Origin of the sequence: Mycetocola sp. BIGb0189 (assembly GCF_024810155.1) — a bacterium.
Lineage (GTDB): Bacteria > Actinomycetota > Actinomycetes > Actinomycetales > Microbacteriaceae > Mycetocola > Mycetocola lacteus.
Map to the genome: position 1 here is coordinate 115,343 of NZ_JANUED010000001.1, position 56,069 is coordinate 171,411.

Annotated in this window: 54 protein-coding genes (2 of these 54 running past the window's edge); 29 read left to right on the forward strand and 25 right to left on the reverse strand. The window is 67.0% G+C overall.

Going from position 1 to position 56,069, the window contains the following annotated elements:
- Nucleotides 1-1,707, forward strand: partial view of an alpha-galactosidase gene (locus M2390_RS00490; protein WP_259176261.1) — the 3' portion only. The gene continues 474 nt to the left of window position 1, outside the view; 1,707 of the gene's 2,181 nt are visible here — the last part of the coding sequence; the start codon falls outside the window, past its left edge; it ends in the stop codon at nt 1,705-1,707.
- Nucleotides 1,691-2,617, forward strand: coding sequence for a hypothetical protein (locus tag M2390_RS00495; protein ID WP_259176262.1), 927 nt, complete (start codon nt 1,691-1,693; stop codon nt 2,615-2,617). Before M2390_RS00490 ends, M2390_RS00495 begins: the two co-directional genes overlap by 17 nt.
- Nucleotides 2,618-2,712: 95 nt before the next feature.
- Here M2390_RS00495 and M2390_RS00500 read toward each other — a convergent pair whose 3' ends face one another.
- Complete coding sequence (locus tag M2390_RS00500) at nt 2,713-4,821, reverse strand: NPCBM/NEW2 domain-containing protein (protein ID WP_259176263.1); 2,109 nt, start codon at nt 4,819-4,821, stop codon at nt 2,713-2,715.
- Between the two features lie 203 nt (nt 4,822-5,024).
- On the opposite strand from M2390_RS00500, the gene M2390_RS00505 reads away from it, so the two are divergent.
- From M2390_RS00505 to infB, 4 genes are all read left to right on the forward strand, one after another.
- Nucleotides 5,025-6,587, forward strand: coding sequence for an FAD-binding oxidoreductase (locus M2390_RS00505; protein ID WP_259176264.1), 1,563 nt, complete (start codon nt 5,025-5,027; stop codon nt 6,585-6,587).
- Nucleotides 6,588-6,732: 145 nt separating this feature from the next.
- The gene (nusA, locus tag M2390_RS00510) at nt 6,733-7,722 is read left to right on the forward strand and encodes a transcription termination factor NusA (protein ID WP_121688368.1); all 990 of its coding nucleotides are present in this window, start codon (nt 6,733-6,735) and stop codon (nt 7,720-7,722) included.
- Between the two features lie 94 nt (nt 7,723-7,816).
- Nucleotides 7,817-8,062, forward strand: a complete 246-nt coding sequence (locus tag M2390_RS00515) for a YlxR family protein (protein WP_081863830.1) — start codon at nt 7,817-7,819, stop codon at nt 8,060-8,062.
- A gap of 85 nt (nt 8,063-8,147) precedes the next feature.
- Nucleotides 8,148-11,018 carry a translation initiation factor IF-2 gene (infB, locus tag M2390_RS00520; RefSeq protein WP_259176266.1) on the forward strand — a complete coding sequence of 957 codons (2,871 nt, stop codon included), beginning with the start codon at nt 8,148-8,150 and terminating at the stop codon, nt 11,016-11,018.
- A gap of 107 nt (nt 11,019-11,125) precedes the next feature.
- On the opposite strand, the gene M2390_RS00525 is transcribed toward infB, so the two are convergent.
- The 4 genes from M2390_RS00525 to M2390_RS00540 all read right to left on the reverse strand — a co-directional run bounded on the left by M2390_RS00525 (nt 11,126) and on the right by M2390_RS00540 (nt 14,502).
- The gene (locus M2390_RS00525; protein WP_259176268.1) at nt 11,126-11,734 is read right to left on the reverse strand and encodes a Fic family protein; all 609 of its coding nucleotides are present in this window, start codon (nt 11,732-11,734) and stop codon (nt 11,126-11,128) included.
- Entirely contained in the window at nt 11,703-11,885 is a 183-nt protein-coding gene (locus M2390_RS00530) for a hypothetical protein (protein ID WP_259176269.1), read from the reverse strand. The genes M2390_RS00525 and M2390_RS00530 overlap by 32 nt, the downstream gene beginning before the upstream one ends.
- A gap of 146 nt (nt 11,886-12,031) precedes the next feature.
- Entirely contained in the window at nt 12,032-12,655 is a 624-nt protein-coding gene (locus M2390_RS00535) for a TetR/AcrR family transcriptional regulator (RefSeq protein ID WP_259176270.1), read from the reverse strand.
- 8 nt (nt 12,656-12,663) lie between these two features.
- Nucleotides 12,664-14,502, reverse strand: coding sequence for a glycoside hydrolase family 3 protein (locus M2390_RS00540; protein ID WP_259176271.1), 1,839 nt, complete (start codon nt 14,500-14,502; stop codon nt 12,664-12,666).
- Between the two features lie 163 nt (nt 14,503-14,665).
- Here M2390_RS00540 and M2390_RS00545 point away from each other — a divergent pair, with 163 nt between their 5' ends.
- The 3 genes from M2390_RS00545 to rbfA are packed head-to-tail and all read left to right on the forward strand — an operon-like array spanning nt 14,666 to nt 17,306.
- Nucleotides 14,666-15,994 (forward strand): MFS transporter, encoded by a 1,329-nt coding sequence (locus M2390_RS00545; protein ID WP_259176272.1) that lies wholly within the window; start codon nt 14,666-14,668, stop codon nt 15,992-15,994.
- The gene (locus tag M2390_RS00550) at nt 15,991-16,824 is read left to right on the forward strand and encodes a tyrosine-protein phosphatase (RefSeq protein WP_259176273.1); all 834 of its coding nucleotides are present in this window, start codon (nt 15,991-15,993) and stop codon (nt 16,822-16,824) included. Before M2390_RS00545 ends, M2390_RS00550 begins: the two co-directional genes overlap by 4 nt.
- 50 nt (nt 16,825-16,874) lie before the next feature.
- The gene (gene rbfA / locus M2390_RS00555) at nt 16,875-17,306 is read left to right on the forward strand and encodes a 30S ribosome-binding factor RbfA (protein WP_030142927.1); all 432 of its coding nucleotides are present in this window, start codon (nt 16,875-16,877) and stop codon (nt 17,304-17,306) included.
- 60 nt (nt 17,307-17,366) lie between these two features.
- Here the strand turns inward: rbfA and M2390_RS00560 are convergent, their stop codons facing one another.
- The gene (locus tag M2390_RS00560; protein WP_259176277.1) at nt 17,367-18,401 is read right to left on the reverse strand and encodes a zinc-binding dehydrogenase; all 1,035 of its coding nucleotides are present in this window, start codon (nt 18,399-18,401) and stop codon (nt 17,367-17,369) included.
- Between the two features lie 378 nt (nt 18,402-18,779).
- Here M2390_RS00560 and M2390_RS00565 point away from each other — a divergent pair, with 378 nt between their 5' ends.
- From M2390_RS00565 to M2390_RS00585, 5 genes are read left to right on the forward strand one after another with little or no spacing between them, the layout of a single operon-like run.
- Nucleotides 18,780-19,883: a sugar ABC transporter substrate-binding protein gene (locus M2390_RS00565; RefSeq protein ID WP_259176280.1), complete on the forward strand. Its 1,104-nt coding sequence runs from the start codon at nt 18,780-18,782 to the stop codon at nt 19,881-19,883.
- Nucleotides 19,884-19,905: 22 nt separating this feature from the next.
- Nucleotides 19,906-20,967 (forward strand): ABC transporter permease, encoded by a 1,062-nt coding sequence (locus tag M2390_RS00570; RefSeq protein ID WP_259176282.1) that lies wholly within the window; start codon nt 19,906-19,908, stop codon nt 20,965-20,967.
- Complete coding sequence (locus tag M2390_RS00575) at nt 20,967-22,487, forward strand: sugar ABC transporter ATP-binding protein (RefSeq protein WP_259176284.1); 1,521 nt, start codon at nt 20,967-20,969, stop codon at nt 22,485-22,487. Before M2390_RS00570 ends, M2390_RS00575 begins: the two co-directional genes overlap by 1 nt.
- A gap of 3 nt (nt 22,488-22,490) precedes the next feature.
- The gene (locus M2390_RS00580; protein ID WP_259176286.1) at nt 22,491-23,480 is read left to right on the forward strand and encodes an ABC transporter permease; all 990 of its coding nucleotides are present in this window, start codon (nt 22,491-22,493) and stop codon (nt 23,478-23,480) included.
- Between the two features lie 23 nt (nt 23,481-23,503).
- On the forward strand, nt 23,504-24,022 hold the full coding sequence (locus M2390_RS00585) for a VOC family protein (RefSeq protein WP_259176288.1): 519 nt from the start codon (nt 23,504-23,506) through the stop codon (nt 24,020-24,022).
- A 61-nt stretch (nt 24,023-24,083) separates the two neighbouring features.
- Here M2390_RS00585 and M2390_RS00590 read toward each other — a convergent pair whose 3' ends face one another.
- Nucleotides 24,084-24,422 carry a DUF1048 domain-containing protein gene (locus tag M2390_RS00590; protein WP_259176289.1) on the reverse strand — a complete coding sequence of 113 codons (339 nt, stop codon included), beginning with the start codon at nt 24,420-24,422 and terminating at the stop codon, nt 24,084-24,086.
- A gap of 11 nt (nt 24,423-24,433) precedes the next feature.
- Complete coding sequence (locus M2390_RS00595) at nt 24,434-24,757, reverse strand: PadR family transcriptional regulator (RefSeq protein ID WP_121688353.1); 324 nt, start codon at nt 24,755-24,757, stop codon at nt 24,434-24,436.
- A gap of 154 nt (nt 24,758-24,911) precedes the next feature.
- Here M2390_RS00595 and M2390_RS00600 point away from each other — a divergent pair, with 154 nt between their 5' ends.
- Nucleotides 24,912-25,904 carry an NAD(P)H-quinone oxidoreductase gene (locus M2390_RS00600; RefSeq protein WP_259176293.1) on the forward strand — a complete coding sequence of 331 codons (993 nt, stop codon included), beginning with the start codon at nt 24,912-24,914 and terminating at the stop codon, nt 25,902-25,904.
- Nucleotides 25,905-25,974: 70 nt separating this feature from the next.
- Here M2390_RS00600 and M2390_RS00605 read toward each other — a convergent pair whose 3' ends face one another.
- On the reverse strand, nt 25,975-27,201 hold the full coding sequence (locus M2390_RS00605) for an MFS transporter (RefSeq protein WP_259176294.1): 1,227 nt from the start codon (nt 27,199-27,201) through the stop codon (nt 25,975-25,977).
- A 91-nt stretch (nt 27,202-27,292) separates the two neighbouring features.
- Nucleotides 27,293-27,952 (reverse strand): HAD family phosphatase, encoded by a 660-nt coding sequence (locus M2390_RS00610; RefSeq protein WP_259176295.1) that lies wholly within the window; start codon nt 27,950-27,952, stop codon nt 27,293-27,295.
- 185 nt (nt 27,953-28,137) lie between these two features.
- Here M2390_RS00610 and M2390_RS00615 point away from each other — a divergent pair, with 185 nt between their 5' ends.
- On the forward strand, nt 28,138-28,896 hold the full coding sequence (locus M2390_RS00615) for a DeoR/GlpR family DNA-binding transcription regulator (protein WP_259176297.1): 759 nt from the start codon (nt 28,138-28,140) through the stop codon (nt 28,894-28,896).
- Nucleotides 28,897-28,962: 66 nt separating this feature from the next.
- Here the strand turns inward: M2390_RS00615 and M2390_RS00620 are convergent, their stop codons facing one another.
- Genes M2390_RS00620 through M2390_RS00640 form a run of 5 tightly spaced genes read right to left on the reverse strand, consistent with a single transcriptional unit; the run spans nt 28,963 to nt 33,078 of the window.
- On the reverse strand, nt 28,963-29,862 hold the full coding sequence (locus M2390_RS00620; RefSeq protein ID WP_259176298.1) for a MurR/RpiR family transcriptional regulator: 900 nt from the start codon (nt 29,860-29,862) through the stop codon (nt 28,963-28,965).
- A 16-nt stretch (nt 29,863-29,878) separates the two neighbouring features.
- The gene (locus M2390_RS00625; protein ID WP_259176299.1) at nt 29,879-30,811 is read right to left on the reverse strand and encodes an NAD(P)-dependent oxidoreductase; all 933 of its coding nucleotides are present in this window, start codon (nt 30,809-30,811) and stop codon (nt 29,879-29,881) included.
- Between the two features lie 4 nt (nt 30,812-30,815).
- On the reverse strand, nt 30,816-31,787 hold the full coding sequence (locus M2390_RS00630) for a shikimate dehydrogenase (RefSeq protein ID WP_259176300.1): 972 nt from the start codon (nt 31,785-31,787) through the stop codon (nt 30,816-30,818).
- Nucleotides 31,784-32,470, reverse strand: coding sequence for a bifunctional 4-hydroxy-2-oxoglutarate aldolase/2-dehydro-3-deoxy-phosphogluconate aldolase (locus M2390_RS00635; RefSeq protein WP_259176301.1), 687 nt, complete (start codon nt 32,468-32,470; stop codon nt 31,784-31,786). The genes M2390_RS00630 and M2390_RS00635 overlap by 4 nt, the downstream gene beginning before the upstream one ends.
- Nucleotides 32,467-33,078, reverse strand: coding sequence for a glucose-6-phosphate isomerase family protein (locus M2390_RS00640; protein ID WP_259176302.1), 612 nt, complete (start codon nt 33,076-33,078; stop codon nt 32,467-32,469). The genes M2390_RS00635 and M2390_RS00640 overlap by 4 nt, the downstream gene beginning before the upstream one ends.
- A gap of 213 nt (nt 33,079-33,291) precedes the next feature.
- Here M2390_RS00640 and M2390_RS00645 point away from each other — a divergent pair, with 213 nt between their 5' ends.
- The 3 genes from M2390_RS00645 to M2390_RS00655 are packed head-to-tail and all read left to right on the forward strand — an operon-like array spanning nt 33,292 to nt 36,901.
- Nucleotides 33,292-34,311, forward strand: coding sequence for a zinc-dependent alcohol dehydrogenase family protein (locus M2390_RS00645; RefSeq protein WP_187976499.1), 1,020 nt, complete (start codon nt 33,292-33,294; stop codon nt 34,309-34,311).
- A 6-nt stretch (nt 34,312-34,317) separates the two neighbouring features.
- Nucleotides 34,318-35,826: a xylulokinase gene (xylB, locus tag M2390_RS00650; protein WP_259176304.1), complete on the forward strand. Its 1,509-nt coding sequence runs from the start codon at nt 34,318-34,320 to the stop codon at nt 35,824-35,826.
- Complete coding sequence (locus tag M2390_RS00655; RefSeq protein ID WP_259176305.1) at nt 35,819-36,901, forward strand: phosphotriesterase; 1,083 nt, start codon at nt 35,819-35,821, stop codon at nt 36,899-36,901. Before xylB ends, M2390_RS00655 begins: the two co-directional genes overlap by 8 nt.
- 59 nt (nt 36,902-36,960) lie before the next feature.
- On the opposite strand, the gene M2390_RS00660 is transcribed toward M2390_RS00655, so the two are convergent.
- The 5 genes from M2390_RS00660 to M2390_RS00680 form a co-directional block, all read right to left on the reverse strand.
- The gene (locus M2390_RS00660) at nt 36,961-38,589 is read right to left on the reverse strand and encodes a transporter (RefSeq protein WP_259176306.1); all 1,629 of its coding nucleotides are present in this window, start codon (nt 38,587-38,589) and stop codon (nt 36,961-36,963) included.
- Nucleotides 38,571-39,497, reverse strand: coding sequence for an ABC transporter ATP-binding protein (locus tag M2390_RS00665; RefSeq protein ID WP_396822299.1), 927 nt, complete (start codon nt 39,495-39,497; stop codon nt 38,571-38,573). Before M2390_RS00665 ends, M2390_RS00660 begins: the two co-directional genes overlap by 19 nt.
- Before the next feature lie 131 nt (nt 39,498-39,628).
- Complete coding sequence (locus M2390_RS00670) at nt 39,629-39,880, reverse strand: PspC domain-containing protein (protein WP_187976492.1); 252 nt, start codon at nt 39,878-39,880, stop codon at nt 39,629-39,631.
- On the reverse strand, nt 39,880-40,467 hold the full coding sequence (locus tag M2390_RS00675) for a hypothetical protein (protein WP_259176307.1): 588 nt from the start codon (nt 40,465-40,467) through the stop codon (nt 39,880-39,882). Before M2390_RS00675 ends, M2390_RS00670 begins: the two co-directional genes overlap by 1 nt.
- Nucleotides 40,467-42,029, reverse strand: coding sequence for a PspC domain-containing protein (locus tag M2390_RS00680; RefSeq protein ID WP_259176309.1), 1,563 nt, complete (start codon nt 42,027-42,029; stop codon nt 40,467-40,469). Before M2390_RS00680 ends, M2390_RS00675 begins: the two co-directional genes overlap by 1 nt.
- A 146-nt stretch (nt 42,030-42,175) precedes the next feature.
- Between M2390_RS00680 and M2390_RS00685 the strand changes: the two genes are divergently transcribed.
- The 3 genes from M2390_RS00685 (at nt 42,176) to M2390_RS00695 (ending at nt 45,238) form a co-directional block, all read left to right on the forward strand.
- The gene (locus tag M2390_RS00685) at nt 42,176-43,564 is read left to right on the forward strand and encodes an ATP-binding protein (RefSeq protein ID WP_259176311.1); all 1,389 of its coding nucleotides are present in this window, start codon (nt 42,176-42,178) and stop codon (nt 43,562-43,564) included.
- A complete protein-coding gene (locus M2390_RS00690; RefSeq protein WP_259176313.1) occupies nt 43,561-44,223 on the forward strand; it encodes a response regulator transcription factor in 663 nt (220 codons plus the stop codon). Before M2390_RS00685 ends, M2390_RS00690 begins: the two co-directional genes overlap by 4 nt.
- A gap of 100 nt (nt 44,224-44,323) precedes the next feature.
- A complete protein-coding gene (locus M2390_RS00695; RefSeq protein ID WP_259176314.1) occupies nt 44,324-45,238 on the forward strand; it encodes a trypsin-like serine protease in 915 nt (304 codons plus the stop codon).
- Nucleotides 45,239-45,311: 73 nt separating this feature from the next.
- On the opposite strand, the gene M2390_RS00700 is transcribed toward M2390_RS00695, so the two are convergent.
- Nucleotides 45,312-45,830: a hypothetical protein gene (locus M2390_RS00700; protein WP_030142958.1), complete on the reverse strand. Its 519-nt coding sequence runs from the start codon at nt 45,828-45,830 to the stop codon at nt 45,312-45,314.
- Nucleotides 45,831-45,847: 17 nt separating this feature from the next.
- A complete protein-coding gene (locus M2390_RS00705; RefSeq protein ID WP_187976488.1) occupies nt 45,848-46,720 on the reverse strand; it encodes an A/G-specific adenine glycosylase in 873 nt (290 codons plus the stop codon).
- 108 nt (nt 46,721-46,828) lie between these two features.
- Between M2390_RS00705 and truB the strand changes: the two genes are divergently transcribed.
- From truB to M2390_RS00730, 5 genes are all read left to right on the forward strand, one after another.
- Nucleotides 46,829-47,791, forward strand: a complete 963-nt coding sequence (gene truB / locus M2390_RS00710) for a tRNA pseudouridine(55) synthase TruB (protein WP_259176316.1) — start codon at nt 46,829-46,831, stop codon at nt 47,789-47,791.
- Nucleotides 47,788-48,156 carry a hypothetical protein gene (locus M2390_RS00715; protein ID WP_030142961.1) on the forward strand — a complete coding sequence of 123 codons (369 nt, stop codon included), beginning with the start codon at nt 47,788-47,790 and terminating at the stop codon, nt 48,154-48,156. The genes truB and M2390_RS00715 overlap by 4 nt, the downstream gene beginning before the upstream one ends.
- A 106-nt stretch (nt 48,157-48,262) precedes the next feature.
- The gene (locus M2390_RS00720) at nt 48,263-48,718 is read left to right on the forward strand and encodes a hypothetical protein (RefSeq protein ID WP_259176318.1); all 456 of its coding nucleotides are present in this window, start codon (nt 48,263-48,265) and stop codon (nt 48,716-48,718) included.
- Nucleotides 48,715-49,656, forward strand: a complete 942-nt coding sequence (locus M2390_RS00725; RefSeq protein WP_121688330.1) for a bifunctional riboflavin kinase/FAD synthetase — start codon at nt 48,715-48,717, stop codon at nt 49,654-49,656. Before M2390_RS00720 ends, M2390_RS00725 begins: the two co-directional genes overlap by 4 nt.
- A gap of 72 nt (nt 49,657-49,728) precedes the next feature.
- On the forward strand, nt 49,729-49,947 hold the full coding sequence (locus tag M2390_RS00730) for a heavy-metal-associated domain-containing protein (RefSeq protein WP_259176323.1): 219 nt from the start codon (nt 49,729-49,731) through the stop codon (nt 49,945-49,947).
- A gap of 76 nt (nt 49,948-50,023) precedes the next feature.
- Here the strand turns inward: M2390_RS00730 and M2390_RS00735 are convergent, their stop codons facing one another.
- Nucleotides 50,024-50,878 carry an alpha/beta fold hydrolase gene (locus M2390_RS00735; protein WP_259176324.1) on the reverse strand — a complete coding sequence of 285 codons (855 nt, stop codon included), beginning with the start codon at nt 50,876-50,878 and terminating at the stop codon, nt 50,024-50,026.
- 69 nt (nt 50,879-50,947) lie between these two features.
- On the reverse strand, nt 50,948-52,300 hold the full coding sequence (locus M2390_RS00740; RefSeq protein ID WP_259176327.1) for a M20/M25/M40 family metallo-hydrolase: 1,353 nt from the start codon (nt 52,298-52,300) through the stop codon (nt 50,948-50,950).
- Between the two features lie 245 nt (nt 52,301-52,545).
- Here M2390_RS00740 and M2390_RS00745 point away from each other — a divergent pair, with 245 nt between their 5' ends.
- Both M2390_RS00745 and M2390_RS00750 read left to right on the forward strand, forming a co-directional pair.
- On the forward strand, nt 52,546-54,753 hold the full coding sequence (locus M2390_RS00745; protein WP_259176329.1) for a DEAD/DEAH box helicase: 2,208 nt from the start codon (nt 52,546-52,548) through the stop codon (nt 54,751-54,753).
- Nucleotides 54,750-55,139 carry a DUF6804 family protein gene (locus tag M2390_RS00750; protein ID WP_030142968.1) on the forward strand — a complete coding sequence of 130 codons (390 nt, stop codon included), beginning with the start codon at nt 54,750-54,752 and terminating at the stop codon, nt 55,137-55,139. The genes M2390_RS00745 and M2390_RS00750 overlap by 4 nt, the downstream gene beginning before the upstream one ends.
- Before the next feature lie 45 nt (nt 55,140-55,184).
- On the opposite strand, the gene M2390_RS00755 is transcribed toward M2390_RS00750, so the two are convergent.
- Nucleotides 55,185-56,069, reverse strand: partial view of a reverse transcriptase family protein gene (locus tag M2390_RS00755; protein ID WP_259176331.1) — the 3' portion only. Its footprint extends 645 nt past the window's final position; only the last 885 of its 1,530 coding nucleotides appear in the window; the start codon falls outside the window, past its right edge — the gene reads right to left on this strand; the stop codon is at nt 55,185-55,187.

Sequence of the window (56,069 nt, forward strand, 5' to 3'; positions counted from 1 at the left end):
CCCGTGCCGCAGGCGGCGACCGAGATCCTGGACCTGACCGGACGCTGGTCGCTGGAGCGTGTGCCGCAGCGCCGCGAATTCCACGTGGGTGAGTGGGCGCGCACCTCGCGCGGCGGCAAGCCGGGGCTCGAACACACGCTGTTGATCGCCGCCGGCGAGGCCGGATTCGGGTTCCGTTCGGGCCGGGTGTGGGCCACCCACCTGGGCTGGTCGGGCAACCAGACCCTGGTGGCCGAACGCACCCCGGCGGACGTGCGGCGCCTGGCCGCGAGCGAGGTGCTGGCCTCGGGGGAGGTCGAGCTGGCCCGGGACGCGAGCTACACCACCCCGTGGCAGTACGGGTCCTGGGGTGAGGGGCTGGACGAACTGTCGGCCCGCTTCCACCGCCACCTGCGTGCGCTGCCGGCCTATCCGCGCTCGCCGCGTCCGGTGATCGTCAATACCTGGGAGGCCGTCTACTTCGAGCAGGATCTCGATACCCTGATCGCCTTCGCCGAGGAGTCGGCGAAGATCGGGGCTGAGCGCTTTGTGGTGGACGACGGCTGGTTCCTCGGTCGACGCGACGACACCACCTCCCTCGGCGACTGGATCGTGGACCCCGCGGTGTGGCCCACCGGGATCGAACCGCTGGTGGATCGGGTCGAGGAGCTGGGGATGGACTTCGGGCTGTGGTTTGAGCCCGAGATGATCAACCTGGACTCCGAGCTGGCCCGCGAACACCCCGAGTGGATCTTCGATGCCGGCCACGGCGTGGGCCTGCCCTCGCGGCACCAGCACGTGCTGGACCTCGGCAATCCCGAGGCGTATGCGCTGGTACTGGAGCGGATCTCGGCGCTGATTACCGCGCTGCGGATCGCCTACGTCAAGTGGGATCACAACCGTTACCTGCTCGATGCCGGTCACGCGGAGGACGGCCGTGCCGGCCTGCGCGCCCAGACCCTCGCCGCCTACGCGCTGATGGATGAGCTGGCGGCGCGACACCCGGGCTTGGAAATCGAGTCCTGCGCGAGCGGCGGCGGTCGGATCGACCTCGGCGTGCTGGAGCGCACCCAGCGGGTATGGCCGAGTGACTGCAACGACCCGCACGAGCGCCTGGAGATCCAGCGCTGGACCTCGCTGGTGGTGCCGCCCGAGCTGCAGGGTACCCACATCGGCGCCGAGGAATCGCACACCACCCACCGCTCGCACCCGCTGAGCTACCGCGGTGAGAAGGCCCTGTGGGGGCACCTCGGTGTGGAGACCAACCTGCTGACCGCCGATGCCGAGACCAAGCGCGGCGTGGCCGCCTGGATCGACTTCCACAAGGCACACCGGGCGCTCCTGCACGGCGGCACCGTGGTGCACGCCGACCTCTCCGAACCCGCGGCCCGGTTTGAGGGGGTGGTGTCGCCCGCGCGGGATGAGGCGCTGTATGCGTTCTCGATCACCGAGCGTCCGCGCACCTGGCCGGTCGGCCGGATCGGATTCCCGGGGCTGGATGATGCAGTTCGCTACACCGTGAGCGCCGTCTATCCCGATGGTGCCCGTCCCTCGGGGGTCCAGCCGCCGTGGATGGTGGACGGGGTCACGATGAGCGGCAAGAGCCTGCGTCTGGTGGGATTGGAATCGCCCTCGCTGGATCCCGACCGTTCGGTGCTGTTCCACGTGGTGGCGGTTTCCGATAGTGCGGCGTCCGGTGCTGCGGTTTCCGATGGTGCGCGCAACTAGTCCGATCATCCTCACGCTGAACGATGGCGGCGCGCGTGTGCGCGCCGCCATCTCGTGCGTGGGGGCGAGCCTGCAGGGGCTCTGGGTCAACGACACCGCGCTGGTCTGGGGGAGCGTGGACGCCACGCGGCCGGTTTCGGCGTCGGGCGTCACCCTGGTGCCTTGGCCCAATCGCGTGCGTGGTGCCCGCTGGGAGTGGGAGGGCCGGGTCTTGGACCTGGAGCCCACCGAGCCCGTCCGCGGCAACGCGCTGCACGGGCTGCTGGCCGACACCGCGTTCGAGGTGCGCGAGCTGCGCGCCTCCGCGGTGCTCCTGGGAGCGCGGATCCGCGAGGCCCCCGGTTACCCATTTGCCCTGGATGTCCTGGTGGAATACTCGCTTGAGACCGCGGGAATCCTGGTGCGCACAACGGTGACCAACGCGGGGGAGACTGCGGCCCCGGTCGCCCTGGGAGCACATCCGTACCTGCGCCTGGGTGACATCCCCGCGGCCGAGCTCACGCTGGACATCCCGGCGGACGCGGCGCTGCTACTCGACGCCGACGATCTACCCGACCTGGTGGTGCCGGTCGCGGGCACCGAGTGGGACCTGCGCGCGGGAGTCCCGGTCCTCGACGGTCCGCAGCACCTGGGCTTCACCGCGCTGAGCGCCCGCGACGGGGTGGTAACCAGCGTGCTGCGGGGGCGAGACGCCGCGGTCGCACTCTGGATGGAACCGCGTTTCCGCTGGCTGCAGATCTATCTGACCCACGATTTCCCCGGCGTGGGTCCCGACCACCTGGCCATCGCGGTCGAACCGATGACCGCACCCCCGGACGCCCTGAACTCGGGCATCGACCTGCACCGCCTGGAACCCGGCGAGACCTGGGCCCTGGACTGGGGCATCCGCGCCACCGGGCTGACGCCCTAACTCCGAGGCGGAGTCCGCTCCCCACACACACAGCCGGGCCGCGACGCGCAGAGAATGTGCGCCGCGGCCCGGCCGTGTGGGTGTTCGGATCGAGGTTAGTGGGCGCTGATCTTCAGGTTGGCCCAGTCGGCGCGGTCGTTATAGCCGCCGTCACCGGCGTCGCCCACGTGCAGGGTCAGGTCGCGCACCCCGGTCAGCGAGACGTCAAACGGGATCGCGTGGCCGCGGGTCACGGTGCCGCTGTCCCAGATGGTCTGGCCATCGGCGATCAGCGAGAAGGTCACCGTGCCGCCGTCGGGTCCGACGTTGTTGACCACATCATCCACGCCCACCACTCCGGTCAGCCGGGTGGCGGTGCCGCCGAGGTAGTAGCGGATGTCCGAGGGGCTGGCCACACCGAGGCCGGTCGGGTAGGTGGTCCCGGCGATCTTCAGCGGGCTGCCACCGCCCACGCTGGCATCGACGCTCGGCGTGAGCCATCCGCTGGTGGCCGAGATCCACGGGTGAGCCGAGAGAGGCTGATCGGTGCCGGTCGGCGGTGCCGGAGCCACGGTCACACCGAGGGCCGGGGCGTTGGCGGTGGTCTTGCCTCGCACGCCGATGTAGCGCACCGAGGTGCCCAGCGAGACGCCGCCGTTGCTGGCACCGGCGGGCACCACAAACTTGACCTTCACATCCACGCTCTTTCCGGCCTTGATCAGCGCCGGCTGCGATCCGACCACGCTTGCGCTCCAGCCGTTGGGTGCCGTGAACGAGACCTGGGGAGAGACCACGGGGATCGTGCCGTCGTTGTGCAGGGTCACGGTGCCGGTGAGGGTTGCACCGGCCGAGGTCAGCACGTCTCCGCTGGCGGGAACCGGCTGACCGTTGATCGCGGTGATTTTCGGTGCATCGGCGACCACGCGGGCGCTCTGCGGCACACCGGTGGCCTTCTTGACCACCAGGACCGCGACGCCGCGGGCGGGCACCGAGGCACGCAGGGTTCCGTTTGCTTCGGTGGTGGTGTGGGTCCAGGCGTCCTTGACGGTGACCCGCTTAGACGAGAGGCCCACGGCCGAGGTGGTGGTCGAGATGCTCACCGGGGCGTCGGTGCGGTTGACCAGGCCCACGGCCACCGAACCATCAGCCAGCGGCTTCACCCAGGTCTCGGTGTTACCGGCCGCACCCACGCGGGTGGCCTGCTTGCCGAGACGGTCCTGGTTGATGGCCAGCAGATCCTTATTGGTCAGCGTCGCCAGGGTCTCCGGGGTGAAGGTGCGCGGGTCGCTGCCGATCACCAGCGGGGCGGCGGCCAGGGACCACAGCGCCATCTGCGAACGGAACTCCTCATCGGAGAGGCCCAGCTGGGGTCCCAGATAGTCGGGGTCGTTGAAGTGACCGGGACCGGCAACCTCGGGATGCGCGGCGTTGGCGTCGAAGTTACGCAGCACGTCGCGGTAGGTGATCTTGCCCACAAAGCCCACGTCGGTGTAGGTGCGCCAGGACTGGGCAATCGCCGGGGCGTAGCTCCAGGTGTGGGTGGACTGCTGTGACTCGGGGTAGTTGCCCCAGTCGGGGGAGGTCACCGGGTTGCAGATGTTCAGGATGATGTCGCGTCCGCTGGCGTTGTTGCGCAGCGCGGTCGCGAATTCGGTGTACACGGTCTGCGGATCCAGGTCCGCGGCGATGCCACACAGGAAGTCGACCTTGACCGCGTCATACCCCCAGGCGGCGATGGTGTCGGCATCGGTCTGATAGTGACCGTAGCTCCCCAGGCCGCAGTGCTCGGGCATGAACGGGCCGGCGTCGGTATAGATACCGGCCTTGAGTCCGCGGGCGTGGATCGCATCGGCCACGGCCTTCATGCCGCCGGGGAAGCGGGCGGCATCCCCCTGCAACTGGCCGTCGGCACCGCGCGGGGTGTCGGCCTGCCAGCCGCCATCCAGCCACACGATGTTGTAGCCGGCCTTGGCGAGCCCGCTGGAGTTCAGAAAATCGGCCACCTCGATGACCTTATCGGTGGTGAAATCCCCACCCAGACCGAAGTAGGTGTTCCAACCCTGGTAGGGGGTGGCGCCCAAGACGGGTGGGGTGCTCGGCTGATGATACGAGCTGGAGGTCGCGGGTTCGGCCGGGGCCGCCTGCGCGGGAAGGGCCGCGGAGGTGGCGGCGGCGATACCCAGTATCGCTGCGGCGCCAATCCCCAATAAGCGCTGTAAGGACATGCATTCTCCTGACGTCGTTGTCGCCCCGAACACTTCGGGGGTGGGGCCATAAAACCGCATTGCACCGGCCGGGCAATATGCATCGCTCGACTGAATACCTGGAGAAGTTGATGATTGGACCTCCCGAAATTCCCGCGCGGCGGCCCGGTTGGGGATAGCCTGACCACAGCGATCAACCGAGGGCTAGCGAAGGGGAGCACCGGATGGAACTGGAGCGTCGTCACTTTCTGATTCTGGGTGCGCTGGCGCTCGCCGGATGTGCGCCGGTGACTAATCCCGGCCCGAGTGGATCGCCAAGCATTCTCCCGAGCTCGTCACCCTCACCCTCGGTCTCGGCCGGACCTCCGGACTGGGACGCGCTGGCTCAGAGCCTCGGCGACCGGCTGCTGCGCCCCGGCACCGACGCCTACCGCGCCGCCGTGCCCACCGAGATTCCCGTATACGACGGGGCCGCGCCGCCGGCGATTGTGCGCGCCCGGGACGCCGCCGACGTGGCCACCGCGGTGAGCTTTGCCGCCGCCTCGGGTCTGCACATCGCGACCCGCTCCGGCGGCCACAACTACGCGGGGTGGTCCAGCGGGGGCGGCGGAAACACCGGTCTGCCCGAGGAACTGGTGATCAACGTCCACGGTCTGAACTCGGTCGAGGTGGATCCGGGCACCGGTGTCGCCCGCATCGGTGCCGGCGCGCCCCTCGCGCTGGTCTACGAGAAGCTCGCGGCGGCGGGCCGGGCCATCGGCGGCGGCAGCTGCGGCTCGGTGGGCATCGGCGGCCTCGCGCTGGGCGGGGGAGTGGGTGTGCTTGCCCGCGCGTTTGGACTCACCAGCGATCAGGTGGCGGCGATCGAGATCGTGACCCCGGACGGAAAGACCCGCACCGTGGACGCCAACACCGATCCCGATATCTTCTGGGCCTGCCGCGGCGGGGGTGGTGGCTTGCTCGGCGTGGTTACCGCGTTCCACCTGAACACCAAGCCCGCGCCCGAGGTCACCATGTACTTCCTCTCCTGGGATGCCCGCAACGCCCCGGCGGTCATCGCCGCCTGGCAGGAGTGGGCCCCGCAGGCGGATCCGCAGCTGTGGTCCACGCTCAAGCTGCTGACCGGATCCACGCATCCGGGCGGGGCTTCGCTGAGTGTTTCGGGCACCTGGATCGGGCCGAATGGTGGACACGCCGCGGCCCTCGCCGGCCTGCTGGGTCGGGTTCCCGCGCCCACCCGTAACCAGGCAACCCGGCACGGCTATCTGGACGCGATGATGCGCTATGCGGGCTGCGCCGGATCCACCGCCGCCCAGTGCGTCTCGGGCCCGGGTGGCAAGCTCACCCGCACCTCGTTTGCCGCAACCTCGGGGATCGCAACCCGGGCGCTCACCGCCGCGGAGATCACCGCGCTGATCCAGGCCACCGAGGCCGTGGGAAAGGTGGCGGGGGTGACCGAGGGCGGGTTCTCCTTCGACGCGCTCGGCGGCCAGGCCAACGCTCTCGGTGCGGACGCCACCGCGTTTGGACACCGCGGCGCGCTGTTCAGCGCCCAGTACACGGCAAACTTTGCCGACGGAGCGAACCCCGATCCCTACCGCCAGGCCGTCCGCTCGCTGCGGGCGGTCACAACCCCGGCCTGGGGGCCCGGAGCCTACGTCAACTACCCCGACGCGAGCATCGAAAACCCGGCCACCGCCTACTTTGGCGACAACGCGGCCCGGCTGAAGAAGATCCGCGCGAGCGTCGACCCGCGCGGGGTTTTTCCCGCCTGGCAGCTGGGTTAGCCATCCTCATCGCCTAGAGTTCGCCCAGACTTGGGGAATTCGCGGCGTTCGAGGTGACGAAGCGCTCAAAAATCCGGTACGGTTATAGATCGACCCCGCGCCAGAGCGCAGGGTTTTGTGTAGCTGAATATAGAGGAGGCCTCCGATGGATATCGACCTCAGTGTGTTGAAACTGACCGAGCGGGAAACCGAAATCCCGTTTGATGAACTGGCGGGGATTATTGAGCAGGCCATCCTCACGGCCTACCTGAAGCACGTCACCCAGGAGGGCCAGGCCGAACCCTCGGCGCGCGTCCACCTGGACCGCAAGACCGGCCACGTCGCCGTGCTGCTGCACGAGCTGGACGAAGAGGGCGAGATCATCGGCGAGTCCGAGGCCGACCTCGACGACTTCGGCCGTATCGCCGCCTATGCGGCCAAGCAGGTGATTACCCAGCGTCTGCGCGACATCGCCGATGACGGCGTGCTGGGCGAGTTCAAGGACCGCGAGGGAGACATCGTTGCCGGTGTCATCCAGCAGGGCCCGAACCCCAAGATGATCCACATCGACCTCGGCACCGTCGAGGCGATCCTGCCCCCCGAGGAGCAGGTTCCGGGCGAGGACTACTCGCACGGTCGCCGCATCCGCGTCTACGTGACCGCGGTAGCCAAGGGCACCAAGGGCCCGCAGATCACCGTGTCGCGGACCCACCCGGGCCTCGTGCGCAAGCTGTTTGCACTCGAGGTTCCCGAGATCGCCAACGGCCTGGTCGAGATCGTCTCGCTGGCCCGCGAGGCCGGTCACCGCACCAAGATTGCCGTGCGCGCCACCGACTCCTCGATCAACGCCAAGGGTGCCTGCATCGGTGAGATGGGTCGCCGTGTGCGCGCCGTCAACGAGGAGCTGGGGAACGAGAAGATCGACATCGTCGACTACTCGCCGAACCTGCCGACCTTCGTGTCGAACGCACTGTCCCCGGCGAAGGTGTCCAGCGCCTTCATCCTGGATGAGTCGATCAAGGCCGTTCGCGCCCTGGTTCCCGACTTCCAGCTGTCGCTGGCCATCGGCAAGGAGGGTCAGAACGCACGACTCGCCGCCAAGCTGACCGGTGCCAAGATCGATATTCAGCCCGACAGCATTCTCGAAGGCGAATAACCACGGCTAAATCGCGGCGCTCGAACATCGGGCGCCGCGATCTTCGCCGAGCGCGAATCGCCGAGGAATGGCGAGAACCCACAAAGGGGGTAAGATGGAAGCCGTTAGAACGTGCGTTGGATGCCGTACTCGCGCCGCGCGATCCTCCCTGTTGAGGGTTGTGCTGCGGGGAAATGCGGTGGTTGTCGACGAGACTGCATCGCTCCCCGGACGTGGAGCCTGGGTGCATCCAACACTGCAGTGCTTCGGTACGGCAATCAAGCGACGGGCCTTCGGCCGGGCGCTGCGATTCACCGGAGTGCTGGACGTGCAAACCCTAGAGAACAGGCTGAATGGCTAATGGACAACTAATGAGCGGCTCGAAATGAGACCCGTCCGTTACTAATGGTCTGCCCACTGTCTGGGCAGGCCCAGACAGGAGAGAAGTGGCTGTAAAACAGCGCGTGCACGAAATCGCTGCAGAGCTGAACGTGGACAGCAAGGTAGCCCTTGCAAAGCTTAAGGAGCTTGGCGAGTTCGTCAAGTCCCCGTCCTCGACGATTGAACCCCCCGTAGTACGTAAGCTGCGCGAGGCACTCATCGCCGATGGTGCCGCCGGTGCGTCCGCACCCGCAGCAACCCCGGCTCCGGCCGCGGGCACCAAGCCCGCCGCCGCGAAGCCCGCAACCCCCGCCGCGGCAGCGCCCGCAGCAACCCCCGGTGCGGCAAAGCCCGCGGCCGCCAAGCCCGCCGCGGCAAAGCCTGCCGCCGCGAAGCCCGCGGCTGCAAAGCCCGCCGCCGCTGCCCCGGCAGCTCCGGCTGCCGCCAAGCCGGCGGCTGCAAAGCCCGCCGCAGAGGCCAAGCCCGCCTCGGCAAAGCCCGGTGCTGCAAAGCCCGCCGCGGCCAAGCCCGCAACCCCCGGTTCCGCGGCAAAGCCCGGCGCTCCGCGTCCGGGTAACAACCCGTTTGCCTCCTCGCAGGGTATGGGGCAGCAGCCTCCTCGCCCCGCGGGCACCCCGCGTCCGGGTAACAACCCGTTCGCTTCCTCGCAGGGTATGGGTCAGCGACCCACCCCCGGCAACATTCCCCGTCCGCAGGCTCCGCGCCCGCAGGCACCCCGTCCCGGTTCGCCGCGTCCCGGCGCTCCGCGTCCGGGTGGTGCCGGTCGTCCCGGCGGTGCCGGTGGCGGATTCCAGCGTCCCGGTGGCGGCGCGGGTCGTCCCGGTGGCTTCCAGCGTCCCGGCGGTGCCGGTGCTGGTGCCGGTGCGGGTGCTCCCGCAGCCGGTGGTTTCCAGCGTCCCGGCGGTGGCTTTAGCGGCCCCCGTCCCGGTGGCGGTGGCGGTCGTGGCCGTGGCCCCGGTGGTGGTACCGCCGGTGCGTTCGGTCGCGGTGGCGGCAAGAGCAAGGCACGGAAGTCGAAGCGGACGAAGCGGGCAGAATTCGAGCTACGGGAAGCCCCGTCGCTCGGTGGTGTCTCGGTTCCCCGTGGTGATGGATCGACCCCGATCCGTCTGCGCCGCGGTGCATCGATCGCCGACTTCGCCGACAAGATTGAGGCCCTGACCGGTTTCCCGGTTCAGCCCGGTAACCTCGTCACGGTGCTTTTCCACCTCGGTGAGATGGCAACCGCGACCGAGTCGCTGGATGAGGCCACCTTCGACGTGCTCGGTTCCGAGCTCGGCTACAAGATTCAGATGGTTTCCCCCGAGGACGAGGATCGCGAGCTGCTCGACGGCTTCGACATCGACCTGGACGGCGAGCTGGAGGCCGAGACCGAGGACATGCTTGAGGCGCGTCCGCCGGTTGTGACCGTCATGGGTCACGTTGACCACGGTAAGACCAGCCTGCTCGACGCCATCCGCAACGCGGATGTGGGTAAGGGCGAGGCCGGTGGAATCACCCAGCACATCGGTGCGTACCAGGTGCAGACCACCCACGAGGGCATCGAACGTAAGATCACCTTCATCGACACCCCGGGTCACGAGGCGTTCACCGCCATGCGTGCCCGTGGTGCTCAGGTCACCGACATCGCGATCCTCGTGGTCGCGGCGGACGACGGCATCATGCCGCAGACCGTTGAGGCCCTGAACCACGCCCAGGCAGCTAACGTGCCGATCGTGGTCGCGGTGAACAAGATCGATAAGGACGGCGCCAACTCGGCCAAGGTGCGTCAGCAGCTGACCGAGTACGGCCTGGTTTCCGAAGAGTACGGTGGAGACGTCATGTTCGTCGACGTCTCGGCTCGCAAGAACATCGGTATCACCGACCTGCTGGACGCCGTTCTGCTCACCGCAGACGCCGGCCTGGACATGCGTGCGAACCCCAACAAGGACGCCCGCGGTGTGGCCATCGAGGCCAAGCTGGACAAGGGTCGTGGTTCGGTTGCTACCGTGCTGATCCAGTCCGGTACCCTGCGCATCGGTGACGCCATCGTCGCCGGTACCGCCTACGGTCGCGTTCGTGCCATGGCCGACGAGAACGGCAACGCCGTTGCCGAGGCCGGTCCCTCGCGTCCGGTGCAGGTGCAGGGTCTCTCCAGCGTTCCGCGCGCCGGTGACACCTTCATCGTCACCGAGGAGGACCGTACCGCCCGTCAGATCGCCGAGAAACGTGAAGCCGCCGAGCGTAACGCTCAGCTGGCCAAGGCTCGCAAGCGCATCAGCCTGGAAGACTTCACCCGTGCACTCGAAGAGGGCAAGGTCGAGTCGCTCAACCTCATCATCAAGGGTGACGTTTCCGGTGCCGTTGAGGCCCTGGAAGAGTCGCTGCTCAAGATCGAGGTTGATGAGAGCGTGCAGCTGCGCATCATCCACCGTGGTGTGGGTGCGGTCACCGAGTCGGACGTCAACCTGGCGACCATCGACAACGCGATCATCATCGGCTTCAACGTCCGTCCGGACACCAAGGCCCGCGAGCGTGCAGCTCGTGAGGGCGTTGACATCCGCTTCTACTCGGTGATCTACAACGCCCTCGAGGACGTAGAGAACTCGCTGAAGGGTATGCTCAAGCCCGAGTACGAAGAGGTCCAGTCCGGTGTGGCCGAGATCCGCGAGGTCTTCCGCTCCTCCAAGTTCGGAAACATCGCTGGTGTTATCGTTCGCTCCGGTACGATCACCCGAAACGCCAAGGCTCGCGTTATCCGCGACGGCGTCGTGGTGGGCGACAACCTGGCCATCGAGTCGCTGCGTCGCTTCAAGGACGATGTCACCGAGGTCCGCACGGACTTCGAGGCCGGTATCGGTCTGGGCAAGTTCAACGACATTCAGATCGGTGACGAGATCGAGACCACCGAAATGAAGGAGAAGCCCCGCGTCTAATCCCGCAGGCTGACCCATACGACTCCGCCCCCGCACCTTCTGGTGCCGGGGGCGGAGTCGTTTAGCGGGGGTGGTTTCGCGTGTAGCCCCGCATCCTGTTGTGACCGCTAGCGCGCGACCACACAGCGCGCGAGAGAATCGAGCAGCGGCCCAAGATCATCATCTTCTCTCGCAATTCGGCTCACTTCGTTCAGCTCTTCGCCATGGATCGGGCGCCAGTCCAAGAGCCACCCAGCATCGAACGAGACCCGTGACCAGAAGAGTCGCTGTGTCCTGCCGTTTCCATCCCGAAACGGATGAAGGAAGTTCAACTCGTTGTAGTAATAGGCGAGCTTTTCTATGAATGAACCACGGCCCAGCCCGCGCAAATGGTCCTCGCCGGCCAAGCCCTCGAAGAGATTTTTGGCCCCACGTTCCACGAGCGCGTAGGGTGCGAACGATTCGCCAGTGCCTCGCGCAAAATCGATTTGTCTCGGCACACCGGCCCATGCAAATACGTCCTGAAACAGGTTGCGATGAAGTTCACACAGTTCGGCGAAGTCTCTCGTCGCAGCGACAAGGCGTTCGTTTTGAATCTGAATCGTGCGTGCGGTAGCGAGGTCGCTCTCGGCATCACGAAGTGCTTGATGGGTCCGAGCGCCCACAAGATTATGGAGCACCCGGGAAACGGGATCTATATACGGATCAGGCGCTTCCGACGAGTCCGAACCGAACACGGGTCTTCTCGACAAGCTCATCGGCGGTGATGGTACCGGCAACGTAGTCATCGCTGTCGTTTGCGAACGCCTGACTAACAATGAGGCCTTCAAGCAGGGCGCTGTGTGTTGCCTGGCTGACGATCATCTGACGATCATTTTGATCGGTCATCGCTGTCTCCCTCTGCAAAACTTGCGCCGGCTCATTAGCCTGGTGATGGCCGGTCTGGGTCCAGTGTATGTCAGGTTCGACGGGGAGATAGCCTCATTTGCGTGTCGCTCCCGACCACGCGCGGTGGGCCCGTGCGGTGCGGGTTGTTAGGGTCTCAATGCAACCGAGGCGTAGAGGCGGTTGAGGGATCGGGTGAAGACGGGGATGTAGTCGATGACCTCGGGAGAGACCACGACCTGGCCGCGCACACCCTCGTTCAGGGCGAGAGCCTCCAGCACAAACTGTTGCGGGTCGGTGTCGGGGACAAGTTCGCCGGTGTCGATGCCGCGCTGCACGATCGGCACCAGGGTCGCGAGAGAGGTTTCCAGGACGTGACGCAGGTGTCCGCTGGCGGGGCTGTCCTCCAGCAGGGCCTCACCGCTTAGGACCGCGCGGAAGCGCAGCAGTGCGGGCTCGTCGGCGGCCGAGGCGGCACCGGCGATCAGGCGGTCCATCAGGTCGCGCACGCTGGTCGCGGCCGAGGGGTCGTGGCGGGCGTAGGCGTCCTCGCGGTGGGCGACCACCGCGTTGAACAGGTTTTCCTTGCTCCCGAAGTGGTGGAGCACGCCCGCATCGGTGACCCCGACCTCCGCGGCGATCTTGGCCACGGTCGCCCGGGTATAGCCCACCCGGGCGAAGTGCTCGGCCGCAACCTCGATGATTCGCCGCTGCCGCTTGAGCCCGCTGGGGCGCGGGGTCTTGGCCGGAACCTTCGACTCAGACGTGCTCATCAAAACCTCTACTCGCTCGGGGACACCGATTCCGTGCCGGCCAGGACCCTCGTGACTGGCCGAGGGCTACCCCCGGGCCAGATCAGGCCGTGTCCAAAACGGAATACCGGATCCACGGTATCGAAGGGAACGTCGGTTCGGGAGGCCGCCACGGCGGCGGTGGACCGGGGCAGATCAAACGGTAAGGTTCCGTTCACCGGCTGATAACCAAAGATCGCATCCAGCACAATCTCATCCTCGACCCCGAAGGTCCCGAGCAGCGCGGTCGCCGCCTCGGCGATCTCGGGCAGCGCGGTGGGGCGCTCCAGATAGACGTCGATCACCGTGGGAACGGTGGCGCACAGCGTCAGCAGGTGTGAGAGCTGCGCGGGCGGAAACTCCAGCGCGCCGTCATGGAAAGCACCGGCGAGCAGGCCCTCGCGCTCCTCGAAGGGGGCGTCCACCCGGATAATCGCCAGGTCGGCCTCGGCCGGATCGGTGACCACCTCGCCATAGGCGGCGAGGGTTTCGGCGGGGATGCCCTCGGCGTAGAGTCGCATGCCCTCCCGGCCCGGCGCCTCACCGGTGAGCGCCACGACGCTTGCTCGGCGGGTGGCCAGGGCCACCGCCCGGTGCTCGGCGGTGGTCGCCGGGAACGCGGCCCGGGCAGGATCCACGTGCACGGGGGAGAGGCGCACCACCGAGTCCTCGGCGGAGGAAGCTTCCGCCTCGGTCAGCAGGCCCAGCGCCAGGCGGTCGGCGAGCACGCGGCGCACCGAGATATCCAGGCGTTCCTCGGTGACCTCCCCGGCGGCGACCGCCTCGATGATCAGGGCGGGATCGTCTTCGCCGCCAAGCTGGTCCACACCGGCGGCAAACAGGCGTCCCACCCGCTGGATCGGCGTCAGGTGTTCCACGCCCCAGGCGCGCACCGGCAGTTCGATCCCCAGCGCGGGCAGCCGCATTCCGGTGACCACGTTGAAATCGGTGACCACCAGGCCCTCGAACCCGAGCTCGCCGCGCAGCAGATCGGTGATGATCGAGTGGGCAAACGCAAAGCCCACGCTCTCATGCGGGGTGCCCAGCGGGGCCGCGTAGCCGGGCATGACCCGGGTGGCACCCGCGTCGAATGATGCCACAAACGGGCGCACGTGATCGTTGAAGCGTCCGCCCGGATAGACGGTGTGTGCACCCTCGGCAAAGTGCGAGTCGAGTCCGTCTCGCTGCGGCCCGCCACCGGGGAAGTGCTTGACCGTGGCGGCCACGCTGTGCGGGCCCAGGGTGTCGCCCTGCAGGCCGCGAACCCAGGCGGCGCTGATGCGTCCGGCACGCTCCGGGTCCTCGCCAAACGTGCCCGAGATGCGCGCCCAGCGCGCCTCGGTGGCCAGGTCCGCCATGGGGTGCACGGCCACGCTGATCCCGCACGCGCGCAGCTCCCGCGCCATCGCTCGCGCCGCCCGCTCGGTCAGGGACGGGTCATCGGCGGCGGCGAATCCGATTGGTTCGGGGAAGCGGCTGAGGCCCGAGCTCACCAACGCGGTCTGCACGTTGAAGCGCGACCCGTGACGCGGATCCGAGGCGACCTGCACGGGCAGCCCCAGGCGGGTGCGCGCGGCAAGGTCCTGGAGAGAATTGTGCCAGGTGGCGATGGCCTCGGCCGGAGGTGCGTTCATCAGCAGCACCGAGGAGATGCCCCGGTTCACGATCAGCTCGGTGGCCGGCACAAAACCAAAGGGTGCGGCCGGATCATCCCCCTCCCAGAGGCTCCCATCGGGGTTCGCGACGATCCGCGCCACACACAGGGCCGCGGCCTTTTCGGCGAGGGTCATCGAGGCGAGGATCCGCTCGATCAGGGGGATCTGGGTCATGCTGCTCCTTGAAATCGCGACGGCTGAATGACCGCCTCATGCCAGCCTAGGCAGCGGAGGACAAGCGCTGGCCGAAGTTAACTTAGTGGTCACTAAGTCTTATCCGGGATGTTAAGAAGCGCTGCTGAACTGAGCCCAACTTCACGAAAGGAAGCCCTCAGACATGTCCCTCCCCACCCCGTCCGGCACCGTCCCCATGCGCCGGATCCTCGCGTTCTCCCTCCTGGAGCTGGTCGCGTTGGGATCGCTCGCCACCCCGCTCGTCGTGGGCCTCTCGCTGCGCGTGCTGCAGCTCGTCCCGGAGAGCGGTAAGGAGGCCGGGCTTGCCGCGGTCACCGCCGCGGGAGCGATTGCAGCCCTGCTGTCCAATCCGATCTTCGGTTACCTCTCCGACCGCACCACCAGCCGATTCGGGCGCCGTCGCCCGTGGCTCGTGGCCGGAACCACCCTCGGCCTGCTGGGTGCGCTGATCGCGACCTTCGCGCCGAACCTGGCCGTGCTGGTGGCCGCCTGGGTGATCGCCCAGATCGGCTACAACGCCGCCCTCGCCTCGCTCAGCGCGCTGCTCGCCGATCAGATTCCCGAGCACCAGCGTGCCCGCGCCTCGGGTCTGTTTGGGGCGTTCGGATTCCTGGGACTCGTGCCCGCCCTGCTGGTGTCCACGATCTTCTCCGGGTCGATCCCGGTGATCATGCTGTTCATGCCGGTGGTGGCCGTGATCGTGACCGTGCTGGTGTGCTGGAAGATCCCCGACCCCGCCGTGGCTGCCTCGGCGGTGCCCAAGGTGCGTCTGCGTACGGTGTTTACCGCGATGTTTGTGAACCCGTTCACCTATCCGCTGTTCACCCTCGCCTGGATCCAGCGTTTCGCGATGCAGTTCGGCTACACCGTGGTGGGTACCTTCGGACTCTTCTACCTGATGCTGCGCCTGGGACTCGACGTCCCGCACGCCACCCCGCTGGTGACCCTGTCCACCCTGGTCGGGGCGACCCTCAACTTCGTGGCGGCCTTTGCCGGTGGCTACCTGGCCTCGCGCCGCGGCAACTACGTGCCCTTCCTGGTCGGATCGGCCGTGCTGCTGGCAATCAGCCTGATGATGAAGGCGTTCACCGACAGCCTCTCGGTCTTCTGGATCAGCACCGCCCTGGCCGGATTCGCCCTCGGCTGCTACTACGCGGTGGACCTGGCCATCGCCCTGCGCACGATCCCCGCCCGTGACGCCGGGCGCTACCTCGGTGTGTTCAACGTGGCCAAGACCCTGCCGCAGTCCCTGGCCCCGATTGCCGCCCCGCTGATCATCATGATCGGACACGGCGACCCGATTTCCGGCGGCGATAAGAACTATGCCGCCCTCTATATCGTGGCCACCGTGCTGGTGCTCGGCTCGCTGATCACCGTGCCGTGGCTGCTGCCCGCGCTGCGTCGAGGCAAGACCGAGCAGGCCGCCGCCGGAGTGGGCACCGACGTTCCCGCCGCCGAGGTGCGCGCATGAGTCACGAACGCATCGCCCTGAGCGCGACCTTTAACACCCGTGAAACCGCCGGGTTGCCGGTGCGGGGTGGGGGAGTGATTCGTCCCAACGTGCTGTGGCGCTCGGATGCGGTCCCCGTACTCACCGAGGCGGACCTTGCGCTCCTGGATGGCCGGCTGCACACGGTGATCGATCTGCGCAGCGAGACCGAGCGCGCGAGCCTGCCGAGCGCACTCGAGGCGATTGCCCGCGAGCTACACCGGATCGATTTGGCCGCCGGTGCCCTGCCGAGTGGAGGTGCTTCCGGCGAGGAGGATCCCACCGCGGCGATGCTCGCGCAGATTCCCTCGCTGGAGACGCTGTATCGGGGCATCCTGACCGAGGCCGGGCCGGTGATCGCCGAGATCGCCCGTGCGGTCATCGCCGCGGCCCCGCACGGGGCCACGCTGATCCACTGCACCGCGGGAAAGGACCGCACCGGCGTGAGCGTCGCGTTGCTGCTCGACGCGGTGGGCACCGAGCGCGCGGCCGTGGTCGAGAACTACGCGCAGACCGCCGAGAACCTGGCGGGGGAGTGGGCCGAGCGGATGTTCGCCGCGATCACCGCACACGGTGTTCCGCTGACCGAGGGGATCCGCGCACTGGTATCGGCCAGTCCCGCGGAGGTTATGGCGGAACTGCTGGTGGGCCTGGACGCCGAGTATCCCGACGCTTCCTCCGGGGCTCGCGGATACCTGGCGGTCCACGGCCTGACCGAGGCCGAACTGGCCGAGCTGGATGCGGCCCTGGTCGCACCCACCCTCACCGGACCCGCGTGTGCGGGTTATATTTCGGGGGTGTCGCTGCTCTAGACTGGGGGTTGCCCGATCGAGTTCGTCGATGGGGAGGCAAGGAGATCATCATGGCTAACCCCCGCGCAAAGAAGCTGGCAGACCGTATCAAGGAGGTCATCGCCAAGCGACTGGACAAGGGACTACGCGATCAGCGACTCGGCTTTGTCACCATTACCGATGTGCAGGTGACCGGTGACCTGCAGCACGCCTCCGTGTTCTACACGGTGTACGGCAGCGACGAGGAGCGCGCGGACAGCGCCAAGGCCCTCGAGCGCGCCAAGGGCATGCTGCGCACCGAGGTTGGCCGTAACATCAACTCGCGGCTGACCCCGTCGCTGGAGTTCATCCTGGATGGTATTCCGGAGAACGCCAAGCACATCGAGGACCTGCTGCGTGAGGCGCACGAGCGCGACACCGCGACCAGCGCCCAGGCATCCACCGCACAGTACGCCGGCGAGGCCGACCCGTACGTGAAGCCCCGCGAAACCGAAGAGGACTAGTCCTCATCCAACAAAACCCCGCATCCGAGAAATCGGATGCGGGGTTTTTGTGTGGGTGGGTTATGGGGTAACCAGCACCTTGACCTCGAGGCCGGTGAGCGAGGCGGCGAAGGCGTCGGCCGCGCGCTCGAGCGGGAAGGTGTTGGTGATGATGATGTCCTCGTCCACGCCACCGGCGGCGATGATCTCGATCGCCTCGGCATAGTCCTCGGCCAGGTAGGTGGCCGCACCCTGCAGCTTCACCTGCATGTCCTGCATCGCGGGCAGCGGGACGGTGACCGGACGCTGGGGCACGCCCACAACCACCACGGTGCCACCCTTGCCGGTCAGGGCGAAGGCGGAGTCGATGGTCGGCTGGATCGAGACGCAGTCGAAGACCACGTCGGCGGTCTCGCCGAAGAACTCGTGGATGTCGGCGACCAGGGTCGGGGAGGCGGCGTCGAAGACGGCGTCGGCACCGGCCTTGAGGGCGTGCTCACGCTTCTGCTCAAGCATGTCGGTCATCACCACGGCGCGGGCACCGTGGTACTTGGCGGCGGCCAGCACGAGCAGGCCGATGGTGCCGCCACCGAGCACGGCGACGGTCTTGCCGGTCAGGTCGCCGGCCAGACGCACGGCGTGAACCGGGGTGGCCAGCGGCTCGATGATCGCGGCCTGCTTGTCCGTCATTCCGGCGGGGACGATGTGCAGGCGGTCGGCGGGCACGGTGAACAGGTCGGCCATGCCGCCCTCGCGGAAACCGCAGCCGAAGAAGCCGAGGTTGTCACAGATGTTCTCGCGGCCGGTGCGGCACATCTTGCACTCGCCACAGGGGAGGGTGGGCTCGGGGGTTACCCGGTCGCCGACCTTCACGTTGGTGACGGCCGATCCCACGGCCTCGACGATGCCCACAACCTCGTGGCCGGGGTAGTACGGGGGCTTCATGACGGGGTGGTGGCCGCGCAGAGCGTGGGTGTCCGAGCCGCACACACCCGAGACGAGCAGCGAGACCAGGGCCTCGTCCTCCAGAACCTCGGGAACGGGTTCGACAACGATCTCAAGGGTGTCTACGTCGCTGACTTTGACCCGACGACGGGTGGATTCGCTGATGCTCATGGTTTCCTTCGACATTGAATGTGAAAACGGTGTGTTTGTAGTATAGCTACATTTTAGGCCCGGGGAACCATCGGATCGAAAAATATTCGGAGATTGGCAATTTATCCAAAATGACGGATCAAAACCCCGTATTTGCGGGAATTATTGCCGATTGTTCGGACGAAGCGACGCGGATTTGGGGGAGTGCTACCTAGGCGTTCGCGTCGGTGAGCTTTACATCTACGTAGTCTTGCTACATAATCGCTTCCAGGGCAGCGAAAGGCCGCGAAATTCGGCAGTGAATCGATCTTAGTTCAGCGCCGCCCCGACTATCTCACCGGCGAGATGCGCTCCCCAGCACCCGCCGGTCACAACGAAGTGAAGGAGCACTGGGTACCCATGAACACACTTGGATCTTTCCCGCGCTGGACCAAGCGCGCGGCCGGAATCGCCACGATTATGGCCGTGGCCATCGGGTTGAGCGCCTGCTCATCCGCGGCCGATGACAACAAGCCCGCCGCGGGCGGAGAAAAGGGCGACGTCCTGCTGGTGCAGGGCATCCGTAGCCTCTCCAACTCCTACCACGCCAACTGGGCCGCCGGCGGTGACCTGTTCGGTGAGAGCGTTGACAAGAAGGTCATCGTGCTCTCCGATGAGGCCGACTCGCAGAAGCAGCTTTCGCTGGTGAAGGGCCTCGCGGCCAAGGGTCAGGTCTACGCGCTGAACATCGACCCCAACACCTCCTCGGACACCGAGGCCATCGTGCGTGCGGTGACCGAGGCCGGCGGCTACGTCGTGACCCAGTGGAACAAGCCCGACGACCTCAACCCGTGGGACATCGGCGACCACTGGGTCGCCCACATCGCCTTCGACGGCACCGGCATCGGCAAGGACGTCTCGCAGACCCTGTTCGACTCGATGGGTGGCGAGGGTGGCATCATCGCCCTCCAGGGAATCCTCGACAACAAGCCGGCCAAGCAGCGCTTTGCCGGTCTGCAGGAGGCCCTGAAGGCCAACCCGGGCATCACCCTGCTGGATGACCAGACCGCCAACTGGAGCCGCACCGAGGCCCTCTCGGTGACCCAGACCCTGCTCGCCAAGCACGGCGACAAGGTCAAGGGTGTCTGGGCCGCCAACGATGAGATGGCCCTCGGCGCCCTGGAGGCGCTGAAGGCCGCGGGAATGGCCGGCAAGGTGCCGATCATCGGCTTCGACGCGGTTCCGCAGGCCCTGGATGAGATCAAGAGCGGCACCAATAAGTACGTTGCCACCGTCTCGACCGACCCGTGGTGGCAGGGTGGTGCGGCGCTCTCGCTGGCCTATAAGGCCGCGACCGGCGAGATCGACGTCTCCAAGCTCAGCCACGACCAGCGTGCGTTCTACGCCGAGCAGTCGATCGTGACCAAGGACAATGTCGAGAAGTTCACCCAGGCACCGACCCTGGAGGCGCTGAAGCCCGACCTGGACGACCCGTTCAAGCGCTTCTCCGCTCCGATCAACTAAGCCCGATTAGCTAAGGAATTTCATGTCTCAATCCGGTCCCCAGGTTGCGGACGCTCCCGCCACCGGCACCCCCTCGCGGACCCCTGGTCCGACGCCCCCGGATCCCACCACTCCCGGCACCCTGGCCCGGGTACGCGGCCTGATCGGCGGCGGGGGCCCGGCGGTCGCGCTGGTGGTGTTGATCGCGTTCTTCTCGATCGCCACCCCCAACTTCTTCTCCGTCTCCAACGCGTCGAGCCTGCTGAGCCAGCTCTCGATTCTGCTGGTCATCTCGATCGGCCTCACCTTTGTCATCCTGCTGGGCAGCCTGGACCTCTCGGTGGAGGGCGTGATGGCCTCCTCCTCGCTGGTGTTTGTGCTGCTGGCCAGCAACGATCGAAACGATCTGAGTCTCGGTTTTATCGCGCTCATCGCCGGGGTGCTCACCGGCTCGCTGTTTGGCCTGCTGAACGGTGTGCTGCACGTCTACCTGCGGGTTCCCTCCTTCATGGTGACCCTGGGTACCGGCGCCATCGGCGTGGGTCTGGCCACCGTGCTGTTCGGTGGCCGGGCTCCGCGCCTGATGGATGACGGCCTGCGCGGGCTGGGCTTTGGCAACTTCGGGATCTTCCCCAAGCTCGCCCTGATCGCCATCCTGGTGCTGATCGTGGCCCTGCTGGTGCAGAAGTTCACCCGCGTGGGCCGCTACGGCTACGCGATCGGTGGCGACGAGCCGGTGGTACGCCTGTCCGGTGTCAACGTCGAGCGCTATAAGGTGCTCTCGTTTGTCCTGGCCGGAACCGGATCGGGAATCGCCGGCGTCATGGCCGCGATGCAGCTCGGTGTGGGCGACGTCTCGATCGGTGCGGGCTTCCAGTTCACCGCGATCACCGCTGTGGTTCTCGGCGGCACTGCCCTGGTGGGTGGCATCGGCGGCGTGGGCAAGACCCTGGTGGGTGCGGCGATCATCACCGTGCTGGCCAACGGCCTGATCCTGTTGGGTGTCAACCCGTACGTACAGATTTCCGTGCAGGGCCTGGTCATCGTGGTGGCCGTGGTCGCGACCGGTTGGTCGCTGCGCAAGCGAGTAAGGGCGATTAAGTAATGACCGATACGGTACTGGAGGTTCGTAACCTCCGTAAAGAGTTCCGCGGGGTTGTGGCCCTGGACGACATCTCCTTCGAGCTGCGCCGCCACGAGGTGGTGGGCCTGATCGGCGAGAACGGTGCGGGCAAGTCGACCCTGCTGAAGGTGCTCTCGGGCATCTACAAGCCCGACGGGGGAGAGATCCTGCGTGAGGGCAAAAAGGTGACGTTCCGCACCGCGGCCGAGTCCGCCGCGGCGGGTATCGGGATGGTGCACCAGGAGCAGTCGCTGGTGACCTCGATCTCGGTGGCCGAGAACATCTTCCTCGGGGTCGAGGGAGCCGGAGTGGCCGCGGGTGTCTACCGCTGGGGCACGCTGCGCAAGCTCGCCCAGGATCAGCTGGACAAGATCGGCTCGCCGATCTCCCCGAAGACCAAGGTCGAGCACCTGACCTTTGCCGAGCGCCAGATGGTGGAGCTTGCGAAGGCCCTCTCGGTCGAGGAACGCGCAGATTCCGAGCCGGTGATCGTCCTGGACGAGCCCACCAGCGTACTCGAGGGCGACGAGCTGGAAGTGCTCTTTGACCAGATCGATCGCCTGCGCAAGTTCGCCTCGATCGTTTTTGTCTCGCACCGCCTCGACGAGGTGCTCCGGGTCTCCGACCGCGTCTACGTGTTCAAGGACGGCCAGTGTGTGGCCGTGCGCGACCGCTCCGAGGTCGACGTGGACGAGCTGCACCGCCTGATGGTGGGCCGCGAGAGCACGGCCGAGTTCTACCACGAGGCCAAGCAGACCGCCGTGACCGGCGAACCGGTCCTGATGGAGGTCTCAAACCTCGGCAAAACCAAGGCGTTTGAGGATGTGAACTTCACGCTGCGGGCCGGCGAGGTGGTGAGCATCACCGGCGTGCTGGGCTCGGGCCGCGAGGAGCTCTCCCGCGTCCTGTTCGGGGCCGAGGGCTTCGACCAGGGCTCGATCACGCTCGGTGGCAAAGCCATCGGGCTGCGCTCGCCGGTGGAGGCCGTGCGCGCGGGCATCGGGTACATTCCGGCCGAGCGCCGGATCGAGGGTATCGCCCAGGGACTGTCGGTTCAGGAGAACATTTTCCTCGCCGATCCGTCCACCGTGAGTGCCGGGCCGTTCCTCAAGCCCCGCGCCGCCGCGGCCGCCGCCGATGAGTGGATCCGCAAGCTCAAGATCAAGACGCCGAACCGCGGCACCAACATCTCCAACCTCTCCGGCGGTAACCAGCAGAAGGCGGTGCTGGCCAAGTGGCTGACCTCGCCCCGGCTGAAGGTGCTGATCCTGGACCACCCCACCCGAGGACTCGATGTGGGGGCCAAGGAGGACGTGTACGGCTTCATTCGTGAGCTGTGCGCCCGCGGCATCGGCGTGATCCTGCTCGCCGACACCCTCGAAGAAACCATCGCGCTCAGCCACACCATCCTCGTGATGCGTGACGGCCGGGTGCAGCAGACCTTCGACGCACACCCCGGGAACAAGCCCCGGCCCGTCGATCTTGTGGAAGGAATGGTCTAGGCCATGGCGATACTCACCCCGACCCGCCCGCGTCAGGCGGCGGCCTCCGGCGTCACCGTGAAAGACCGGATCATCGCGGTCTTCCCCCTGCTGGTGCTGATCGTCCTGGTGCTGCTGGTGCTGACCCAGCAGCCCAACTTCCTGAGCTTGGCCAGCGTGCGTGGCCTGCTGGAGAGCATGGCCCCGATCCTGCTGCTGGCCATCGGGCAGACCTTCGTGATCCTCACCGGCGGCATCGACCTGTCCTTTGCCGTGGTGTCCTCGCTGAGCACCGTGCTCCTGGCGCTGTGGCTTCCGGATATGGGCGTAGGCGCGCTGATCCTGGTCCCGATCCTCGCCTGCCTGACCGGTGTGCTCACCGGAACCGTGGTCGCGTTTGCCCAGATCCCCTCGTTCATCGTGTCGCTCGGCGCGATGGGCCTGTGGACCGGTGTGGCGCTCACGCTCTCCTCGGCCTCGACCATCCGCATCTCGGCGGGCTATGACGTGATCGGCTGGGTCACGGACATGCGCATCGCCGGACTGCCGGTGTCGGCGCTGCTGGCGATCCTGCTGGCGATCCTCATCTCGGTCGCCATCCGGGTTCTCAACCGCGGTCGCGCCCTGCACACGATGGGCCTCGCCGAGAACGCCCTGCTGATGTCGGGCAACCCGACCCGTGCCTACCGCATCCTCGCGTTCGCGCTGTGCGGTCTGTTCTCGGGTCTCGCCGGTGTGGTGCTGGCCTCGAGCCAGTACTCGGGCGGCCCCTCGCTCGGTGACACCCTGATGCTGCCCGCCATTGCGGCGGTGGTGATCGGTGGCAACGCGATCACCGGTGGTGTGGGTGGCCCGCTGAAGACCCTGGTGGGTGCGCTGATCATTGTGGTGCTGCGCGTGGGCCTGAACGCGATCGGCATCGACCCGGCATACGAGCAGATCATCTACGGCGCGGTCATCATCGGCGCCGTGGTGCTCACGATCGACCGCTCCCGCCTCGGCATCGTCAAATAGCCCCTCATATTCGAAGGAGAATCATGACCAAGACACCCCGCCTGATCGATCACATCGGCATCCTGGTGGAAAACCTGGAGGAGTCGATTGTGGCCTGGGAAAAGGCCACCGGCTACACCTTCGGTCCGATCGGCCGCTACCGCACCGAGCGCTGGCGCGACCACAGCGATGCCACCCCGCACCCGCACGACGCCCGGATCTCCTTCTCTGCCGAGGGCCCGCCCTTCATCGAGCTGATGGAGTTCCACGGCGAGGGCACCCACTCGGCCACGGAGGGCGAGGGCTTTCACCACTTCGGATTCCTCGACTATCCCGAGGTCGAGTCGAAGATGGCGGAGCTGGCCGAGGCCGGCATCGGCCACGACGGTGAATCGCTGGATGAGGGCGGCCGCCCGATCCTCTGGTTCACCGAGAAGCGCGACCTGAACGGCATCCGCCTGGAGTTCGTCGCCGCGACCCCGCAGCCCGTGGTGGCCGACGACGGCTCCGAGCTCGCCGAATCCCTGGTGACCCTGCCCGCGGGCTGGACCGACCAGGACTAGCACCGAACGCACGGAACGCCCGCCGCTGATCAGTCAGCGGCGGGCGTTTCGTGGTTCCCGACTAGTTGGCGGTGGCCTCGGCGATGGCGCGGGTGAGGCGTTCGCGCTCGCGGATGATCCAGTCGCCCACCGGGTAGTTGAGTCGGAAGGCCTCGGCGAATTCGACCGGGTCCTCGCCCACGATGGCGGCGACCGGGGTGCCGTCGGCAGCCGCGGTCTCAAACAGGTCGGCGAGGTCCTCCAGCATGAGCATCAGTTCGGATCCCTTACCCGGACCGAAGTACATCAGGTAGCGCTCCAGCGCGTCGATGCTGGCCCGGTACGGCTGCGGAAGGGGGGCGGTGCGGGCCTTATAGGTGCGGTAGCGCTTTTTCTCATCGATCATTTTTGATACAAACATGTTCCTGTCCCTTAGTCGTTGCGGAGGTGATCGAGCCGCCCGGACAGGAAGGTCCAGGCGGTCCAGAATTCTTCGAGGTAGGTGTTCCCGCTCGCATTAAGCGTGAATACCTTGCGGGGCGGACCCTTCTCGGAGGGGCGCTTCTCGATATCGACGAGCCCCTTCTGTTCGATCCGCACCAGCAGCGCATAGATCGTGCCCTCGGCGATCTCGGTGAACCCCTCATCGCGCAGCCGCGCGGTGATCTCATACCCATAGGCGGGTTTCTCGGTGAGGATCGCCAGCACGATGCCCTCCAGCGTGCCCTTCAGCATCTCGGTCATCAGCTTGGCCATCGGCATCCTCTCGGTACTCAGTGTTGCTATCTACTAGTACATAGTAACGTTAAGTACCGAACATGCAAGGGGTGATTTCGGCTCGTGGTGTCGCGGACGTCGGGCGTAGGCTGACGGGAGTGGCCGCGGAAGTCTCGCGGCGGGAGAGGACACCATGCTTGCAGTTCACGCCGACCGCCCGGGCGGTCCCGAGGTTTTGACCGCGACCGAGACCGAGCGCCCCACACCCGGGCCCGGAGAGGTCCTGATTCGGGTGCTGGCGGCCGGGCTCAACCGTGCCGACACCCTGCAGCGCGAGGGGCACTATCGTGTGCCGGCGGGCGCCACCGACATCCTGGGGCTCGAGGTCTCCGGAAGCGTGGCCGCACTGGGTGAGGGCGTCGCCGACGATGAGCGGGCCCCCTCGGTGGGCGAGCCGGTCATGGCCCTGCTGGCCAGCGGCGGATACGCCGAATTTGTGAGTGTGCCGGTGGGGCAGGTCCTGCCGATCCCCGAGCGGATCGATCCGGTGCACGCCGCCGGGATCCCCGAGGTGGCCGCCACCGTGGTCTCCAACCTCAACCTGGTGGGTAGATTCCAGCCCGGAGAGACCGTGCTCATCCACGGCGCGACCGGCGGCATCGGGGTCTTCGCGATCCAGCTGGTGCACGCCCTGGGTGGAAAGGTGGCGGTGACCGCGAGTAGCACCGCCAAGCTTGAACAGGCGCGACTGCTGGGGGCGCAGATCCTGATCAACTATCGGGAGCAGGACTTCGCCGAGGTGATGGCCGAGCACGGCGGCGCCGATATTATCCTCGACACCGTGGGTGGGAGCTACCTGGAGCGCAATGTCCAGGCACTGCGCCGCGGCGGCCGGATCGTGACCATCGCCGTGCAGGGTGGCGCACGTGGTGAACTCGACTTCGGGGCGCTGATGACCAAAAAGGCGAGCGTTTCGGCAACCACGCTGCGGGATCGATCCGTGGCCGAGAAGACCGAGATTATCGACGCCGTGCGCCGGATCGTCCTGCCGCTGCTGGAATCGGGCCAGGTGCGACCGGTCACCGACTCGATCTATCCGCTCGCCGAGGTGGCCGCGGCCCACGCCCACTTCGACACCGGCACCCACCTGGGCAAGGTGCTGCTGGACTGCCGCGTGGGCGAGTAGGGTCCCGCAAAAGCTAAACAGCACTGCCCGCACACCTCGGGGTGTGCGGGCAGTGCTGTTTGGCGAACGACTATGCGGCCTGGTTGGCAGACTTCCTGACGTTGCTCAGGACGCCGGACAGGGCGAAGGCCAGGATTCCGGCAATCGGCACCACCAGTAGGCCGAAGCGCAGCGAGGAGTTGTCGGCGATCAGGCCCACCAGCGGTGGTGAGACCAGGAAGCCCAGTCGCATCAGCCAGGACACCACGGTAACGCCGGTTCCGGCGCGCAGCCCCGGAAGCTCATCGGCCTGCTGCATCGCCGCGGGAACGAGCGTCGCGACACCGAATCCGGCGGCGGCGAATCCGGCGATCGTCCCGGGAATGCTGGGGAAGGCGAGGGCGGTACCCATGCCGATCGCGGTGATCAGGCCACCCACGCGGGCCACGTTGCGCTGGCCGAAACGGTCCACCAGGCGGTCGCCCAGCAGGCGTCCGATGAACTGGGCCCCCACGAGCGCCACGAAACCGGTGGCGGCAATCGCCGCCGGGGCGCCGAGGTTGTTGCCCAGGTAGACGGCGGCCCAGGTGGACCCGGCATCCTCCACCAGTGTTCCGGCAATCGCGATCACCACGAGCGCCACCACCATAAAGATCAGGCGCGGGCTGAGCGCCGAGCGCAGCTTCGAGGTGGTTTCCTCACCCACCGGGTTGGCCACCAGGCCCGCATCCTCATCCTTGCCGGGCAGGCAGAAGCGCAGCGCGACGATCGCGACCACCGAGAACAGGATGCCGGAAATGGTCAGGTGCACCGAGCGCGGCAGCCCCAGGGCGATCGCCCCGGCGGCCATGCCGCCGCCCAGCACCGCGCCGATCGACCACACCGCGTGGAACGAGTTGATGATCGAGCGCCCGAATCGGCGCTGCACCCGCAGGCCGTGGGTGTTCTGGCCCACATCGGTGATCGAGTCCATCGCCCCGGCAAAAAACAGTGCGGCGGCAAACAGCGGGAACGTGGGGGAGAAGCCGACCAGGATCGTGCCCAGGGCGGTCAGAATGGTGCCGATTGCCGCGGCACGAGCCGAACCCAGTCGGCGGATGATCGTGGCGGCGGCCAGCCCGGCGATGATCGCCCCGGCGGGGAACGCGGCGATCGCCAGCCCGTAGGCGGCGTTATCCAGCGCGAGGTCGGCCTTGATGCCCGGGTAGCGCGGCACCACGTTGGCAAACAGCGCACCGTTGGTGAGGAACAGGACCGCCACGGCGATGCGCGCGCGGCGCACCTCCGGGGTGGGGATCGAAGTCTGAGTCTTTTTCACGGGAGCTTTCGTCTGTCGGTCGAGGGGATGCCTGATGAATCGTCTACGTGGCGGCACATTAGCATCCACCGGGTGGTGTGGGGGAATGCTGTCAGCTGGGTGATGGTCGATTGCGCAGGATGGACAGGGGCCACGGGCGGCGCTCGCCGCGTACCTGTCCAAAATCGATTCCCGCCAGGTCGGCATCCAGTCGATCCGCGCCGGTGAAGTGGTGCGTTTGTAGGCCCAGGGTGTTCGCGGTCTCGATGTTATCGTGGCGGTCATCGATGAACAGGGTTTCCCGCGGCGTGGTTTCGGTCACGGCCAGCGCCGTTTCAAAGATCTGCGTCCCGGGTTTGACCATCCGCAGCTCGCAGCTGAACAGCATGAGCGAGAAAATCTCCCGCATCGCCGCGAATCTGCTCACCGCATCGGCGAGGTCCTGCGGGGCATTGGAGAGCAGGGTGAGGCGGGCACCACGGCGGTGGGCATCCCGGAGCGCCTCGAGGGTGTCGAAGTTCAGGTGGATATTGCCGGCCAGATCCAGGCGACGCAGCTCGGCGAGTTCCTCGGCGGAGGCTGGGCGGCCCAGTACCTCGGCCCAGTATTCGTGGGCGTGCTGTCCGCGATCGTACTCCTCGCGAAAGCGCCAGTAGCGTTCGTGGAAGTCGCCGGGGGCCATGCCGACTAGGGCGGCCATTCCGGCCGCGGCGAGTGCGGGTTGGGCCACGCAGATTACCTCGCCATAGTCCACAAGCAGGTGTGTTGTCATCGGCGGTTGCCGTCCTTCCCGATCACAAAATGCGATCGAGTAATCATCCTATATGTTCGAATGAACATGTCAAATGACCGCAGCGTGAATGTGTCCGGCCCGCCAATGTGCGGAAGTCGCGATACTTCCGCAGGGAATTGGGCTCGATTCCTTTCAAACGAACATTTTGGGTGTATCTTTGGCTCATGAGCGGAAACACTCGGCACGAAGCCATCCTGGAAACCCTGCAGTCCCGCGGACGCGTGGAAGTCGGCGAGGTTGCCTCGCGCTTCTCGGTCTCCGAGGTGACCGTGCGTCGCGACCTCGACCAGCTTGCCCAGGCGGGCATCCTGCGCCGGGTGCGCGGAGGCGCGGTGAGTGTGCGCATGCGCGGGGAGGGCATGCCCTTTGCGATGCGCCGGCTGGAATCCTCCGGGGCCAAGGAACGCATCGCGATCGCCGCGGCCGATCTGGTGGTGGACGGCGAGGCCGTCTGCGTGGATAGCGGCACCACCGGAGCGGAGCTTGCGCGGCAGCTGGTGAACCGTCGGTTGACGATTATGCCCTTTAGCGTGCAGGCACTTACCGCCCTCGCGGGGAGCACCTCCGCACGTATTCTGCTGCCCGCCGGCGCGGTGAATCCCGACGAGGGGGCAATCGTGGGGCCGCTGGTGGAACAGTCCCTGCGGGGGCTGCGCTTTGACACGGTGTTTCTCAGCTGCTGTGGCGCATCCCTCGATGAGGGAGTGACGGCCCATGATCTGGAGGATGCGGCCGCCAAGCGGGCGATGCTCGCCTCGGGACGACGAGTGGTGCTGATCGCCGAGGGGGCCAAGTTCGGCCGCTCGGCCATGTCGATCACCTGCTCGCTGCGTGACATCGACGTGGTGGTCACCGACGAGTCGGCCCCCGTGGACGTGCTGGATCAGCTGCGTGCCGAGGGTATCGAGGTCATCGTCGCCTAGACACTCTGTCCACCCACAAAAATGGGCCGCAACGCGTGTGCGTTGCGACCCATTTTCGAGGGCTCCCTAGTCGAACGAGGCGGAACCCGAATCGGTTTCGCCGTCGCTCATTCGGGCGTAGCCGGCCAGGCCCGCCTTCATCGCCTCGAAGTCGGCAAAGTGGGCCTCGCCGCGGCGTAGCGACACCGCGGTCGAGAGGATATCGATCACCACGAGTCCCGCCAGCCGGCTGACCGTGGGTGTGTAGATATCCGTGTTTTCGAAGGTTTTGGCCACGATTTTGACGTCGCACACCCGCATCATCGGGGTGTCATCGTCCCCGCTGATGCCGATCACCGTGGCACCGCGTGAGCGCGCCATCTCGGCCACCCGCATGGTTGAGCGGGTTCGCCCGGTGTTGGAGATGACCACAAACGTGGTCTCGGGATCGGTCATCGCCGCGGCCATGAACTGCTGGTGTGTGTCGCTCGGGGCGCTGCACGGGATCCCGAACAGCTGCGCCTTTTGCAGCGCATCCTGGGCGATCAAGCCCGAGGCCGAGAGGCCGATGAACACCAGCGCGCGCGAGCCGAGGATCGCGGTGACCGCCTGCTCCATCTGATCCGGGTCGAGGAAACGACGCGAACGGTCGATGCTGGAGATCGTCTGGTCGAAGATTTTGCTCGCCAACTCGGCCACCGAATCGCCCCGGTTCATCGCCGATTCTACCGAGGGAACCCCGAGAATCAGCGCCTGGGCGAGGGCCAACTTGAAGGCCTGGAACCCGTCGAAGCCGAGTCCGGTGCAAAAGCGCATGACCGTGGGCTCGGATACCCCGGCCCGGGCGGCCACCGCGGACATCGAGGATTCCATCACGAAGGTGGGGTCCTCGGTGACCAGTTCGGCGACCTTGCGTTCGGACTTACGCAGAGAATCGAGAGACTCTTTCAGACGCTCAAAGAGTGATGTTTGCGAGGTGCTCTCCATCCTATGCATCCTAGTGCTATTGCCCGGTGAGCGCGGCAAGAAGGTTCTCCACGGCGGCCTCGGCGGCGCGCTGAGTGCTCGCCCCGGTGAACGCGCCGATATGCGGGGTGAGGACCGTGTGCGGGTGCGAGAGCACCGCGTCCAGGACCGGGGGTTCGGTTGCGAACGCATCCACCGCGTAGGCGGTCAGGGTCCCGTCGGCGTAGGCATCCAGCACCGCCGCGTGGTCCACCAGGGCGGATCGAGCGGTGTTGATCAGCACGCTCCCGGTGGGCAGCAGCGCGAGCTGGTCGCGGCCGACCAGCGCGGTCCCGTCGGCGGGCGGGGGCGCGTGCAGGGTCACCACGTTGGACACCCGGAACAGGGTGGCCAGGTTGACCAGTTCCACGCCCTCGGGTGCCTCGGTCACAAACGGATCAAACGCCACCACGCGCCCGCCCAGCTGCAGGATCGTGGCGGCCACGTGGCGACCGATCGCCCCAAACCCGACGATGCCGACGGTCACCTCGGCGACCTCGCGTCCCCGCGTGCGGGCCCAGCCGCCCTCGTGCAGCAGCGTGTTGGCGGCGGGGATCTGGCGCAGCGATCCGAGGATCAGTCCCAGGGCCAGCTCGGCCACACCGCGGGCGTTGGCCCCGCGTGCGGTCTCGACCCGGATGCCCCGGGCGGAGGCCGCGGCGAGGTCGATCGCATCGGCCCCGGCCCCGTTGCGGCTGATCACCCTGAGGTTTCCGGCGGCCGCCAAAGTCTCGGCGTCGATGGGCTCCACCCCGGCGATCCAGCCGTCGATATCGCCCACCAGGTCGCGTAGCTCGGCCGCCTCGGGCTGGCGCCCGGCCGGGCCCGAGACGATCTCGAATCCGGCCGCGCGCAGCGGTTCAAGCAGCGGATGGGTGGCCGCGTCCTCGGCGGTCAGCGAGCGTGGGGTCACCAGAATCTTTCCGGGCATCGCGCTAGCCCTTGGTGCTCGATGCCAGGCGGGAGAGCTCGTCAAAGCTCGGTCCCGAGGTGGGAATGGTGACATCGAAGACCTCGGCGATGACCTGGGTCCAGCCGTGCAGGAAGTACACCCAGCCGTCAACCACCGTGACATTCAGCGCGGGATCCTGGGCACGGGCCTGGTCGAGGAAGATCAGGTCGCCGCGGTAGTTGAGGTCCCAGACGATCGCATCCTGCGGGAATACCACCGCGTTTGTCAGCGGGGATCCGGGGGCATCCTTGCCGAGGCCGGTCGCATTGATGATGACCGAGCCCGCCGGCAGATCGGCGACGATTGCGTCGCTCAGCTCGGGCTTCGGGGTCAGCCGCACGGTCACCGGGACCCGCGGGTCCGAGGAGGCCAGCACCTCGGCCAGGTCGTCCAGGCGCTGCTGACTGCGGTTGGCCACGATGATCTCGCGCGGGTGCGCGGCCCGCTCGGACCGGGAGAGATACCAGGAGATCGCGATGGCCGATCCGCCCGCCCCGATCACAAACACGTCGGGGTTGTACCGGGTGAGGTGCGCGGGGGAGAGGAGCGCGTCGAGGGCGAGGCCCGAGGAGATCGGGTCCTTGGCGTGGGCGATCAGGCGGCCATCCCGCTTGGAGATGCTGGAGATCTCGTTCATCAGGGTCGCCAGCGGATCCTCCTCATCAAAGAGGTCGCGGGCGGCGGCAAACAGGTCGAGCTTATGCGTGGTGACCAGGGCGCCGCGGCTCAGCGGATCGTTCTTGATGAACTCGACCACGCGTCGATACTGCTCGGCGGGGGCGTGCAGCGGCAGGTCGATGCCCACCAGCACGGCGTCGCCGAGTCCGAGTTCGGCGGCCCACAGCGGGAACACCTGGCGGATCGAGGAGGACCCGGTGGTCACCCCGATGAAGTACATCGTGGGGGCGGTGGCCGGGACCAGGGTGTCGGCGGTGAGGGTAACGGGGGCGCTCATTTGGTGGTGTCCTTATCGCGGAGGAGCGCGCGGGCCTGGGTGAGGGCGCGCGCGGCGTTGTCACGGATGGTGTCGAATTCGCCGGCCTGGATCAGCGCTCGCGGGGCGATCCAGGTGCCGCCGGCGGCGATCACGCGCGGGATGCGCAGGTAGTCGCCGAGGTTGTCGGGGGTCACGCCGCCGGTGGGCATCACGTGGCGCAGGCCCGAGGCGGCCAGCGGGGCCAGCAGGGCCGAGAGGGCCTTGGCTCCGCCGTTGAGTTCGGCGGGGAAGAATTTGACGGTGTCGAAGCCGTCCTCAACCGCGGCCATGATCTCCGAGGCGGTTGCGGCCCCGGGAATCAGGGGCAGTCCCGCCTCGCGGGCGGTCTGCCCGAGCAGCGGTGTATAGCCGGGGGAAACGCCGAACCGGGCCCCGGCTGCCTGTGCGTCGATCACGTTGGCCGGGGTGAACAGGGTGCCCACACCCACGTAGAACTCGGGGAGTTCGGTGGCGATTTGGCGGATGGACTCCAGGGCGTCGGGGGTGCGCATGGTCACCTCGATTGTGGTGAGTCCGGCCTCGGCCAGGGCGCGCGCCAGCGGAACCGCGAATCGAGCCTCGGGGATTTCGACCACGGGGACGATCCCGAACTCGCTCAGCAGCGCGAAGGGGTCCGCGGTGTCGGTGATGACGGTGCTCATGCGTTCACATCCGCGCGGTAGCCGGTGTGCTCGGGGTTGGCCACGCTCGCCCAGCCGCCGTGTCCGTCGGTGACCACGAGCTCCTTCATCCCGGCGGCGTCGCCGATGATCGCGTAGTCCTGGCCGGCGTCGGCCGCATAGGTAAAGAGGGTGACAAAGGGCTCGGTGCCCACGTTGATCGAGCGGTGAATCCAGTGTCCGGGCACGTTGACGGCCTCGCCCGGGGTCAGTTCGACCGCGGCGCTCTGACCGTCGATGGTCTCCAGCAGCATGACGCCGTGGCCGGCCAGGCAGTAGTAGAGTTCGGCGCGGTTCTCCACCGCGTGGATGTGGCCGCGGGTCACCGCAAACTCGGTTCCATAGGTGCCGGGCAGCAGGGTGCTGGTGCCGATTACCAGCGCGCCCTCCTCATCGGAGTAACGGTGTTCCTCAACCGAGTACACCAGGGTGTCGGCACCGTGCTTTTCCAGTGCCGCCCGATAGGCCGCGTCGTCGCGGTAGACCCCGGCCATATCGCCGAGGAACTTCTCGTAGCGACGGGTGTTGCCGGTGAGGTCCCCATTGGGGTGGACCCGAAGCGGAACCGGAATATCTACGCTGATGCTCATTGTTCTCCTAGGTGGGTGGATTTGGTAGTAATACTACATAATTAAGAATGTGAACGTGCACATTTGGGCGATATTGCCAAATTAAGCCCAATAATTCGTGCCGCACTTCAATTTGTCTGTAGTATTACTAAAAATCAGGAATTCAGCCCCGTGTCCCCACACGCGGCCATCGTTCTTCCGTATTCACCGTCGAATTCGTGCGAGAGGTTTGTCATGAAAGCAATTGTTTTCCGAGAGGGTTCCCAGTGGGCCGTCGAATCCATCGAGAAGCCGGTTCCCGGCCCCGGCGAGGCGCTGCTGCGGGTCATCCAGACCGGCGTGTGTGGCACCGATGAGCACCTGCTGCACGGCGGATTTATCGCCAAGTTCCCGCTGATTCCCGGCCATGAGATGGTCGGCGAGGTGGTTGAACTCGGTCCGGGTGAGGCCAACGCGGTGGTCGGCGACAACGTCGTGGTGGACAACACCGTGCTGTGTGGCAAGTGCCACGCCTGCCGTGAGGGCAACGACCTGTTCTGCGAGAACTTCGGTTCGCTCGGCTGCAACATGCCCGGCGGATTCGCCGAGTACGTGGTGGTCGATTCCAGTAAGGTCTACCCGATCGGAGACCTCGACCCCGACGTGGCCGTCTTCGCCGAGCCCACCGCCTGCGCCGTGCACGGCGTGGACATCCTGAACCTCAAGCCCGCCTCGGACGTGCTGATCTTCGGTGCCGGCCCCACCGGTCTGATCCTCTCCCAGCTGCTGAAGACCGCGGGTGCCGCCCGCGTCACCGTGGCCGCGCCGACCGCCTCCAAGCTTGAGGTGGCCACCGCGCTCGGTGCCGACCACACCGTCCAGGTGGATCGCACAAACCCCGAGGCTGCCTCGGCCGCGCTGCGCGACATCGCCCCGCGCGGATTCGACGCGGTGATCGAGGCTACCGGTTCGACCGCGGTCCTGGAGCTCGCCGTGAGCCACACCAAGACCGGCGGTACGGTGCTGGTCTACGGTCTGGCCGGCGAAAACGACACCGCGGCGATCAAGCCCTATGAGGTGTTTAGCCGTGAGCTGACCATCAAGGGATCCTACGCGCAGGTGCACTGCCTGGGCCGAGCGTTGTTTGCGCTGCAGACCGGACGCGTGCGCACCGAGGGCCTGATCACCTCCAAGCTCAACCTGGACACCTTCGACCAGGCGCTGGCCAACCTGCACGATTCCGAGCAGATCAAGACCATCGTCTCGTCGCGATAGCGTGCCATGATCATTTCCCACGACCTCGGAACCACCGGTAATAAGGCGACCCTGGTGGCCAATGACGGCCGCCTGATCGCCGCCGTCACCGTGCACTACGACACCGACTTCGGGCTCGGCGGCAAGGCCGAGCAGGATCCCCTCGCCTGGTGGGATGCCCTCGCCCAGGCCACCCGAGAACTGCTGGCCTCGGCGGGTGCGCGGCCCGAGGACATCGACGTGGTGTCCTTCTCGGGTCAGATGATGGGGGTGGTGGCCATCGATGACGCCGGAGATCCGGTGTTCCCCTCGATCATCTGGGCCGACACCCGGGCGACCGCGCAGACCGACCGGCTGCTCGATCGGGTGGGGATGGAGCGCGGCTATCAGATCACCGGGCATCGGCTGAACCCCACGTATTCGCTGGCCAAAACCATGTGGCTGCGCGATACCTCACCCGATGCCTTCGCCCGCGTGCGTCGCATCCTGCTGGCCAAGGACTTCATCGCCTTCAAACTGACCGGCGTGCAGGTGACCGATCGCTCGGATGCGTCGAGCACCAACGCGTATGATCAGCGCGCGGGCACCTGGTCCGAGGAGCTGATCGCCGCTTCGGGGCTGTCGCGGGAAATCTTCCCGGAGATCGTGGACTCCACCACGGTCATCGGCACCATCACCGCCGATGCGGCCCGGGCCACCGGGCTGCTGGCGGGAACCCCCGTGGTCATCGGGGGTGGCGACGGGCCGATGGCCGCGCTGGGGGCGGGCATCATCGACGCGAGCTCGGGTGCGTATGCGTGCATGGGGTCGTCCTCCTGGGTATCGGTCGCGGCGGATGCGCCGCTCTACGATCCGCAGATGCGCTCGATGACCTTCAACCATGTGATCCCCGGCCGCTTTGTCCCCACCGCCACGATGCAGGCGGGCGGTGCCTCGCTGCAGTGGATCGTGGATACGCTCTCCCCGGCGACCGCCGCCGACTACGCCGAACTCCTCGATGCCGCCCAGAACCGGCAGGCTTCGGGGGAAGGGCTGTACTTCCTCCCGCACCTGTTGGGGGAGCGCTCGCCCTACTGGAACCCGCACGCTCGCGCCGCGTTTGTGGGCCTGCTGCGCCATCACGACCGCGGGCACATGACCCGCGCGGTGCTGGAGGGAGTGGCGTTCAACCTGCTCACCGGGCTGCGCGCGTTCGCCGACTGCGGCACCGATGTGGACCGGATCGACGTGATCGGTGGGGCGGCCAACGCCTCGGCGCTGCTGCAGATCTTCGCCGACATGTGGGGCATGCCGGTCGCCCGGCGCGACCTCGTGGATGAGGCCGGGGCGATCGGCGCGGCCGTGGTCGCCGGGGTCGGCGTGGGCATCTTCGAGAACTTCGAGGTGGCCGCGACGCTGTCCAAGCGGAGTACCGGGTATGAGCCGAACCCCGAGGCAACCGCGCGCTACGCCCGCGAGTATCCGGTATTCCTCGACGCGTATGCGCGTCTGGAACCGTGGTTTGACGCGCTGGCGGCGGGTGGCTCGGATGCCTGAGTCGCGGCGGCCGAGTGCGGTACCCGAGTCTTCCCAGCGGGAGACGCCTGCCGCGGGGATCATTCGCACCGTCGGCGGCGATATCGCCCCCGAGGAGCTGGGTCGCACCAACTATCACGAGCACCTGTTCCAGGTGTCGCCCCTACTGGCCGGGGACGAACTCGACAACGAGGAGGCGTCGGGACACGAGGCCATCTCGCTGGTCGAGTCGGGCTTTGGTGCGATGATCGAGGCAACCCCGATGGGACTCGGCCGAAACCCGTCGGCGGTCGCGCGGATTGCCGCGCGGGCGGGGCTGCACGCGGTGCACGTGACCGGCGCGCACCACGGCGGACACTATCCCGAGGAACACCCGATTCGGGCACTGACCGAGGACGAGCTGGTCAATCGCTGGACCACGGAGATCCGCCTGGGGTTCGGGGAGGATCCGGCGGCGGTATCGGGGGACGAGTCGTCATTTGGGGAGCGCTCAGGGCTCGCTGGTGATGCGGCGGATTCCCGCGGCGTGAGTGCTCCGTTCGGTGCTTCTCCGGTGCGCGCGGGCATGCTCAAGGCGGGGATCCGCTACTGGCAGATCGGTCCGTTCGAGCGCCGCGCGCTGGCCGCGGTCGCCCGCACCCACGCCGAAACCGGGGCCGCGATCATGGTGCACCTGGACTACGGCTCCGCGGCTCACGAGGTCCTGGAGCTGTTGGAACGGGACGGCGTATCCCGGGACCGTGTGGTACTCGCGCACATCGACCGCAACCTAGACTCGGGCCTGCACGCGGACCTGATCGCCTCGGGGGCCTACCTCGGTTATGACGGCCCCGCGCGGCACCGCGAGGCACCGGATCAGGCGATCCTTGAGTGCCTGGAGCGCGTGGTGGCCCGGGTCGGATCGGACCGGATCCTGCTCGGCGGCGACGTCGCCCGAGCCTCCCGCTACCTCGCCTACGGCGGCATGCCCGGCCTGGAATACCTCGGCCGCCGCTTCATTCCGCGCCTCGAGGTGCGCCTCGGGGCTGACCGCGTCGACGCCCTCCTCGCCGACAACGCCGCCCGTCTGCTCACCCTCGCGGTGAACGGCGGCTAGCCCCAGACACACAGAAAACCCCGCGTCCGATGTGGACGCGGGGTTTTGTGTACGCCGATCTAGGCGTGCTTGGTCAAGCGGGTGAGCATGTCCGGAGCCGTGCGGTCGAGGATTCGGCCGCCCCAGCGCACACCGATCCAGTAGAACAGCGCGCCGATCCCCAGGCCCACCGGGAGGGTCAGCCAGATCAGCAGCGCCGATCCGGTGACCGCGCCCACGATCATCAGGATCAGGGCGGGCAGGCTCAGCAGGATCAGCGCGCCCATGCTGCCGAAGGTCCCGGCGAGGGAGAGCACTCCCGAACCGGGCTTGGAGGCCCAGGGGCTGTCCGCGGGGTCGGGCACGGGCATCAGGAAGAAGGCCGATTCCACCGAGGAGACGCCGTTTCCGGCCAGGATCATGCCCAGGCTCACCCCGAGCACCGCGGGGAGCAGGTGAACGCCGCCGGAGATGACCGCCACGATCACGGCGATCACGATGGTCATCGGGACGATCAGGGTCATAAACGCCCAGGCGCGTCCGCGACGGTCATCGATGCCGCGCACCCCGTGGGCCACGTGGGCGGCAAACGCGGTTCCGTCAAAAGCCAGGTCCACAAACGTCGCGGTGGCCACAAACAGCAGCATAAACGGGGTCGCGAACGCCAGTACCTCGGGGCCGCCCTCGGTCTGCCGGGTGATGAACCAGAACAGGAACGGCATCAGCGGCACCAGGATCAGGCTGCGCGCGTAGCGGGGATCTCGGAACCAGTAGATCAGGCAGCGGGCGGCAATCGCACCGGCCGGGCTCGCCGGGAAGAAGCGGAACGGCCCGCGCGCATCGCGTACCCGACCGGTGGAGCCCGAGCGGGTTGCCGAGGCGTTGACGCTTGCGGCGTAGGCAACCTGCCACAGCCAGTACACCAGTGCGATGCTCGCCAGAGCGACCAGCAGGTGCAGGATCGCGCCCAGCGGATCCCCGGCTGCTACCGCCGTCGGAACGGCCCACACGGCGCCAAACGGGGTCCAGGAGGCGACCGCGGCGATACTCGGGAACAGGTCGACCGAGAGCGTGATTCCACCGGAAATCCCGGCGATCAGCGGCCCGAGCAGGATGAGGAGAACCAGCAGCACCGTTCCGATGATCTCGCGGTAGCGTCGGCTCATCGCCAGCCGGGAGGCCAGCGTGAGAACCAGCTGGGACACCAGCAGGCAGGTGACCAGAGCGATCGGCGCGCAGATCACCGCAACCACCGCCGCCAGCGGCGAGCGAATCCACGCCAGGGCGGTCAGCGCCGAAACCAGCAGGGTGATGATGCCGGGAATCCCCAGCGCCCCGGCGAGGAGCGTGCCCCAGCGTAGGGAGGTCTGGGAGATGGGGAACATCGCAAAACGGGCCGGATCCAGGGTGCGATCGGCACCCGCGGTGGCCAGTGGGACGATGCCCCAGCCGAGCACCAGGACCGAGCCCACGGTGATCAGGATGACCCCGGTGAATTCGGAACCATTGATCCCCAGTACCACCAGCGACACCAGGGCCATGCCCAGAATGCCCAGACCGTAGAGCGCACCGATGATCGCACCCACCAGCTGCCAGGTGTTACGGCGCAGCGAGTTCCACATGATCTGGTAGCGCAGCTTGACCAGCACCCGCACGATGCTGGGCGGTTTGGTCGCGACGGGGGCGGGGGCTAGAAGCTGCGTAGCCACTCGGGACCCTCCTGCTGGTGGCGGCCGCCGACAAGCTGGACAAAGCGGTCCTCCAGCGTCGATCCGGCGCGCACCTCATCGACGGTGCCCGCGGCGACCACGCGACCGGCGGCAATCACGGCCACATGGTCACACATCCGCTCGACCAGGTCCATCGAGTGGCTGGACACGATCACCGTGCCGCCCCCGGCCACGTAGCCGTGCAGGATGTCGCGGATGTTGGCGGCCGAGACCGGATCCACCGACTCAAACGGCTCATCCAGCACCAGCAGGCGCGGGGCGTGGATCATGGCGCAGGCGAGCGCGATCTTCTTGGTCATACCGGCCGAGTAGTCCACGACCAGCGTGTTTGCCGCCTGCTGCAGGTCGAGCAGGCCGAGCAGGTCGGTGGTGCGGGTCGCGACGGTTTCCGCGTCCAGTCCCGAGAGGAGGCCGTGATAGGTGACCAGCTGCTGGCCGGTCAGGCGATCGAACATGCGCACGCCGTCGGCGAGGTTTCCCACCAGGCGCTTGGCCTCGACCGGGTTTTCCCACATGTCCACGCCGTAGATCAGCGCGGTGCCAAACTCGGGACGCAGCAGGCCGGTCGCCATCGACAGGGTTGTGGTTTTACCGGCGCCGTTGGGACCCACCAGACCGTAGAAGGAACCCTGGGGGATCGTGAGGTTGATGCCGTTGACCGCGATCTTCTCGCCGAAGCGCTTGGCGAGCCCACGAATTTCCATGGCCGGGACGTCCGGGGCCGAGTGCCCGCCAAACGGGGCGGGGACCGCCTCGGCTGCGGCGGACGCTCCGGTCTGGGTGGGAGTGGCCTCGGGGAGGGGAGCATCGGCGGCGAACTGCGGGGGTGCTGCGTCAGGCTGCGGTGATGGCTGCGGGATTCCCTGGGGCGGGATGGGGTCGGTCATCGGGTCCTTCCGGATGGTCGCGGGAGCGATTGCGCGGAAAACGCCGATCGCCCGGTTGATCACCGCCAACCTACCAAGAATGGTGGGTGTGGTGGGGAACAACCGGGCGATTTGGCGGATTTGGAGGCCCGTTAGCGCGGATCGCGGGGACGCAGCCAGCGCTCCAGCACGATCGATCCGTCCTGCCAGGGCAGCAAGATCCAGACGATCAGGTAGGTCAGGATTCCGATCCCGGGCAGCAGGAACGCCAGCAGTGTGCCGATCCGCACCGCGGTGGGGTTCCAATTGAAGCGGGTCGCGATACCGGCACAGATTCCGCCAAACATTCGGTCTGGTCCGCGCCGGACGGTGCTCTTGCGCAGTACATCAAAAAAGCCATTCATTATTTTGCTCCCTGCGAGTTACGGGCATTGCGGACAACCATGCCGATGCCGCAGCCCACCAGGACCGCCCCGGCGGCGGTCACCACGGTGAAGGCCAGGGTAATCGGATCCACCGAGATGTCCCAGACGTTCTTGGCGACCAGCAGCACCCCGAAGGCCAGGAGCAGCATGCCCCAGACGATGGTGAATGCACGCGGGGTGCGGTTGATCGGAGCCTCAACCCGGGTGCCCACGGCCACCGGCGTTCCGGTCGGATAGGCGGCGGGCGGAACGTAGGGGTAGTTCGGGGTCGCGGTGTGCGGACCCGAGTAGGCGGCGGTGGGGACCTCGTCCTGTGCGGTCGTCGGCGTTGCCTGAGGGTAGGCGGTGGTGGGGACCTCGTCCTGCGCGGTCGTGGGCGTTGCTTGGGGGTAGGCGGTGGTGGGGACCGTATCCTCCGCGTGGGTGGGCGTCGACTGCGGATACGCGACGGTGGGGTTCGTATCCTCCGCGTTCTCCTGCTGTGCCTCGGCCACCAGATCCTCGATCCGCAGTTCCTTCTCGGGCTCGGTGTTGTGCCCGTTCTTGTCCGGGGTGTTCGTGGACACTAGTGTGCTCCCTTGCTGATCGCGGGTGCCGCGGCGCTTTCGCCGGCGACTCGGGGTTTGTCGGTGACCGTGACGTTACTGAACGCGCCACGGATTTCCAGGATGATTTGCGGGCCATTTTCGGAGTTCGGACCGAAGCCGGCGGAGTTGTCGAACCAGAGACCACCGCGCTTGTTATCCACGCTGCCACCGGTGATCTTCGAGGCCGCGAGGGCCAGGGACGTATCCACCGAGACCCGCACGTCGTTCGGGACGTATACCCGCAGGTCGGACATTGCGACGTTGACCGGGACGGTGATCGGTCCGCTGCCGTCCAAATCCCTGATTCGGGAGAGATCGATGGTCCCGGAGGCTGCGGCGATGGCATACCCATCCCCGGCCTCGGCGGCGGTGCCGGGGATGAAGGTGGCCGAGGTGGCGGCGGCCCAGTTGAGGCTCTGCCCGCCAAACGAGGTGAACAGCCCGCCGATCAGCGCAAACACCGCCATCCAGCCGAGGAACCCACCGTGTCTGCCGCGGATTCCGCTGATCAGCACACCGAGCGCAAAGACGGCCGCTGCCACACCCAGCGCAATCGCCACGGCGCTTCCGTTGAAACCGTAGCCGGCGATAGTGGAGACCCCCAGCACCGCGGCACCGGCCAGAAACGCCAGCCCGGTGCAGAGCAGTCCGGTTGCGGCACCCGGGCCCAGAACGCGCGGCCGCGGCGGGCGGGCGGCATGGGGGACATGCGGCGGATGCGGGGTACGGGCACCCTGCGGGTTTCGGACGCTCTGCGGCGCGGGCTGTGCAGACTGCGCGGACTGTGCGGTCTGAGCGGGCTGTGCAGACTGCGCGGGCTCAGCCGGGCCCGAAAACTCCGCGGCCGGTTCGGGCGCCGCGGCACCCGCGTTCCCATGCAGTTCGTCTACCGACTGGGGCGCGGTGGCCGGTGCCGGTGCGCCGAAGGGCGCGGGCGCGGTGGCCGGGCCGGCAGCCGGGGCCACAAAGGGTGCCGGGTATCCGGGCGCGGTTCCGGTCGGGTTACCGGCGGGGGATCCACCATCCGGGTAGGGGCGGTTTTCGGAATCGGGTGCCGACGGCGTGCCGCCACCATTCGAGCCCGAGCCCCCGGTCTGCCGTGTGATGAAAAACACCGTGGCACCGATAATGAGAGCCAGCACGATCAGGGAGGTCAACCAGGAGTTACGCCCCCAGTCCCACGGAGAAAACGAGCCCACCTGGATATTCAGAAGCCCGATACCCCCGAAAATTACGGCACCGGTCATGCCCGCCGCCCACCTGCTGTAGCGCAGGGCCTCGGCGTGAATGTAGCCGTTGCGGTCGGGCAGGAACGCCCAGGCGAGTCCATAGAGGAACGGCCCCACACCGGTAAAGATACTGAGCACCACGATGAAGCCGCGCACCAGGATGGGATCGATGCCCATCCGCTGGGCGAGGCCACCCGCGACGCCACCCAGCCAGGATGACTCGGAGCGCACAATGTGCGTGTCACGGATGCTGTCAAAAAAGCCACGGGTGGGGCGGGTGGGGCCGGAGTTACCGGGATCGGTCGTGTTCATATCTTCAGTGTGGTCCGGGGACGGGATTCTCCGCTATGGGGGCCCACCCTGATAAAACCCTGAGTCTGGTGGGGGAGCGTCCGGGGTTCCCCGGATTTCCGGCGCTGCAGGTGGTCGCCCCCGCGCGGGCGTGCTTGTATGGACCCATGCGTCTTCCCCTGGTCAGAACCCGGTCCCGTGCGATCGCGGGTGTGTGCGCGGGTCTTGCCCGGCACCTCAACCTGCCGGTGATGTGGGTACGCGTTGCGATGATCGCGCTGACCTTCTTCGGCGGTGCCGGGGCCCTGCTCTATGCCTGGTTGTGGCTGCTGGTTCCCAGCGAGGACGAGGTGGAGCGCACGGCGGATCGGGACTTCAATCCGCGCAACGTGGCCGAGAACTTCGCCCGCAACGTGGCACCGTGGCTGCGTACGCGCCCGGCCGATCCCGCTCATCCAACCGGCACCGACCGGCCCAATCCGTTTACACCCCCGCGCTCGATGGGTCCGGCCGATCCCGGACATGCGCCCCGGTCCGAACCCTCGAGCGCTACAAAGCCGGTGGGGACCGACGGACGCCCCTGGCGGCAGTGGAAGATGGGTCTGCCGGAGATCGCCGTGGGCGTGGTGCTGCTGGGCATCGCGGTGGCCATTCTGCTGGAGATGCTGGGTGTTCACATCAACTGGCAAACCTGGCTGCCCGCGATCGCGATCATCACCGGTGTGGGACTCACCTGGATTCAACTGGATACCGGGACGCTGGGACGCACGGCCGGCGGCCGGGTTTCCTCGGGGGCGCTGCGCCTGATTGCCGGCATCGCCCTGGTGGTGATCGGCATCCTGATCCTGATCACCGGCGCGGTGGATCAGGTCCTGATCGGACAAACCCTGCTGGCCACGTTCGCGATTCTCTGCGGGCTGGCCGTGGTGCTGGCACCCTGGGGTGTGAAGTATTGGCGCGAGCTGGGGGCCGAACGCGCGGCCAGGGCCCGCGAATCCGAGCGCGCGGACATCGCCGCACACCTGCACGATTCGGTCCTGCAAACCCTCGCCCTGATCCAGAACCGTGCCGACAGCCCCGCCGATGTGCGCCGCCTGGCACGCGCCCAGGAACGCGAATTGCGGGCGTGGATTAGCTCGGACCGGCCCGATCCCGGCGGCAGCATCGCCGAGCGTCTGCGTGGCATCGCCGCCGAGATCGAGGACGGCTACGGGCGCACCATCGAGATCGTCACCGTGGGTGACACCGATCACTCGGAGCGACTGGAACCGCTGTTGGCGGCGACCCGCGAGGCGATCCAGAACGCCGCCAAACACGCGACCGGCACGATTTCGGTCTATCTTGAAGTGGGTGCCGGCGCGTGCGAGGTGTTCGTGCGCGACCGCGGACCGGGCTTCGACCCGGACCAGGTGCCAGAGGACCGCCACGGCGTCCGCGACTCGATCCTGGGCCGGATGACCCGGCACGGCGGCACCGCGACCCTGCGCAACACCGGACAGGGGACCGAGGTGGCCCTGCGGATGCCGCTGCCCGATACACCGAAGGAACAGGTATGAGCGATCACGAACCCCAGAGTCTCCGAGTTGTCCTGGTGGACGATCACGCGATCTTCAGGTCGGGCCTGCGCGGCGCGCTCGCCGCGGACATCGAGGTGGTGGCCGAGGCGGCCACCGTGGAACAGGCGATCACCGCGATCCATGACACCCTCCCGGCCGTGGTCCTGCTCGACGTGCACCTGCCCGGAGGCCGTGGCGGGGGCGGAGCCGAGGTCATCGTGGGATGCGCCGATCTGCTGGCCCACACCCGGTTCTTGGCGCTCAGCGTCTCCGATCAGGCCGAGGATGTGGTGACCGTGATCCGTGCCGGCGCCCGCGGCTACGTCACCAAAACCATCGACGCCGACGAACTCAACGACGCGATCCGCCGGGTCGCCGCGGGAGACGCCGCATTCTCCCCGCGCCTGGCGGGGTTTGTGCTGGATGCGTTCGGCACCCAGAACGTCGCCCAGATCGATGATGAGCTGGATAAGCTTTCGGCCCGCGAACTCGAAGTCATGCGGCTGATCGCCCGCGGCTACTCCTATAAGGAGGTCGCCGCCGACCTGTTCATCTCCACCAAGACGGTGGAGTCTCACGTGTCGGCGGTGCTGCGCAAGCTCCAGCTCTCGAATCGGCATGAACTATCGCGCTGGGCCGTGGACCGCCGGATCCTCTGATCGCCCACTCGTTTACATCATCTGAACATCCTGCCGCGTAGCGTAGTACCCATCAGATATTTCAGGCGAAAGGGTGATGATGGGGTTTCAAAGATGGCATGTGACAACCGCGGTTTCGGCCGTGTTACTGATGGGCTTGGGGACCTTCGCTCCGGCGTCGGCGACCCAGCTTGAGCGATCGCCCGGTGAGATTCGGGAGTACTGGACGCCCGAGCGAATGCGGCAGGCCGCGGGTAGTGAACCGCTTATCCCCGGCGATATCGAGAATCGGGATGCGCACACCCCGCTCGGAACCGACGACGAGCTGGGTGCACCGTGGACCGGTGGTGGGGATATCGCCAGCACCGCCGGTCGCCTGTTCTTCAACGTGTACGACGAGGAGGGAAATGCCCAGGTCAGTAGCTGTAGCGCAAACGTGGTGGAGAGCGAAAACAAGAGTGTGATCATGTCCGCCAACCACTGTGCGCATGGCCAGGACTACCTCTTTGTCCCGGGTTATCATGACGGTGAGATGCCCTACGGCGGCTGGACGGTCAACGAGATTTTTGCTCCCGAGCGATTTACTCCCTCAACCGATTTCGCCGCGTTCAGGCTGGATAAACTCGAAGACCTCCCAATTCAAGACGTGGTTGGTGCCCAGGCCGTGAGTTTCAATGGCGTACGCCCCGATCGGATGAACCTCTTCGGATATCCGCGCGAGCGCGCCAATGAACCCGAGAATCCCTATGGTGGCGAGCGATTGAATTACTCCGAAAGCGACACCCGGGATAACGCTCAGTGGGGAATGATTGGTGTCGCCTCGGATATGGCTCACGGAGTGAGTGGTGGACCATTTCTGGCAGATTTTGACCCGGCGACGGGGAAGGGTACCCAGGTTGCCGTGGTTTCGGGAAGCACGTGCGCGGAGTACTCCGAGGAGGGCGAGTGCACGGTCATGGAGGAAACCGTTTACGGTGCCCCATTCAACGAGGTTGCCCGGGCACTCTATGAGCAGGCGGCCGGTATCGCGGCCTAGCTGGAATGCATACGGCGCGGTCTCCGAAAGTGGAGACCGCGCCGTATGCTGTGACGCGGGTGTGCGGCGCGACCTAGTCGGTAAGCAGCTCGGGGGCACCCACGCGGAGGTCGAAGGCTCCGGCGAACTGCGCGTCAAACTCCTGCACCGATCCACCAATGCTGTGCGCGATGAACTCGGTGGCGCGCGGTCCAACCTGGTCGATCAGAGCCTGAATGACCTGGGCTACGGCACCGGGAAGCCCGGCCTCATCGGCACCGTTGAACACCACGACGTACTCGACGTCGTCCCCGAAGGACACCTCGGCGTCCTCGCTCAGCACGGTCTCGTTGGCGGTGACCTGGAAGAACCAGCCGGGGATCCGCTCGGCACCGGTGGGCAGCACGCCCTCCTCGGGGCGGTGCGCGGCGAGGGTGGCCTCGAGGTCCTCGGAGTACAGGTATTCGGCCACAAACAGCGGCGGCAGCACCCCGGAAACCTCGAGTTCGGGCTCGGCGTCGGCCACAATCTCGAACGCGGGAGAGTCCGCGGCTGCGAACTCCTCAAAACCGGGCTCGGGGGTGAAGTTCTGCGGGTTTTCGGCGCTAGTCATGCGCCCAGTTTAGCGGGTTAGGGCAGGACGTATCCGCCCTGGGACTCCACCGCCAAGCCATCGGCGAGGAGCCCGGCGAGGGCCCGATCCAGCTGGACCCGATCCTCCCAGAGCCCAATAATCTCGGCATCGGTGACCGGCAAATGTGCGGCCCGAAGCTCACGCAGAATCAGCCCGCGTACCTGCCGATCGCTGCCCGCATAGGTCTTCTGCACGGCCTTGGTGGGGCCGAAGTATTCGGGCGAGCCGGCCTGGACCCAGGCGCACGCGTCCCGGATCGGACACACATCACACCGCGGCGACCGCGCCGTGCAGACAACCTGTCCCAACTCCATAATCGCCACGTTAAAGGCGCGGGCCGCCTCGCGATCCTCGGGCAGCAGTGCGGCCATATCGGCCAGGTCCGCGGCGGCGCGGGGCGGGCCGGGTTCGGCCTGGGCGTGGATCGCGCGGGCAATGACCCGGCGACCGTTGGTGTCGATCACCGGGTGACGATCCCCATAGGCAAAGACGGCAACCGCGCGGGCCGTATAGTCGCCCACGCCGGTCAGCGCGAGCAGGGTGGGGACGTCCCGCGGCACGATTCCGCCGTGCTGCTCGGTAATCTGCACGGCGGCCCGGTGCAGCCACAGCGCCCGGCGCGGATAGCCGAGGTTGGCCCAGGCGCGCACCGCCTCCCCGGAGGGGGACGCCGCCAGATCGGCGGGGGTGGGCCAGCGCTCCAGCCATTCGGCGAGGCGCGGAATGACCCGGGCCACCGGGGTTTGTTGCAGCATAAACTCCGACACCAGGGTGCCCCAGGCGGGGAAATCGTCTTCGCGCCAGGGGAGGGCGCGGCCCTCGCGGGCGAACCAGTCGATCAGCGCCCGGGGAATGTCGGTGGTGTTCATCGATTCCAGCGTAGCCGGGCGGCCCGATTCGTTGTGAACCGGGCACCCGACGCCGATGAATATGGGAGGATGGAGGCTGGTTTTATACGGCGGTGTGGCAAGGAGATTTTGGTGAGTTCAGGCATTGTGCTGGTGGATAAGTCCGGCGGGATGACCAGCCACGACGTGGTCGCGCGCACCCGACGTCTCGCGGGCACCCGCAAGGTGGGCCATGCCGGAACCCTGGATCCGATGGCCACCGGCCTGCTGATTCTCGGCATCAACTCGGCCACACGCCTGCTCACCTACGTGGTGGGCCTGGACAAGGAGTACTACGCCACGATTGTGCTGGGATCCTCCACCACCACCGATGACGCCGAGGGGGACACCGTGGAAACCGCGGCCCCCGCGGCCGTGTCCGCGGTGACCGAGGAGGCCATCGCTGCGGGCATTGAGGTGCTCCGCGGTGACATCCTGCAGGTGCCCACCCAGGTGTCGGCGATCAAGGTGGATGGCAAGCGCGCCTACGACCTGGTGCGCTCGGGGGAGACCGTCGAGCTCAAGGCTCGTCCGGTCACCATCTCAGCCTTCGAGGTTCTGGAAACCCGTCGCCTGGCGGATCGGATCGAGCTGGACGTGCGGGTCGAGTGCTCCTCGGGCACCTACATTCGTGCCCTCGCCCGGGACCTGGGGAATGACCTGGGTGTCGGGGGACACCTGAGCGCCCTGCGTCGCACCCGGATCGGACCGTTCTCGGTGGCCGACGCGGTGACCCTCGAAGACCTGGATCCCGCCGCCCGGCTGATCTCCTCGGCCGCCGCCGCCAAGACCCTGTTCCCGCACGTCACCCTGGATGCCCAGCGCGCGATCGACCTGGGCCACGGTAAGAAGATCGGAATCGAAGGCTTCCCCGCGGACGTTTCCGGCCCGATTGCCGCGCTGACCCCGAATGGTGCACTGATCGGCCTGGTGCAGGCCGGCAAAAACAGCGCCCGTTCGCTGGTGAACTTCCCCTCCGATGAGGCGCAGGTGGCACCGGCCGCTGCCGTCGCTGAGACCGCCGTCGCAGATTCTGTCGAGGCGCAGGCATGATCACCTGGCTGACCTACGGCATCACCGGGATCGCGGCCCTGGCGGGTCTGATGTGTGTGGTGATGGGCCTGCTCGGCCGCAAACCCAGCGACCTGAGCCTCGGCTCTGCCGCACTGGTTGAGCTTCTGCTGCTGGTCCAGCTCGTGGTGGCGATCATCGCCCCGGCCACCGGCAACAACATTTATGGCGACCCGATCGAGTTTTATGCCTATCTGATCTGTGCGCTGATCATCCCCGCCGCCGCCGTGTTCTGGGGGCTGCTGGATCGCACCCGCTGGTCCACGGTCATCGTCGGGGTCGGCCTGCTTGCGGTCTCGGTGATGGTCATTCGGATGGAGGTCATCTGGACCACGGTGGCTGCCTGACCCGCAGGATTTCGCCCCTCCGACCCTGCCCACGCGCGAAACGTGCGTCATCTCGCTCCGCTCACTGCCGGAGTGTGGGACGAAGGGGCATAGAATTGGCTTCGACATGAACAGCACCGAACCCGCCGCCCAGAATCCCACAGTCTCCTCCTCGTCCACGCGTGACGCCGCCCCGCGAATCAGCGGCGTCGGCCGAGTCCTCGTGGCGATCTACGGCATTCTCGCCCTCGCGGCGACCGGGCGTTCGGTCACCCAGATCATCGGCAAGTTCGATCAGGCCCCGCTGGCCTACACCCTCTCGGCCCTCGCCGCGGTGGTCTACATCTTGGCCACGATTGCGCTGATCGTCCCCGGGGCCATCTGGCGGAAGATCGCCTGGATTACCATCGGGTTCGAAATGGTTGGGGTCATTGTGATTGGTCTCCTCTCGATTTTTGATTCGGCCCTGTTCCCGCACGACACCGTTTGGTCCTACTTCGGTCGCGGCTACGGCTTTGTGCCGCTGGTCCTGCCTGCGCTCGGCCTGTTCTGGCTGGCCAAGCAGAAGGGAAAGCGCGCGTGAGGGTTTTCCGCGACCTGACCGAGGTCCCCCTGGACTTTGGCCCGAGTGCCGTGACCATCGGCAAGTTTGACGGCGTCCACGCCGGCCACCGCGGTGTGATCGCGGGCCTGCGTGGAATCGCCGAGGAGCGCGGCCTGCGCTCGGTGGTGGTCACCTTTGACCGTCACCCGCTGCACGTGATTGCCCCGGGTCAGGCACCCACCGCCCTGACCGGAATCGACCAGAAGCTGGATCTGCTGGCCGAAACCGGAATCGACGCGGTGCTGGTCCTGACCTTTGACCGGCTGCTGTCGGCGCTTGAGCCCGAGTCGTTTGTGCGATCGATCCTGTGCGCGACCCTGGATGCCAAGGTCGTTCTCGCCGGGGATGATTTCCGCTACGGACACCGCGGAGCGGGGGACGTAGCCTCGCTCACCGAGCAGGGCAAAATCGAGGGCTTCGAGGTTGTCGCCATCGATGATGTGATGCCGAGGGAGGGCCGTCGTGCCTCCTCCACCTGGATCCGTGAGCTGCTGGCCGACGGCCGGGTGGATGCCGCCGCCGATCTGCTGGGACACTATCCGAGCGTGCGTGGGACCGTGGTGCACGGGGCCAAGCGCGGTCGTGAACTCGGTTTTCCGACCGCGAACCTGTCGCCCGATTCCACCGGCTACATCCCCGCCGATGGCGTCTATGCGGGCTGGCTGACCAGCGAGGGCGAACGCTATGCGGCGGCGATCTCGGTGGGCAACAACCCGACCTTTGACGGCGTGCCGCAAAAGCAGGTCGAGGCGTTCCTGCTGGATCAGGACATCGACCTCTATGACCGCGAGGTTGAGGTGTGCTTTGTGGAGCGAGTGCGGGGCATGGTTGCCTATGCGGGCATCGATCCGCTGATCGCCCAGATGCACGACGATGTGGTGCGCGTGCGTGAGATTCTGGACGTTCCGGCTCCATAGCAAACGCTCGGAATACACCCTGCCGGATAACGGTTGTTGAGTTTATGATGATCTTGACGAAGGGACACCATCATGGGACTCAAGACCACCCTGCTGACCATCACCGGAATGCATAATTCGTTCTGCGTGAACAAGATCCTGCGCGAGTTTGAGGCGCTGGATGGCGTCACCGCCGAGGTAGACCTCGCCTCCGGCCGTGCCCGCGTGCACGCCTCCGAAGACACCGATCAGGGTGTCCTCGTAACCGCGGTCTCCAACGCCGGCTATTCCGCCGCGGTGGTCGCGATCTAGTTTTTGCGCTCGATTTTTGATGTCCCGGCACCCACCTAGTGCCGGGACATCGCCGTTAACCGGAGTGGCGCTGGTCCTAGTCCAGATACCCCAGGAACAGACCCGGCTCCGACCACAGCAGCGAACCGCCGGCACCGGACACCAGGTGTCGCTGGGCGCCGGGGATGCGGTGGGTGAGGGTGTCGCCGTGGTCGGGCGAGTGGACCTCGTCGCGGTCGCCGAACCACACGTGCACGGGGATGTCGATCTGGTCCAGGGGGAGCCGCCACGGGCTCATCGCCAGGATGGTGTCGGCGGCGTACCCGTCTGCCCCACCGGAGAAGGATTCGGTGAGGGTGCGGCGGTAGAGCGCACGGAACTCCTCATCTCCGTAGACCTCGGCATCCGCCGCCGAAATCTCGGACATGACATATTCCCACATCAGCTCGGGGGTAAAGCGGGCAAAGTGGGCGCGGACTGTTTCGGGTTCGCGACCCACCGAGTCGATCAGGGTCACCATCTCCTCGGGCAGCATGCCGGTGATCAGCGGATGTGCGACCTCATCGGAGGGGGACACCAGGTTGAGGGAGGACACCGCGCCGGTCGCCGCCAGGGCCAGCGCAAACGGTGCACCCTGCGAGTTGGCGATCAGCGGGATCCGGCCGAGGCCCAGCGCGCTGAGCAGATAGCGCAGGTCCTCGGCCACACTGGTCAGGGTCTTGTGGGGATCGTGGTCGGAGGATCCAAGGCCCGGACGGTCCACCGAGATCAGCCGGATCGCGCGCTCGCTGAGCAGTTCGGCACCAAAGTTCATCGCACGGCCGCTGGCCGCACCCGGGATGAACAGCACCGGGGTTCCATCGGGGGTTCCATATTCGGCGAAGCCGAGGGCCCGACCATCCGGAAGAGTAATTTCTCCGAGGCGGGCCGAAACTATGTCAGAGGTATTCACCCCCTCAGTTTATGGGCGCGACCCCCGACACGACGTGGTGCCGCGTCGGGTTCGCTGGAGGCGCACACGCTAGGCGCTGAGCACCAGGCTGCGATAAAACTCGATCCCCTGAAGCCAGGTGGATACGTGGATTCGCTCGTTGACGGCATGCAGCCCCGCGCGTTCCTCGGCACTCATCCGGAACGGGGTGGTGCGATAGACGTTGCGGGATATCCGGGCATAGTAGCGGGAATCGCTGGCTCCGAGCATGACGTAGGGGGAGACCGTGGCATCCGGAGCCGAAGCGGCAAAGGCGGACACGATGCGCTCCCAGCCGGGGCCGGAGGAGGGGGAGACGGGGGAGGGATCGTGGAATTCGGCCACACTCAGCTCGACCTCGGGATCGTTGATGATCCGTCTGAGGCGGCGCACCGTAGCCGCCACGCTCGACCCCACCGCGATCCGAACGTTGAGGGTCGCGGTGGCGCGCTCGGGCAGCGCGTTAGCCGCCGACGCCCCGGATAGCTGGGTGGTGACGGTGGTGGTGCGCACCAGCGCGGCGGTTTCTGCCCCGAGCCGGGGCAGAATCTTTGCCAGCAGCGGGGCGAGCAGATCGACGTTTTGGGCAACCCAGGGCAGCGGCGCGGCCGAGCGCGGGCCCAGTGTGCGCAGCAGATCCTTGGCGGGGCGAGAGAGCCGCCCGGGGAAGGGCAACCGATTGACCCGGGTGATCGCCCGCGCCAGCCGGGCGGTTGCCGGGAACGGAGGCGGAGTGGAAGCGTGACCGCCCACCTGCGCGACACTCAGCGTGATCGTGGCCAGACCCTTCTCGGTGGTGCCCACCAGCGCGGCCGGTCCCTGTAGTCCGGGCAGCACATCCTCGATCACCGCGCCACCCTCATCGATGACCAGTCCGGGCACAACCCCGCGGGATTCCAACAGCTCTACCGTGGCCCGCGCCCCGGCCCCGGTGGTCTCCTCATTGTGCCCAAAGCTCAGATAGAGGTCGTGTGCGGGGGTAAAGCCCGAGTCGATCGCGTGTTCCACGGCCTCCAGGATCGCGACCACCGCGCCCTTATCGTCCAGCGTGCCCCGACCCCACAGCACCCGGTCCTCGCCGCTTCCGGTAATCTCGGCGGCAAAGGGCGGATGCGCCCACTCGGGCTCGTTCTCGCCCACGTTGACCGAGACCACATCGTAGTGTCCCATCAGCACGGTCGGGTTTTCGGGAGCAGCCCCGGGCCAGCGCAGCAGCAGCGAGTAACCGCCGATTTTCTCGCATTCCAGGGTTGCAAACACCCGCGGATACAGCTCTTCCAGCGTGCTGAGAAACGTATCAAACGCATCCCAGTCGATCAGGGTTTCATCCAGCCGGCCCACCGTGGGGATACGCAGCAGCGTGCGAAAACGGTCCAGGGAGGCATCGCCGAATCGAGGGTTCATTGGTGCAGTATAGTGCGGCTACCCGGCCCTCAGAGCGGTGCATTGCGAAGTAAAACCGGTGCGCCACGCGAAAAGGGGAGGAAAACGCGGGCGTGAATATCGTAGAATGTTTCCGCGCCCGCCGTTTATCCGGCTTCGGTTCCGGTGTCTATCACCGCGAGAACCCCGAGTCGAGGCAGTAATCACCCGGCCGGCGCAGTATCGGACCCGGCATTTGCCCGGGTGCTGGAGCGCTCAGGAGGAGCATGCCAAACACCGGTCAGCGCCGTTCACCCGGCCGATCCGCACACCGCGCCGCGGGCGCACGCGGAACCGCAGCCCGTAAGCCGTCGCGCAATCAGGTCTCGCGCCACGATGAGGAAGCGCCGATTATCCCGATCCTCGCCCGCAAGGTGCGCGAGGTCGAGGCGAAGGCTCAGAAGGGCAAGGTGGGCCCGACCAACCGGGTAAAGTTCCAGGTCATCGCCTTCCTGGTGCGCGAGGAGCGCGCCCGGGTTAAGGGATCCACCGAGATGTCCGAGAGCATGCGCACAGAGCTGCTCAAGCGCCTGGATGGCGTGGCCACGATCCTGGCCAAGACCGCCGCTCGTGACACCTCGCTGATCACGCTGCTTGAGGCCGACGCCGCCACTAGCCCGGTGGCCCAGAAGATGCGCCGCGACTGGCTGCTGGAATCCGGTGCCGAGCTCAGTCCCGAAGAGCTGATCATCACCACCCAGGCCCCCGAGCCCGAGCAGATCATCCCCGCCGAGCTCGCGCAGAAGCAGGTCGTGCCGATTCAGGTCAAGGCGCGTCAGCGCTCCAACCCGTTCCTCGCCCCCAACCTGACCCCGGCCCCGGCCGAGCGTTCCACCCGTGGACGCCTGGACAGTTGGGAACTGATGGGTCCACTGTACAAGTCGTTTGAGACCGGTGCCGGTGGCGCCTCGGCGTGCATGCCGCTGCCGGATGCCCCGAAGATCGACCGTCTGGCCCCGCCCGGACGCGAGATCATGAAGCACCAGGCCCGTTTCGTGGAGGCCGTCAAGCGCGGTCAGCGTTCGATCCTGCTGGCCGATGAGCCGGGTCTCGGCAAGACCGCGCAGTCGCTGCTGGCAGCCTCGGTCGCCCAGGCGTACCCGCTGCTCGTGGTGGTGCCCAACGTGGTCAAGATGAACTGGGCTCGCGAGGTCGAGCGCTGGACCCCCGGTCGCCGCGCCACGGTGATCCACGGTGATGGCCGCGACATCGACGCGTTTGCCGACATCTTCATCGTCAACTACGAGGTTCTGGATCGTCACCTGGCCTGGCTGAGCACCCTCGGGTTCCGCGGCATGGTGGTGGATGAGGCGCACTTCATCAAGAACCTGCACTCGCAGCGCTCTCAGCACGTGCTCTCCCTCGCCCGTCGGATCCGCGCCAACACCCCCGGTGGCAAGCCGCTGCTGATGGCGCTGACCGGAACCCCGCTGATCAATGATGTGGCCGACTTCAACGCGATCTGGCAGTTCCTCGGCTGGACCACGGGCGACAAGCCCGGTCCCGAGCTGATGGCCAAGCTTGAGGAAAACGGTTTGACCCCGGCGGACTCGGGCTTCTATCCCGAGGCCCGCAATGCGGTCATCGACCTGGGTATCGTGCGTCGCAAGAAGATCGACGTGGCCGCCGACCTGCCCTCGAAGATGATCGCCGATATCCCGGTTGAGCTCGACGATGAGGCCGGACGTTCGATCCGCGACGCCGAGCGCGAGCTGGGTCAGCGCCTGCTGGCCAAGTACAACCGCATCATCGAGGCCCGTCCCGACCGGGCCGGTCGCCCGAGCGGTCCCGACCTCGACATCATGCGCCTGGTTGCCCAGGGTGAGCTTGAGGAGTCCAAGGCCGCAGGTGGGGGCGAAAACGTCTTCACGATGGTGCGCCGGATCGGTCAGGCGAAGGCTCAGCTGGCCGCCGACTACACCGCGCAGCTCGCGCACTCGGTGGGCAAGGTGGTGTTCTTCGCCAAGCACATCGACGTCATGGACACCGCCGAGCGGGTGCTGGCCGGACGCGACCTGCGTACCGTGTCGATCCGCGGAGATCAGAGCACCCAGGCCCGTCAGGAAGCCATCGACGCGTTCAACAACGACCCCGGTGTCTCGGTGATCGTGTGTTCGCTGACCGCCGCCGGCGTGGGGGTCAACCTGCAGGCAGCCTCCAACGTGGTGCTCGCCGAGCTCTCCTGGACCGCCGCCGAGCAGACCCAGGCGATCGACCGCGTGCACCGCATCGGTCAGGACGAGCCGGTCACCGCCTGGCGGATCATCGCCGCGCACACCATCGACTCGAAGATCGCCGAGCTGATCGATTCGAAGCAGGGCCTCGCGGCTCGCGCGCTCGACGGCAGCGACCAGGCGATCGAATCCAGCGACTCGGTGCAGCTCAACGCGCTGATCTCGGTGCTGCGGGATGCGATTGTGGCGAGCGGAAAATGAGTTCCGACCGCTATGGTCGCGGCTCCAAGCGCGAACCCACCTTCACTCGTCCGGCGCTCGCGCCGGGCCTGCTGGCCGCCATTGTGATGATGGCCACGGTGGCGCTGCTGGATTCGGATCTGTACTACATTGTGCGCTTTGTGGTGTGTATTCTCACCGCGATCGTCGCGTTCTACTCGATCCGCGCCGGCCGTGCCTGGTGGCTGATTGGGCTGGTGCCGCTGCTGGTCTTTGTGAACCCGATCATTCCGCTGCCCACCTGGCCGGTTGAGGTGCCCACGGATCTGATCTTCTCGCTGACCCTGCTGTTCCCGCTGGTGTTGATCGGTGCCGCGGTCACCCTCAAGGTGCCGGACATCCAGGAAGAAGCCCGTCGCGGACGCTAGTCCGCAGACACAAACGCCCCGGTTCTGCCGGGGCGTTTGTGCGTCCTAGTCCGTCCACTCGATGGCGTCCCAGAGCCGCCACAGGGTCGAGGCACGCGCGGGGGTGAGGGCGATGGCCCAGTTGATTCGGCCGAGCAGATGCGCACGAAAGTGTGGGTGCCGGTCACGGTTTTGAGCCTCGGGACCGGTGCGGGCGCAGTTGCGCAGGATCGCGCGCAGCCGATCATAGGCGTGCCGATCCATCGCCGGATGCTCATTCACCACGATCCCGGTGACCCGCTGGCTCGTGCCGCGCGGACGCACCCGGGTTTTGCGGGGGTTAATCCGCTGACCCGAATCGGTCACGATCGCCTCGACCCCGCGGATGAACGCATCCGAGCGGGCAGCCAGGCGGGGACCGCCGCTGAAGGTCAGGTCGTCGGCGTACCGGGTGTAGCGGGCCCCCACGGCATCGGCCCAGCCGGTGAGCCGCTCATCCAGCCGGTGCATCGCCAGGTTCGCCAGCAGCGGCGAGGTGGGGGCACCCTGCGGGAGGTGGGGGATCCGCAGTGCCGCCGCTAACGCCTGCCTTTCGTCGGGCTCGCCTCCGGGTGGCATCGCGCGAATCACCGCGGGCGGGACCGCGTGGGTCCCCAACGCGGCAAGGACCGGTACCAGGGCCTCACCCCAGCCCTGTCGGCGCAGCCCGGCGTGGATCTGGCCGCGGGTGACCCGGGCGAAAAACGTGGTGAGGTCCATTCCGATCACCACGTGTGATCCGGCATGGATCGCGGCACCGGTGATCGCCGACCGGCCGGGCACAAACCCGTGGGCCGCCGGGTGCACCGGCAGATCGGCGTAGACCTCGGCGATCAGCTGCCGGTGGAGCGTCATCAGCCGTCGCCCGGGTACCTCCAGGAGCCGCGGAACCCGTCCCGGCCGGCTGCGCCA

Bases quoted from the DNA above. Each gene is read 5' to 3' on its own strand.
- nusA (WP_121688368.1), top strand. From the start codon at position 6,733: ATGGATATCGACCTCAGTGTGTTGAAACTGACCGAGCGGGAAACCGAA.
- M2390_RS00565 (WP_259176280.1), top strand. From the start codon at position 18,780: ATGAACACACTTGGATCTTTCCCGCGCTGGACCAAGCGCGCGGCCGGA.
- M2390_RS00540 (WP_259176271.1), bottom strand. From the start codon at position 14,502: ATGACCCAGATCCCCCTGATCGAGCGGATCCTCGCCTCGATGACCCTC.
- M2390_RS00615 (WP_259176297.1), top strand. From the start codon at position 28,138: ATGAGCGGAAACACTCGGCACGAAGCCATCCTGGAAACCCTGCAGTCC.
- M2390_RS00610 (WP_259176295.1), bottom strand. From the start codon at position 27,952: ATGACAACACACCTGCTTGTGGACTATGGCGAGGTAATCTGCGTGGCC.
- M2390_RS00630 (WP_259176300.1), bottom strand. From the start codon at position 31,787: ATGAGCGCCCCCGTTACCCTCACCGCCGACACCCTGGTCCCGGCCACC.
- M2390_RS00745 (WP_259176329.1), top strand. From the start codon at position 52,546: ATGCCAAACACCGGTCAGCGCCGTTCACCCGGCCGATCCGCACACCGC.
- M2390_RS00595 (WP_121688353.1), bottom strand. From the start codon at position 24,757: ATGGCCAAGCTGATGACCGAGATGCTGAAGGGCACGCTGGAGGGCATC.
- M2390_RS00550 (WP_259176273.1), top strand. From the start codon at position 15,991: ATGAGTCACGAACGCATCGCCCTGAGCGCGACCTTTAACACCCGTGAA.
- M2390_RS00535 (WP_259176270.1), bottom strand. From the start codon at position 12,655: ATGAGCACGTCTGAGTCGAAGGTTCCGGCCAAGACCCCGCGCCCCAGC.
- M2390_RS00495 (WP_259176262.1), top strand. From the start codon at position 1,691: ATGGTGCGCGCAACTAGTCCGATCATCCTCACGCTGAACGATGGCGGC.
- M2390_RS00575 (WP_259176284.1), top strand. From the start codon at position 20,967: ATGACCGATACGGTACTGGAGGTTCGTAACCTCCGTAAAGAGTTCCGC.
- M2390_RS00570 (WP_259176282.1), top strand. From the start codon at position 19,906: ATGTCTCAATCCGGTCCCCAGGTTGCGGACGCTCCCGCCACCGGCACC.
- M2390_RS00600 (WP_259176293.1), top strand. From the start codon at position 24,912: ATGCTTGCAGTTCACGCCGACCGCCCGGGCGGTCCCGAGGTTTTGACC.
- M2390_RS00580 (WP_259176286.1), top strand. From the start codon at position 22,491: ATGGCGATACTCACCCCGACCCGCCCGCGTCAGGCGGCGGCCTCCGGC.
- M2390_RS00750 (WP_030142968.1), top strand. From the start codon at position 54,750: ATGAGTTCCGACCGCTATGGTCGCGGCTCCAAGCGCGAACCCACCTTC.
- M2390_RS00500 (WP_259176263.1), bottom strand. From the start codon at position 4,821: ATGTCCTTACAGCGCTTATTGGGGATTGGCGCCGCAGCGATACTGGGT.
- M2390_RS00505 (WP_259176264.1), top strand. From the start codon at position 5,025: ATGGAACTGGAGCGTCGTCACTTTCTGATTCTGGGTGCGCTGGCGCTC.
- M2390_RS00705 (WP_187976488.1), bottom strand. From the start codon at position 46,720: ATGAACACCACCGACATTCCCCGGGCGCTGATCGACTGGTTCGCCCGC.
- M2390_RS00665 (WP_396822299.1), bottom strand. From the start codon at position 39,497: ATGACCGACCCCATCCCGCCCCAGGGAATCCCGCAGCCATCACCGCAG.
- M2390_RS00640 (WP_259176302.1), bottom strand. From the start codon at position 33,078: ATGAGCATCAGCGTAGATATTCCGGTTCCGCTTCGGGTCCACCCCAAT.
- M2390_RS00740 (WP_259176327.1), bottom strand. From the start codon at position 52,300: ATGAACCCTCGATTCGGCGATGCCTCCCTGGACCGTTTTCGCACGCTG.
- xylB (WP_259176304.1), top strand. From the start codon at position 34,318: ATGATCATTTCCCACGACCTCGGAACCACCGGTAATAAGGCGACCCTG.
- rbfA (WP_030142927.1), top strand. From the start codon at position 16,875: ATGGCTAACCCCCGCGCAAAGAAGCTGGCAGACCGTATCAAGGAGGTC.
- M2390_RS00685 (WP_259176311.1), top strand. From the start codon at position 42,176: ATGCGTCTTCCCCTGGTCAGAACCCGGTCCCGTGCGATCGCGGGTGTG.
- M2390_RS00680 (WP_259176309.1), bottom strand. From the start codon at position 42,029: ATGAACACGACCGATCCCGGTAACTCCGGCCCCACCCGCCCCACCCGT.
- M2390_RS00635 (WP_259176301.1), bottom strand. From the start codon at position 32,470: ATGAGCACCGTCATCACCGACACCGCGGACCCCTTCGCGCTGCTGAGC.
- M2390_RS00560 (WP_259176277.1), bottom strand. From the start codon at position 18,401: ATGAGCATCAGCGAATCCACCCGTCGTCGGGTCAAAGTCAGCGACGTA.
- M2390_RS00730 (WP_259176323.1), top strand. From the start codon at position 49,729: ATGGGACTCAAGACCACCCTGCTGACCATCACCGGAATGCATAATTCG.
- M2390_RS00515 (WP_081863830.1), top strand. From the start codon at position 7,817: ATGGAAGCCGTTAGAACGTGCGTTGGATGCCGTACTCGCGCCGCGCGA.
- M2390_RS00690 (WP_259176313.1), top strand. From the start codon at position 43,561: ATGAGCGATCACGAACCCCAGAGTCTCCGAGTTGTCCTGGTGGACGAT.
- M2390_RS00530 (WP_259176269.1), bottom strand. From the start codon at position 11,885: ATGACCGATCAAAATGATCGTCAGATGATCGTCAGCCAGGCAACACAC.
- M2390_RS00655 (WP_259176305.1), top strand. From the start codon at position 35,819: ATGCCTGAGTCGCGGCGGCCGAGTGCGGTACCCGAGTCTTCCCAGCGG.
- M2390_RS00670 (WP_187976492.1), bottom strand. From the start codon at position 39,880: ATGAATGGCTTTTTTGATGTACTGCGCAAGAGCACCGTCCGGCGCGGA.
- M2390_RS00700 (WP_030142958.1), bottom strand. From the start codon at position 45,830: ATGACTAGCGCCGAAAACCCGCAGAACTTCACCCCCGAGCCCGGTTTT.
- M2390_RS00715 (WP_030142961.1), top strand. From the start codon at position 47,788: ATGATCACCTGGCTGACCTACGGCATCACCGGGATCGCGGCCCTGGCG.
- M2390_RS00590 (WP_259176289.1), bottom strand. From the start codon at position 24,422: ATGTTTGTATCAAAAATGATCGATGAGAAAAAGCGCTACCGCACCTAT.
- M2390_RS00625 (WP_259176299.1), bottom strand. From the start codon at position 30,811: ATGCCCGGAAAGATTCTGGTGACCCCACGCTCGCTGACCGCCGAGGAC.
- M2390_RS00545 (WP_259176272.1), top strand. From the start codon at position 14,666: ATGTCCCTCCCCACCCCGTCCGGCACCGTCCCCATGCGCCGGATCCTC.
- M2390_RS00585 (WP_259176288.1), top strand. From the start codon at position 23,504: ATGACCAAGACACCCCGCCTGATCGATCACATCGGCATCCTGGTGGAA.
- M2390_RS00620 (WP_259176298.1), bottom strand. From the start codon at position 29,862: ATGGAGAGCACCTCGCAAACATCACTCTTTGAGCGTCTGAAAGAGTCT.
- M2390_RS00645 (WP_187976499.1), top strand. From the start codon at position 33,292: ATGAAAGCAATTGTTTTCCGAGAGGGTTCCCAGTGGGCCGTCGAATCC.
- M2390_RS00720 (WP_259176318.1), top strand. From the start codon at position 48,263: ATGAACAGCACCGAACCCGCCGCCCAGAATCCCACAGTCTCCTCCTCG.